Annotated in this window: 52 protein-coding genes and 1 pseudogene (1 of these 53 only partly in view); 10 read left to right on the plus strand and 43 right to left on the minus strand. The window is 48.7% G+C overall.

Annotated elements, in window-relative coordinates; genetic code table 11:
- Nucleotides 1-293: 293 nt before the first annotated feature.
- From ACKPCD_RS13790 to ACKPCD_RS13800, 3 genes and pseudogenes are all read left to right on the plus strand, one after another.
- Nucleotides 294-824: a helix-turn-helix domain-containing protein gene (locus ACKPCD_RS13790; RefSeq protein ID WP_276647287.1), complete on the plus strand. Its 531-nt coding sequence runs from the start codon at nucleotides 294-296 to the stop codon at nucleotides 822-824.
- Nucleotides 743-1,549: an IS3 family transposase gene (locus ACKPCD_RS13795; protein WP_321434577.1), complete on the plus strand. Its 807-nt coding sequence runs from the start codon at nucleotides 743-745 to the stop codon at nucleotides 1,547-1,549. The genes ACKPCD_RS13790 and ACKPCD_RS13795 overlap by 82 nt, the downstream gene beginning before the upstream one ends.
- A 21-nt stretch (nucleotides 1,550-1,570) precedes the next feature.
- Nucleotides 1,571-1,687 (plus strand): annotated as a pseudogene (locus tag ACKPCD_RS13800) (IS3 family transposase); the annotation flags it as partial.
- A 195-nt stretch (nucleotides 1,688-1,882) separates the two neighbouring features.
- Here ACKPCD_RS13800 and ACKPCD_RS13805 read toward each other — a convergent pair.
- From ACKPCD_RS13805 to ACKPCD_RS13855, 11 genes are all read right to left on the minus strand, one after another.
- Entirely contained in the window at nucleotides 1,883-2,014 is a 132-nt protein-coding gene (locus ACKPCD_RS13805; protein ID WP_255356057.1) for a hypothetical protein, read from the minus strand.
- 405 nt (nucleotides 2,015-2,419) lie between these two features.
- Nucleotides 2,420-3,169, minus strand: coding sequence for an oxygen-insensitive NADPH nitroreductase (nfsA, locus tag ACKPCD_RS13810; RefSeq protein ID WP_321433546.1), 750 nt, complete (start codon nucleotides 3,167-3,169; stop codon nucleotides 2,420-2,422).
- Between the two features lie 160 nt (nucleotides 3,170-3,329).
- Nucleotides 3,330-3,611, minus strand: a complete 282-nt coding sequence (locus tag ACKPCD_RS13815; protein ID WP_068561953.1) for a DUF1232 domain-containing protein — start codon at nucleotides 3,609-3,611, stop codon at nucleotides 3,330-3,332.
- Between the two features lie 151 nt (nucleotides 3,612-3,762).
- Entirely contained in the window at nucleotides 3,763-4,743 is a 981-nt protein-coding gene (locus tag ACKPCD_RS13820) for an aldo/keto reductase (protein ID WP_319467801.1), read from the minus strand.
- 45 nt (nucleotides 4,744-4,788) lie between these two features.
- The gene (locus tag ACKPCD_RS13825; protein WP_321433547.1) at nucleotides 4,789-5,358 is read right to left on the minus strand and encodes a histidine phosphatase family protein; all 570 of its coding nucleotides are present in this window, start codon (nucleotides 5,356-5,358) and stop codon (nucleotides 4,789-4,791) included.
- Nucleotides 5,359-5,376: 18 nt separating this feature from the next.
- Nucleotides 5,377-6,180, minus strand: a complete 804-nt coding sequence (locus ACKPCD_RS13830) for an MBL fold metallo-hydrolase (protein ID WP_321433548.1) — start codon at nucleotides 6,178-6,180, stop codon at nucleotides 5,377-5,379.
- Nucleotides 6,181-6,351: 171 nt separating this feature from the next.
- Nucleotides 6,352-7,548, minus strand: coding sequence for an MFS transporter (locus ACKPCD_RS13835; RefSeq protein WP_321433549.1), 1,197 nt, complete (start codon nucleotides 7,546-7,548; stop codon nucleotides 6,352-6,354).
- A 112-nt stretch (nucleotides 7,549-7,660) separates the two neighbouring features.
- Nucleotides 7,661-8,542, minus strand: a complete 882-nt coding sequence (locus ACKPCD_RS13840; protein ID WP_321433550.1) for a LysR family transcriptional regulator — start codon at nucleotides 8,540-8,542, stop codon at nucleotides 7,661-7,663.
- A gap of 377 nt (nucleotides 8,543-8,919) precedes the next feature.
- Nucleotides 8,920-10,095, minus strand: coding sequence for a MalY/PatB family protein (locus ACKPCD_RS13845; protein ID WP_321433551.1), 1,176 nt, complete (start codon nucleotides 10,093-10,095; stop codon nucleotides 8,920-8,922).
- A complete protein-coding gene (locus ACKPCD_RS13850) occupies nucleotides 10,085-10,942 on the minus strand; it encodes a DUF3737 family protein (protein WP_321434578.1) in 858 nt (285 codons plus the stop codon). Before ACKPCD_RS13850 ends, ACKPCD_RS13845 begins: the two co-directional genes overlap by 11 nt.
- Before the next feature lie 91 nt (nucleotides 10,943-11,033).
- Nucleotides 11,034-11,447, minus strand: coding sequence for a MerR family transcriptional regulator (locus ACKPCD_RS13855; RefSeq protein WP_321433552.1), 414 nt, complete (start codon nucleotides 11,445-11,447; stop codon nucleotides 11,034-11,036).
- Nucleotides 11,448-11,681: 234 nt separating this feature from the next.
- On the opposite strand from ACKPCD_RS13855, the gene ACKPCD_RS13860 reads away from it, so the two are divergent.
- A complete protein-coding gene (locus ACKPCD_RS13860) occupies nucleotides 11,682-13,370 on the plus strand; it encodes an IS1634 family transposase (RefSeq protein WP_321433553.1) in 1,689 nt (562 codons plus the stop codon).
- A gap of 222 nt (nucleotides 13,371-13,592) precedes the next feature.
- On the opposite strand, the gene ACKPCD_RS13865 is transcribed toward ACKPCD_RS13860, so the two are convergent.
- Nucleotides 13,593-14,468: a DUF1295 domain-containing protein gene (locus ACKPCD_RS13865; protein ID WP_321433554.1), complete on the minus strand. Its 876-nt coding sequence runs from the start codon at nucleotides 14,466-14,468 to the stop codon at nucleotides 13,593-13,595.
- A gap of 155 nt (nucleotides 14,469-14,623) precedes the next feature.
- Nucleotides 14,624-15,430, minus strand: a complete 807-nt coding sequence (locus ACKPCD_RS13870; RefSeq protein WP_321433555.1) for a hypothetical protein — start codon at nucleotides 15,428-15,430, stop codon at nucleotides 14,624-14,626.
- Between the two features lie 216 nt (nucleotides 15,431-15,646).
- Here ACKPCD_RS13870 and ACKPCD_RS13875 point away from each other — a divergent pair, with 216 nt between their 5' ends.
- Together ACKPCD_RS13875 and ACKPCD_RS13880 are read left to right on the plus strand one after the other, a co-directional pair.
- The gene (locus ACKPCD_RS13875) at nucleotides 15,647-15,964 is read left to right on the plus strand and encodes a carboxymuconolactone decarboxylase family protein (RefSeq protein WP_321433556.1); all 318 of its coding nucleotides are present in this window, start codon (nucleotides 15,647-15,649) and stop codon (nucleotides 15,962-15,964) included.
- An 18-nt stretch (nucleotides 15,965-15,982) separates the two neighbouring features.
- Nucleotides 15,983-16,396 (plus strand): cupin domain-containing protein, encoded by a 414-nt coding sequence (locus ACKPCD_RS13880; RefSeq protein ID WP_321433557.1) that lies wholly within the window; start codon nucleotides 15,983-15,985, stop codon nucleotides 16,394-16,396.
- Nucleotides 16,397-16,697: 301 nt separating this feature from the next.
- Here the strand turns inward: ACKPCD_RS13880 and ACKPCD_RS13885 are convergent, their stop codons facing one another.
- From ACKPCD_RS13885 to ACKPCD_RS13965, 17 genes are all read right to left on the minus strand, one after another.
- Nucleotides 16,698-17,726, minus strand: coding sequence for a hypothetical protein (locus tag ACKPCD_RS13885; protein WP_321433558.1), 1,029 nt, complete (start codon nucleotides 17,724-17,726; stop codon nucleotides 16,698-16,700).
- A gap of 52 nt (nucleotides 17,727-17,778) precedes the next feature.
- Nucleotides 17,779-19,791, minus strand: a complete 2,013-nt coding sequence (tkt, locus tag ACKPCD_RS13890) for a transketolase (protein WP_321433559.1) — start codon at nucleotides 19,789-19,791, stop codon at nucleotides 17,779-17,781.
- A gap of 64 nt (nucleotides 19,792-19,855) precedes the next feature.
- Nucleotides 19,856-20,698, minus strand: a complete 843-nt coding sequence (locus ACKPCD_RS13895; protein ID WP_321433560.1) for an L-ribulose-5-phosphate 3-epimerase — start codon at nucleotides 20,696-20,698, stop codon at nucleotides 19,856-19,858.
- Entirely contained in the window at nucleotides 20,673-21,401 is a 729-nt protein-coding gene (locus ACKPCD_RS13900; RefSeq protein ID WP_321433561.1) for an L-ribulose-5-phosphate 4-epimerase, read from the minus strand. Before ACKPCD_RS13900 ends, ACKPCD_RS13895 begins: the two co-directional genes overlap by 26 nt.
- 11 nt (nucleotides 21,402-21,412) lie before the next feature.
- A complete protein-coding gene (locus ACKPCD_RS13905) occupies nucleotides 21,413-21,700 on the minus strand; it encodes a PTS sugar transporter subunit IIB (protein ID WP_321433562.1) in 288 nt (95 codons plus the stop codon).
- A gap of 36 nt (nucleotides 21,701-21,736) precedes the next feature.
- Nucleotides 21,737-23,224, minus strand: coding sequence for a PTS ascorbate transporter subunit IIC (locus tag ACKPCD_RS13910; RefSeq protein ID WP_321434579.1), 1,488 nt, complete (start codon nucleotides 23,222-23,224; stop codon nucleotides 21,737-21,739).
- Nucleotides 23,205-23,672, minus strand: coding sequence for a PTS sugar transporter subunit IIA (locus ACKPCD_RS13915; RefSeq protein WP_086628865.1), 468 nt, complete (start codon nucleotides 23,670-23,672; stop codon nucleotides 23,205-23,207). The genes ACKPCD_RS13910 and ACKPCD_RS13915 overlap by 20 nt, the downstream gene beginning before the upstream one ends.
- A 27-nt stretch (nucleotides 23,673-23,699) precedes the next feature.
- Nucleotides 23,700-24,764 (minus strand): L-ascorbate 6-phosphate lactonase, encoded by a 1,065-nt coding sequence (gene ulaG, locus ACKPCD_RS13920; protein ID WP_106450004.1) that lies wholly within the window; start codon nucleotides 24,762-24,764, stop codon nucleotides 23,700-23,702.
- Between the two features lie 319 nt (nucleotides 24,765-25,083).
- Complete coding sequence (locus ACKPCD_RS13925) at nucleotides 25,084-25,896, minus strand: DeoR/GlpR family DNA-binding transcription regulator (protein WP_321433563.1); 813 nt, start codon at nucleotides 25,894-25,896, stop codon at nucleotides 25,084-25,086.
- A gap of 42 nt (nucleotides 25,897-25,938) precedes the next feature.
- Complete coding sequence (locus ACKPCD_RS13930) at nucleotides 25,939-26,223, minus strand: hypothetical protein (RefSeq protein ID WP_321433564.1); 285 nt, start codon at nucleotides 26,221-26,223, stop codon at nucleotides 25,939-25,941.
- 162 nt (nucleotides 26,224-26,385) lie between these two features.
- Nucleotides 26,386-29,250 (minus strand): alpha-L-rhamnosidase, encoded by a 2,865-nt coding sequence (locus ACKPCD_RS13935; RefSeq protein ID WP_321433565.1) that lies wholly within the window; start codon nucleotides 29,248-29,250, stop codon nucleotides 26,386-26,388.
- Nucleotides 29,251-29,305: 55 nt separating this feature from the next.
- The gene (locus tag ACKPCD_RS13940; RefSeq protein ID WP_321433566.1) at nucleotides 29,306-30,682 is read right to left on the minus strand and encodes a glycoside-pentoside-hexuronide (GPH):cation symporter; all 1,377 of its coding nucleotides are present in this window, start codon (nucleotides 30,680-30,682) and stop codon (nucleotides 29,306-29,308) included.
- 96 nt (nucleotides 30,683-30,778) lie between these two features.
- The gene (locus ACKPCD_RS13945) at nucleotides 30,779-31,783 is read right to left on the minus strand and encodes an AraC family transcriptional regulator (protein ID WP_321433567.1); all 1,005 of its coding nucleotides are present in this window, start codon (nucleotides 31,781-31,783) and stop codon (nucleotides 30,779-30,781) included.
- An 84-nt stretch (nucleotides 31,784-31,867) separates the two neighbouring features.
- Nucleotides 31,868-33,547 carry a glycoside hydrolase family 3 protein gene (locus tag ACKPCD_RS13950; protein ID WP_321433568.1) on the minus strand — a complete coding sequence of 560 codons (1,680 nt, stop codon included), beginning with the start codon at nucleotides 33,545-33,547 and terminating at the stop codon, nucleotides 31,868-31,870.
- Nucleotides 33,544-34,227 (minus strand): beta-phosphoglucomutase, encoded by a 684-nt coding sequence (pgmB, locus tag ACKPCD_RS13955; RefSeq protein ID WP_321433569.1) that lies wholly within the window; start codon nucleotides 34,225-34,227, stop codon nucleotides 33,544-33,546. Before pgmB ends, ACKPCD_RS13950 begins: the two co-directional genes overlap by 4 nt.
- A 172-nt stretch (nucleotides 34,228-34,399) precedes the next feature.
- A complete protein-coding gene (locus ACKPCD_RS13960) occupies nucleotides 34,400-35,398 on the minus strand; it encodes an AraC family transcriptional regulator (RefSeq protein WP_321433570.1) in 999 nt (332 codons plus the stop codon).
- Nucleotides 35,399-35,480: 82 nt separating this feature from the next.
- Nucleotides 35,481-38,228, minus strand: coding sequence for an alpha-L-rhamnosidase (locus tag ACKPCD_RS13965; RefSeq protein WP_321433571.1), 2,748 nt, complete (start codon nucleotides 38,226-38,228; stop codon nucleotides 35,481-35,483).
- 208 nt (nucleotides 38,229-38,436) lie between these two features.
- Here ACKPCD_RS13965 and ACKPCD_RS13970 point away from each other — a divergent pair, with 208 nt between their 5' ends.
- A complete protein-coding gene (locus tag ACKPCD_RS13970) occupies nucleotides 38,437-38,913 on the plus strand; it encodes an RpiB/LacA/LacB family sugar-phosphate isomerase (RefSeq protein WP_119092218.1) in 477 nt (158 codons plus the stop codon).
- 129 nt (nucleotides 38,914-39,042) lie between these two features.
- On the opposite strand, the gene ACKPCD_RS13975 is transcribed toward ACKPCD_RS13970, so the two are convergent.
- From ACKPCD_RS13975 to ACKPCD_RS13995, 5 genes are all read right to left on the minus strand, one after another.
- Nucleotides 39,043-39,489, minus strand: coding sequence for a heme-binding protein (locus tag ACKPCD_RS13975; RefSeq protein WP_321433572.1), 447 nt, complete (start codon nucleotides 39,487-39,489; stop codon nucleotides 39,043-39,045).
- A gap of 172 nt (nucleotides 39,490-39,661) precedes the next feature.
- The gene (locus ACKPCD_RS13980; protein ID WP_321433573.1) at nucleotides 39,662-40,639 is read right to left on the minus strand and encodes a Gfo/Idh/MocA family protein; all 978 of its coding nucleotides are present in this window, start codon (nucleotides 40,637-40,639) and stop codon (nucleotides 39,662-39,664) included.
- A 53-nt stretch (nucleotides 40,640-40,692) separates the two neighbouring features.
- The gene (locus ACKPCD_RS13985; RefSeq protein ID WP_321434580.1) at nucleotides 40,693-41,805 is read right to left on the minus strand and encodes a PTS sugar transporter subunit IIC; all 1,113 of its coding nucleotides are present in this window, start codon (nucleotides 41,803-41,805) and stop codon (nucleotides 40,693-40,695) included.
- Between the two features lie 6 nt (nucleotides 41,806-41,811).
- Nucleotides 41,812-42,015, minus strand: a complete 204-nt coding sequence (locus ACKPCD_RS13990; protein WP_321433574.1) for a hypothetical protein — start codon at nucleotides 42,013-42,015, stop codon at nucleotides 41,812-41,814.
- 19 nt (nucleotides 42,016-42,034) lie between these two features.
- The gene (locus ACKPCD_RS13995; RefSeq protein WP_321433575.1) at nucleotides 42,035-43,051 is read right to left on the minus strand and encodes a Gfo/Idh/MocA family oxidoreductase; all 1,017 of its coding nucleotides are present in this window, start codon (nucleotides 43,049-43,051) and stop codon (nucleotides 42,035-42,037) included.
- Nucleotides 43,052-43,325: 274 nt separating this feature from the next.
- Here ACKPCD_RS13995 and ACKPCD_RS14000 point away from each other — a divergent pair, with 274 nt between their 5' ends.
- Both ACKPCD_RS14000 and ACKPCD_RS14005 read left to right on the plus strand, forming a co-directional pair.
- Entirely contained in the window at nucleotides 43,326-44,183 is an 858-nt protein-coding gene (locus tag ACKPCD_RS14000; RefSeq protein WP_321433576.1) for a MurR/RpiR family transcriptional regulator, read from the plus strand.
- A 394-nt stretch (nucleotides 44,184-44,577) separates the two neighbouring features.
- Entirely contained in the window at nucleotides 44,578-45,861 is a 1,284-nt protein-coding gene (locus tag ACKPCD_RS14005; protein WP_321433577.1) for a DEAD/DEAH box helicase, read from the plus strand.
- 501 nt (nucleotides 45,862-46,362) lie between these two features.
- Here the strand turns inward: ACKPCD_RS14005 and metF are convergent.
- The 6 genes from metF to rhaB form a co-directional block, all read right to left on the minus strand.
- A complete protein-coding gene (metF, locus tag ACKPCD_RS14010) occupies nucleotides 46,363-47,223 on the minus strand; it encodes a methylenetetrahydrofolate reductase [NAD(P)H] (RefSeq protein ID WP_272161155.1) in 861 nt (286 codons plus the stop codon).
- 17 nt (nucleotides 47,224-47,240) lie between these two features.
- Nucleotides 47,241-49,523 (minus strand): 5-methyltetrahydropteroyltriglutamate--homocysteine S-methyltransferase, encoded by a 2,283-nt coding sequence (metE, locus tag ACKPCD_RS14015; RefSeq protein ID WP_321433578.1) that lies wholly within the window; start codon nucleotides 49,521-49,523, stop codon nucleotides 47,241-47,243.
- Nucleotides 49,524-50,033: 510 nt separating this feature from the next.
- Nucleotides 50,034-51,191 (minus strand): iron-containing alcohol dehydrogenase, encoded by a 1,158-nt coding sequence (locus ACKPCD_RS14020; protein ID WP_068562272.1) that lies wholly within the window; start codon nucleotides 51,189-51,191, stop codon nucleotides 50,034-50,036.
- A 25-nt stretch (nucleotides 51,192-51,216) separates the two neighbouring features.
- Nucleotides 51,217-52,041, minus strand: coding sequence for a rhamnulose-1-phosphate aldolase (gene rhaD, locus ACKPCD_RS14025; RefSeq protein WP_211306196.1), 825 nt, complete (start codon nucleotides 52,039-52,041; stop codon nucleotides 51,217-51,219).
- 10 nt (nucleotides 52,042-52,051) lie between these two features.
- Nucleotides 52,052-53,308: an L-rhamnose isomerase gene (locus ACKPCD_RS14030; RefSeq protein ID WP_272161152.1), complete on the minus strand. Its 1,257-nt coding sequence runs from the start codon at nucleotides 53,306-53,308 to the stop codon at nucleotides 52,052-52,054.
- 4 nt (nucleotides 53,309-53,312) lie between these two features.
- The gene (rhaB, locus tag ACKPCD_RS14035) at nucleotides 53,313-54,761 is read right to left on the minus strand and encodes a rhamnulokinase (RefSeq protein WP_321433579.1); all 1,449 of its coding nucleotides are present in this window, start codon (nucleotides 54,759-54,761) and stop codon (nucleotides 53,313-53,315) included.
- Nucleotides 54,762-54,878: 117 nt separating this feature from the next.
- On the opposite strand from rhaB, the gene ACKPCD_RS14040 reads away from it, so the two are divergent.
- A complete protein-coding gene (locus ACKPCD_RS14040) occupies nucleotides 54,879-55,850 on the plus strand; it encodes a helix-turn-helix domain-containing protein (protein ID WP_321433580.1) in 972 nt (323 codons plus the stop codon).
- A 263-nt stretch (nucleotides 55,851-56,113) separates the two neighbouring features.
- On the opposite strand, the gene galE is transcribed toward ACKPCD_RS14040, so the two are convergent.
- Together galE and galT are read right to left on the minus strand one after the other, a co-directional pair.
- Nucleotides 56,114-57,124, minus strand: coding sequence for a UDP-glucose 4-epimerase GalE (galE, locus tag ACKPCD_RS14045; protein ID WP_068562277.1), 1,011 nt, complete (start codon nucleotides 57,122-57,124; stop codon nucleotides 56,114-56,116).
- A 28-nt stretch (nucleotides 57,125-57,152) separates the two neighbouring features.
- A protein-coding gene (galT, locus tag ACKPCD_RS14050; protein WP_321433581.1) for a UDP-glucose--hexose-1-phosphate uridylyltransferase crosses the window boundary here: on the minus strand, nucleotides 57,153-57,671 show its 3' portion. The gene runs 987 nt beyond the window's last position; the window shows 519 of its 1,506 coding nt (coding positions 988-1,506); its start codon lies beyond the right edge, outside the window; the stop codon is at nucleotides 57,153-57,155.

Consider the following 57,671-nt stretch of genomic DNA (forward strand, 5'->3'; position numbering starts at 1 on the left):
TTTTGGTAATAGTCCTCGGGTTGTCTGATTCTTTAACGGTATCGGATTGGTATAGAGTGGGTGAAGCGTGCAATTTTATTTGGTTATTGCAGATAGCACCGGCCAGATGCCCGTATTGACGAATAAAGTACCTGTATTCGTCAATCTTGCCTTTCGCTATGCCCAAATTGTCGAATGTTTTTGAACATTCGACAAATCAGCTCTCTATTGGGGTCAAATTGTTGAATAATTTTGTAGCATGGTCCCGCCCCCCAAAAGTTAGAGTGAAATCAAACATTTTGGGGGTCATAATTATGAAGAAATTTAGTGCAGAATTTAAATTGAAAGTTGTAAAAGAGTATTTAGAGGGTTCCTTAAGTTATATGCGTTTGGCAAAAAAATACGATAGTTTGTCCGATGAATCAATAAAGAATTGGGTAAAATATTATCAAAAATTAGGAGTTGAAGGTCTGAAGGTAAAACCGCAGAGCTCAGCTTACTCTGTTCAATTCAAGATGGATGTATTACACTTTATGAAACAGTCCGGTTCCTCCTCTTTAGACACAGCCATTGCCTTTGGCATAACTAGTCCTGCCCTTATTTGGAGATGGAATAAAACTTTCCAAGAAAAGGGAATCGAAGGACTAAAACCAAAGCAAAAGCCAAAGAGGTGCACTTGTATGTCCAAAAAGAACACTAACAAACAAATAGATCAATCCGCACCGTCTACAGAAGAACTGAAACGAGAAATTGAATTACTTAGATTGGAGAATGCGTACTTAAAAAAGTTGCAAGCTTTTCAGGAGAATCCGAAGGTCTTTCTCGAAAAGCACAAGCAGCGGTGACATTCGCACTCAAAAAAGAAGGATTCAAATTAAAAGATATTCTTTTAGTAGTAGGGATTCCAGAAGCAACCTATCACTATCACGTGAAGCAATTCGGGAAAGAGAATACGGATCAACCGACGAAAGAACTGATCAAACAACTTTTTTTCAATTTCCATGAGCGCTACGGAGCGAAACGAATCGCTAAAGAACTAGGGAAATTGGGACACATTACCAATCACAAGAAAGTGTCTCGTCTCATGCAAGAACTGGGAATAAAGTGCATCAAATTCATGCGAAAATCACGAAAATACAATTCTTATAAAGGCAAGGTAGGGACCGTTGCCAAGAATCTTTTAAACAGACGCTTCTCTACGCCTCTTTCTCTACAGAAGCTTGCGACAGATGTGACCGAATTCAAGTGTGCAGGAGAAGAAAAATTGTACCTTAGCCCCATCCTTGATCTATACAACGGAGAAATTATTGCCTATGGCATAAACAATCGACCGTCGTTGGAATTGGTGATGAAGCCACTTGAAGAAGCCCTCGGCTACGTAAAGAAACATGCCAAGTTTCGAACCACTATCCATTCTGATCAAGGATGGCACTATCAACATAATCGTTGGGTCAAAGCGCTGAAGGAAGATAAAATCTTTCAGAGTATGTCTCGAAAAGCAACGTGTGCAGATAATGCGGCGATGGAAAATTTCTTCGGCATCCTGAAGCAAGAAATGTATCACGGTTAAAAATTAGTCAGTTATGAAGAACTCCGCTCACGGATAGAGGTCTATATCCATTGGTATAACCATGTTCGATCAAAAGAAAAATTAGCTGGTCTCAGCCCAGTCCAATACCGAATCCAAGCCAGCCAAACGGCTGCATAATAAAAACTCTAACTTTTGGGGGTCGCCACCCATTCGACAATTTGATTCGCCGAACGAAACTTTGGGATGCAGGACCACCCGCTCCTTGAAACGGAAACAACAAAAAAGCTCGGAAGCCGCTGCCTCAACAACTGTGAGTCAGGGATTCCGAGCTTTTTATTTACAGTTCTCCGTTCATAGAGAGCCGCTTAGACCTTATTTGCCGCTTGTTTGCGCTTGTTTTTTCTTCAAACGCTCTTGTTTGCGCATGTCGATCTCTTTGTAATACGCTTCCCATGATATTTCAATAGTCACGTTCTGCGAATTCGTATAGACGATGTTCTTCATATATTTCTTGCTCCTTCTTTAGCGTAACCATATGCGTACGCTACTATCTTTCAACCTCCTCATATATCCTTTTTTTCTGTATTCAGAGAAATCAAAAAGGCACTCAATCGAGTACCTTTTGTGTCTCTACTTATTATCATAAGAAAGAAAAAGGTATTCCTGTACAGGAATCGCGGCTTTTTCACTATCAAATCTAAATCTTGGAAATTCATGTTGCGGGCACCACAGTGTGGCGCTACATAATAAATTTAACTTCGCTTATTTTTGGTTCCGTTTGCCTGCAGCATCCGCTGCAGAATAGAGAAAAGCCATGGTTCCATACATATAAGATGCATATGTTCTTGGACGTTGAAATGTAACTATAACACGAATATCCGTTCGATGCAAGTGAAACTATTTCTGGAATCAGTGCTTGTTCATCCCTTGCTTTTCAACGAAGTCATGCATGTACATGCGTTGCGGATGAGAGAGCATCTCTGCCATCTGACCGGTCCAAGTGTCGCAGCGTTCGCCTTCGGTCCGCGCCCGATAGTACGCTTGGATCTCTTCGTTGTACTGCTTCAGTTGTTCTTTATAAACCGCATTATTCTGTTGATACTCGTTTTCATGATAAATATGTTCGAAAGGCAGACGCGGCTTCTGGTCGTTGACGCTGGCCGGATAACCGACCGCCAGTCCGAAGAGCGGGATCACTTTATCGGGAATCTTCAGGAGTTCGCTGACTTTTTCGAGGTCATTCCGCAAACCGCCTACGTAACAGATCCCGAGCCCCATCGCTTCAGCCGCCAAAGCTGCATTCTGGGCAGCCAGGGATGCATCTACCACGCTGACCATGAATTTTTCGGTACTCTCAAGCGAGGCTGCAACGTCCTTCCCTTCCATATTTCCGATTATATCGTGGCGATGAAGATCGGCGCAAAATACAAAGAAATGGCCATTCTTGGCAACGAAATGTTGGTTACGCGCGATTTTCGACAATGCGTGTTTTTTGTCGCGATCCGTGACTCCGATGATGGAATAGGCCTGCACAAAACTTGAGGTGGATGCAGCTTGGGCACTGCGGACGATCGTTTCTATCTGTTCCGGGCTCAAAGGCCGTTCTTCAAAATCCCTTACCGTGCGATGCGCCAGGATGCGCGCGATCATTTCATTCATCTATTGTTTTCCTCGCCTTCAGAATAGCTTATATTGAATCCATAAGATCATTCTAAAGGAATGCAGCAGCCACGTCCAACCGGGTGCGCAAGGTCCCAACAGCGAAAAAGCCCCGCTCCTTTGCCATTTAGGCGAGGAACGGGGCCGGAAAATCCATGCATTATATTTTTTTGGCTTCTTTGATTGGGCGTTCGTGTTCTTCAATCGCTCCGTCGCTCAATAATTTTTCAGCGACCAAAAACAGGATCGGCAACAGCACATCATCCGCATAACCGGCCATCGGGATAAAATCCGGGATAATGTCGATTGGACTGATGATATAAAGAATGATCCCCAACACCAACCATTTTTTCTTGCCTTCGACTTTGGAATCGAACAGGGAAAGGATAAGTGACTTGACTTTACTGAAAGGTGTCAGACTGATTTTCTTTTTTACTTTCATTTTGCATTTTCCTTTGCTGATTGATTTGGACAACCATTCTTCGCACCTAGCTTGTGAGCGGGCTCTGACTAGTTATCGTGAACAAAGTATACTGCTTATCTTAAGTAAATGAATCAGTCTCAAGAATGATTTTTTGGCCTGTCTGAATGCCTCAGCTGTGCCCGACAATCAAATGTGGAACATAAGGCTCTTCCAGGAACGCGACTTCGGCATCGGTCAGTTTGACCGATATGGCTTCCACCGGTTTTTCCAGATGCTCCAGCTTGGTCGCTCCGATGATGGGAGCTACAACCGGTTCCTTCTGCAGCAGCCAAGCCAAGGCGATTTCGACACGGGAAACGCCTCTGTCGGCGGCTATCTGGGCCAATCGTTCGACGATGACCCGGTCCTTATCAGCAGTGGCGTCGTATTTCGAACGCGCCACATTGTCCGTTTCCATCCGTTTGGACGTCTCCGACCAGTCGCGCGTCAAACGACCTGAAGCCATCGGACTGTAGGGGGTCACGGCGATTTTTTCTTCCCGGCAGAGCGGCAGCATTTCCCGCTCCTCTTCGCGGTAAAGCAGGTTCAGATGGTTCTGCATCGATACGAAGCGCGTCCAACCGTTCTTTTCTGCTACGTGCAGGGCCTTTTGGAACTGCCAGGCATACATCGCGGAAGCTCCTATGTAACGGGCCTTTCCGGATTTCACCACATCGTGCAGAGCTTCCATCGTTTCCTCGATCGGTGTGTTGTAGTCCCAACGGTGGATGATGTAGAGGTCCACATAATCCATATCCAGACGCTTCAGGCTGTTGTCGATTTCGCTCAGGATGGACTTGCGGGACAGCCCGGAACCGTTCGGGCCCTCGTGCATCTTGCCGTGGACCTTCGTTGCGATGACCACTTCATCCCGCTTGGCAAAGTCCTTGATCGCGCGTCCGAGGATTTCTTCGCTTCTTCCCAATGAATAGACATTCGCTGTATCAAAGAAATTGATGCCCAACTCCAAGGCGCGTTTGATGATCGGCCTGCTTTCCTCTTCCTTCAGCGCCCATTTGTGCAGCCAGGTATCCGGATCCCCGAAGCTCATGCAGCCCAAACAGATCCGCGATACGTCCATCCCTGTGTTGCCGAATTTTACATACTCCATCTTTTTTCCTCCGTTCCTCTTAAACTTACAGTCTATTTCATTATGTTATAAAACCGGCCTGACGACTTCCTCCAATCGGAATACCTTCTCTTTGTATCCATAAACGAAGATGCTCCCGTTCGGGAAACCTTTCGCCAACTCCTCCGCCGGGTCTTGCCAAAGCTTCAAAAAATTGTAGCAGGCCCCACTGTGCGAAACCGCCAAAACATTCGTATGGTCATTCTTCTCCATCACGTCGGTCAACGTTTTTCTCATCCGCTCCGCCACATCATTCGTATTTTCCCCTCCGAATGGCACAAAGAAAGACACGATTTCCTGCGGCTCTTTCGGTTTGAGCATCTCCCGCTCCCCTTCGAAGAAGCCATAATTGACTTCCTTCAATCCTTTCAAACGTGCATAGGGCATGCCGGTGATCAATTCCAGCGTATCGCTGGCCCTTTCCGATGTGGAACTGTAGGCATGATCGAAGCGGATGCCTTCCGATCCGAAATAATCCCGCACGGCCTGAGCCTGTTTGATGCCCCGTTCCGTCAAAGGCGAGTCGCTCCAGCCCTGAATCTTTCCTTGGGTATTGAACAAAGTCTCGCCGTGACGGACCAAATATAATCGTTTCATCCGCGAATCTCCAATCATTTAGGATTTTTTCAGGCTGAATGGCTGTCCCGGTGCGTAAGCATGGATCCTTTCCGGATTAACCACCCGGTCGTACAAGGATTGCGGGTCGGCGTTGAACACGTTCAGATCCGGCGCATCCACCGTGCCCCAATGGCAAAGAATCAGATGTGCTTCAGGATAGGTGTTCGCCATTTGGATGGCCCCTTCCAAGCCGATATGCCACTCGTTGTCGGAAAAGTCGAAGAGAATCACATCCGGCTGCGGCATTTCCAAGTGCTCCTTCATCAACCGGGAATCTCCCGGTGCCCAGATGATTCCATCCGGTGTCTCGATCCAAAAGCCGCAGTAATCCTCCAACCGGAATACTCGGTAATTGTATTTGGCTTTTTCATTCTGCCAGGCATGGTCCGCCGGTGTCAGCGTTATTTTGGCCGGTCCGATTTCGAAACTGTCGCCGATAGTATGTCCGTTTGCTGGAAATCCTTCCGCCTGCATCAGTTCGGCCACATAATGCGGCCCGTGGAATGCTTTGGAGACATGCTCCATCGCGTGCAGCGACGGCACGCTGTAATGGTCATTGTCGCAGTGCGTAATCAGCACAGCATCCAGATGCGGGATGTTTTCAGGCGCAATCGGCATGTCGATCAGAAGCGGCATATCGAAGTCCTTCAGCATCGGATCCATCATGATGCAGGTGCCGCGGGTGTTCACGAACATCCCGCCGCTGCCCAGCCAGCGGACCTCCGTGTGGTCTATCGGTTGAAAAGCTTCTTCTCCAAAAAATACGGTAGGTGGTGGAACGGCTTGTTTGTGTGTTGCCATTTTCTTTTCCTCCTTAAAGTTGTCTAGCTTTTTCATGCAGTCTTAGTTTTTTTGTTTTTCTCAAAATGAATGCGTTCACATATCCAAAATAACACAATTCGCTAAGCAGGACCAGCAAGGACCCTGTTTCAGCGCTCCATTGAGATCAATGTTGCGCCGAAACCGAGCTGCTCACACTTCCTCCGCACTGGTTTCAGCATGCTTCGCCAGAAAATGATAGCCGCCACCGAGGATACCGCCCCCCAGCAGCAGTGCCCCTTCCAGGAAAAAAATTCCCCGTTCTGAAGTCAGCCGGAACAGGCGCTCCACCAGAACGATACCGTAAGGGGAAAAGGCTGCGCCGATATTGAATCCGACAAGCAGCAGCGATGTGGCGGCATTCGCGTTCCCCGACGCCGAACTGTTGACTTTGTTGAAGAGATAAGGGATGAAAGTACGGAAGGAGAAGCCGCAGAATGCAGCAGCCAAACCGGTCACCCATACAGTGTCCGAGAGCCCGATCGTGACCAGAGCCATTCCCATCCCGAACAAGGCAAGCGGCAAAGTATATTTCCCGACAGCCCCAAAAACTTTTCCGAATAAAAAACCAGCTGTCATTGCACCGATGCCAATCAGGGAAAGGATGTAGCTTCCGTTCGTAGCATCGCCGTAACCGTTCGCCAGCATGAGCGGCGTGACCCGGACCGTGATCGTCATATAGAACATCACCGCTACAACGAGCAGGGTCAGATAGCCGAAAACCGCCTTGTCCATCGCATTGCTGCGTGTGCTCAAAGGATCCGTTTGCTGTGGCTGACTGGAAACGGCAGCCGGTTCAGCCGGGATATCCGGAACCAAGGCCGCGAACAGAAGCATCGCCGGCAGAGCCGCCAAGTAGACCCAAAAGGAAGTTTGCCAGTCAATTTTCAGCAGCTGCCCTACAAGGAAGGAAATGGTCATCCCGCCGATGCCTTCAAAGGCGCTCTGCAGCCCGATCATCGCCGCTCTCTCGGCCCCCTCATAAAAATGCCGGATAAAACTGACCAGGAGCGAATTGAAAAGTCCGATCCCGAATCCGAAGAGTGCCCTGGAAAGGAAAATGATCCAGAAATGATGTACAAATACCGGAACTAAGCCTGAAACCAGAACCGTAACCAGCCCCACAAGAACAGTCCTCTTATAGCCGACTTTCCTTGCGATGGCGTGGCTGAGCAGAACCGAAACGATCAAGAATAGGGAAGGCATCGTTGTCAAAGATTCCACCAACGGCAACGGGACTTCCGGAAAATCCCGGGCGATGGCGGGCACATTCACCGCGATGGCTCCACCGGAAACGACAACAAATGAGCTGGACAACAGCGCAAGCTTCTTGAGTGTCCTCATATCCATACTGATGATTTTCCTTTCTGAATGTCCATGCCTATAATGCATACATCATTTTTCTTAATACCAGTTTAAAACGCAACCGTAGAAAAAGATAATAGTTTTTTTGCATGATTGATCATGCCCTGAAGGCATTCTTAAGAAGCTCGATGAATTTAGCCACTGCCGGCGGGAAAATCTGATTCTTTTTCCATGCGATGACCACGCCTGTCTCCAATGCAGGCGCCAAGGTCCGGAAGCAGAGCTCGGTTTCCTCACTGACCGGGACAAGTTTTTCCAAGCACAACGCAACCCCGACGCCCGCTTCCACCAGAATGGCTGCATTGTAGATCAGATTGTAGCGCCCAATGATATGCACGGCCCCATAGGCGTCGCCGAACCAATTGTCAAGTTCGTTCTGGACCAATGCTCTCCCCGGAATCAGGATCGGATAAGCCAACAGATCCTCAGGTGCAACGGAGCGCTCCTGCGCCAGTGGACTGTCCTTCCGCATGATGACACCCCAGCGTTCTTTCTGGGGAATCCGGATGAAATCATATTTATCGACATCGACCGGCTCCGTCAGCAGGCAGATGTCCAACAGCCCTTTGTTGACCCGATCCTTGATGTCATCGGCATCTGCACTGTACAATTTGTAGGTCACTTGCGGATATTCCGTGCTGAAGGTCTTGATGAAATCAGCCAAAACGCGCATGGACTGCGTTTCTCCCCCACCGATGGCAATTTCGCCGTTCATGAGCGTTTTCTGCTCCTTCAGCTCCAGTTCGGTCCTGCTAGTCAGATCGAGGATTTCCTCCGCCCGTCTTTTCAGCAGCAACCCTTCGCTGGTCAACGTGATTTTCTTTTTGCCGCGCCGGAACAAAGAAACGCCTAATTCCTCTTCCAACTGCATCAATTGGCGCGACAAGGTCGGCTGGGTGATGTGCAACTTTTCAGCGGCACTAGTGATGTTCTCTTCATAAACCACTGTCAAAAAATAATTCAGAACCCGCAACTCCATAGTCAATACTCTCCTATCCCTTGATTCGGCTTTAATCCTGCCGAGTCGTCTTCCGATTACAGAGCCGTTTTTTCAGCACAGCGGGGCTGCAATCGCTTCGGTTCAAGTATCTCACATCAAGCTCCGGCCGTAAAACCGAAACAGGACAAGGACGCAACCTGCATGGCACCGCAGCTTGCAGTTCTTGCGCCCTTTCCTCCGGTGAGCAATCCACTAGCCGGAGGACACCGGCAACATTTGACCTCAACACCGATAAAGAAATTCTCGCAGAAGAACACACCCAGAATGTGGGCCGAACTCCGGCGAAGCCTGCGTTCACCGGAGAAAAGCAGTTTGCTGACGATTGCGGGTTCAGGTGTCTATAGGAACAGTTGTCCTCAACGGCATCTGTCCTTTTGGCACAACGCTACTCCTTCAACAAACCGTTGTATACCGTCTTCCAGAAGCGCCTTCGGGCAGGCATAATTCCAGCGGACAAAGCGCGAACCGTTACCGCCGAAGATATCCCCTGCGGAAAGATAGAGTCCGGTTTTCTCCCTGATGAACGCGCACAGCGCCTTCGTGTCCTCCGTTATCGCCGCGCAATCGATCCAAGCCAGATAGGTTGCTTCAGCCTCGATCACTTGGACTTCGGGAACAAGTTCCTTCAAAGAACCGATCAGGAATTCCCGGTTCAGTTCCAGATATTCCCGCAGTTCCTCCAGCCATTCTTCCCCTTCGTCGAAAGCCGCTTCAGCCGCTTGGATCGCGAAAGTATTCGGTTCCGCCACTTCATCCGTGTTGATTCCTCTGTCCACTTGTTTTCTGATTTCAGGATTCGGAATGACGATTGCCGCTGTTTGCAGTCCGGCGATGTTGAAAGTTTTCGTCGGCGCGATGCAGCTGATTGTCCGGTCAGCAATCTCCTGGGAAAGGGAGGCAAACGGGATGTACCCATGGCCGATATGCGTCAGATCGCAATGGATTTCATCGCTCACGACCAGCACATCATGCTTGATGCACAATTCGGCGATCCGTTCCAGCGTCGGCCGATCCCAAACTTTGCCGATCGGATTATGCGGGTTGCAGAAAATGAACAGCGAGGTCGTTTCGCGGGATAGTTTTTCTTCCAGATCCGCATAATCGATGGTATAGCTTCCGTCTGCATAGCGCAATTCGCTCGCCAAGACTTTCCGGCCGTTGTTCAGGATGGAATTGTAAAAGATGTTGTAGACAGGCGCAAGGACAACGATGTCATCACCTATTCCCGTCATTTTCCTGACGATTGAGGAGATAGCAGGAACGACGCCTGTGCAATAGAGAATCCATTCTTTTTCCATCGCGAACCGGTGCCGCCTCTGCCACCAACGGATGATGCTCTCCCGGAAACTGTCAGGGACGGTATTATAGCCGAAAGCGCCTTGCCGCAGACGCTTTTCGATGGCGTCAACAACAGCAGGCGCCGTTCCGAAGTCCATGTCCGCCACCCACATCGGCAACTCATCCGCTTTGACATCCCACTTATAAGAGTGGGTGTTCCGTCTGTCGATGATCCGATCAAAGTCAAATGGCATATTCCGGTTCCTCCGCAAGCTGGTATTTGGTGTTTTCGGCGGCGATTTCCGGATCATCCAGAATCAGTTCGCCGATTGCTGGAGCGGTTATCGTGCCGCTGATCGGATTCTTGACACTGTCGATGCGGCCGTTCGCTTGAACGTCGACCGTCGAATATTCGAACGCCAGATCCGTGTTGATGAGCAGGCAATTCTCCATCTTCACGTTTTCCATGTAGCACATACCCTGGTTGGTCTCGATGATGCAGTCGATGAAGGTGATGTTCTTTGAATTCCAACCCAAATATTCACCGATGATCGTCGAATCCCTGACGACCACATTCTCGCAATTCCAGAAAGCATCTTTTGAAAGCAACTTGGCATGCGAAATCTCGATATTTTTGGCACCGTCAAAGGCATAATTCCCCGATAGCGTAAAATGCTCAATACGGATATTTTCGCTGTTCATCGCAAAATAATCGCCCACAGCGTTTACTTGTTCCAAGGTAATATCATTGCAGTTCCATAACGTTTCTTGGGCATTTGGCATTTCCACTCGTTCCAACTTGATATCGGCAGCTCGTCTGAATATCTTGGGCGCTTGGATCATGCTGTCGGTTATCGTGATGCCATTTGTGTACCAAATGCCGGAACGCGCAGTTTCCACTAAAGTGATGTTGTTTGCCTGGATGTTCCGTGCATACCACAATGGATATTTCCAGCGGAAGATCGTGTTTTCGAGTACGATATTGTTGCTTTCCTTCAAGGGAGACTCCCCATCCGCAAAAACTGAATGGCTGATCTGCAGGTCTTTTCCTTTGAATAGAGCCCGCTCCCCGGTGAATAGCTGTTGATTAAGATGTTCCATCATTCATTTCCCCTCTCTGATACAATCAGAGCGTACACCTTAACCTTGACATTAAGTCAAGGGATAAAAATAAACCCACCAATTGGCGGGTTTATTTCGTACTTTTTTCCTTTTCTGCTTCAACCTGGGAAATCATACTATCTTTATTGCCTGCAAGGCGCTCCTCGTAGAAATCGATCTTATTTTCGATCACCTCAAGATTGTGCATCAATGCTTGGATATCTTTTTCCAACAAGCGTCGTCGCTTTTCCAAGAGTTCCATCCGCTCCAGCATCGTCGCATCCCCTTCGGCACGCCAAATGGTGTACTGCTTCAGTTCCGCCATCGGCATGCCTGTGCCTTTCAGATGCAGAAGAAAAGTCACCCATCTTAAATCCTGATCTGTATAGACGCGCAGGTTGTTCTCATCGCGATCCGGTTTCAACAGCCCTTCATTTTCATAGTACCGCAGCGTCGACACAGGTAGACCGATCATTTTCGAAAACTCTCCGATTGAATAGGACATGCAATCCCACCTCCATTTATTACGAATACTATAGCACGATTATTTAAGAGCCGCCCAAAAAGCTGCATGCAAGGAATAAGTAGCACCTCCCCCACACACAGCTTCGCAAATTTTATTCCCGACTTTGACAGTTAAAATAGTAAAATTTGAATGAAAAGCTTGCGGCTGTAGGAAAAAACGCAAGTTTTTTAAATTTTATGTTGTTGTGAACGGTTATGTATAGTATAATGAGGTATGTTTGTAAAAGTGACCAAAAACCGCGAAGGCACACAATATGTTTCGATTGTGGAAGGCTATCGCGAAAAAGACAAAGTAAAGCAACGTACCATCAAATCTTTGGGAAAGCTGAAAGATCTGGAAGCCGGGAATCCTAATTATTTAGCGGAATTAAAGGAGGACGTAAAGGCAGGTAAGTTTCAACCGGAACCGGAAACCCTTTCTCTCACCCTTGATTTGAATAAAAAAATATCAAATCCACTCCAGAACTATGGGTGGCTCCTTTTGGATGAAATTTATCGCAGCCTAGGAATCTCAAAAGTTTTCCGAGCACACGAAAAAGAAACAAGCTCCCAAATAGACCTCGATAAATCGATGCGCCTCTTGATGGCAAAGAGGGTCTTGGATCCCCAAAGTAAGTGGAAGAGCGTTCAGTCCCAAGGGGACCTATTCGGTGACTTCGATTTGGCCGCACATTCGGTCTATCGAGCGTTGGATACTTTCAGCCTGCTGAGCGAAGAGATCCAACTACAGATGCACCAAGCCATCACCAAGGATGTCGGACGTACGGGGGCATTAGTTTTTTATGATGTCACGAACTACTATTTTGAAACCGATTTGGACGATGAGCCTGTCGAGGTTGAAGGTGAGATTCTGCCTGCTTTTCGGAAACGGGGTCCCAGTAAGGAGAAGCGGCCAAACCCGATTGTCCAGATGGGATTGTTTATGGACACCAACGGTATTCCCATCGCTTATCGTTTATTTCCTGGCAACTGTGTGGATGTTAAGACCTACCTACCGGCAGTCGAACAAATCAAGAAACAGTTTGGCATCCAGCGAATTGTTGTTGTAGCTGATAAAGGCATGAACAGCAAGAACAACATAACCGAAACACTCCAGAACAAGGACGGATACCTTTTCAGTCAAAAGGTCCGCGGCACCCGAGGTGCACCAAAGGATATCCAAGCGTTCGTTCTGGATTCAGAAGATTGGATCACCAATGAGCAGGAAACCTTCGCAAAGAAATCGATGATCCGCAAAAGAACAGTGAATAAAAAGGAAATAACCGAGAAAATCCTCGTAACCTGGAATCAGAAATATGACTTCCGTGAAAAAATCCGGCGTAAGAAATCGGTGGAATATGCGGAGAAATTGACTGCAGGAGAGAGATTCCGATTGACCATGAAAAAAGGTGGAAAGCGATACTTGGATGTGGAGAGCGTCGATGAAGAGACTGGTGAAATCAAAAAACTCACACCCCATATTTCCATCGATGAGGAACAGATTGCTTTTGATGAACAGTTTGACGGAATCAATGTCTTGATCACCAGCGAGACGGAAATGAGCGATGAAGAGATGTTGGCTAGCTACCGCTCGTTGAGCCGCATTGAGGATTGTTTCAAAACTTTGAAAACAAACTTTGACGCGCGTCCAATCTATGTCTGGACTCAACCCCACATTGAGGCACACTTTCTGATCTGTTTCATCTCCTTAACCATCATGCGGTTATTAGAATACAAACTGGATGGACAGCTTAGCCCTGAAAGAATACAGAGTGCTCTTATCAGCGCGCAATGCCGTCCGTTGGACAAAGGCTACTGGGAAGTCTTCGGTAGCGATGACTTCTTGAAAATCAATGAACTTCTCGGGAAAAAATGGGATTTTCAATTTGTACCGCTAGAGGTCCTACGGAAGTACGGTAAGTAGCGTGTGTGCACAACAAATTCAAAACGAGAAAAAGCAGCTAAAAACCTTGATATAACGGGTTTTATCGCTGCTTTTTCTTCTATAAACTGTCAAAGTCGGGACTATAGCACGATTATTTAAGAGCCGCCCAAAAAGCTGCATGCAAGGAATAAGTAGCACCTCCCCCACACACAGCTTCGCAAATTTTATTCAATAACGTGTTTTAATCATACCTATGCTGCCTTATTTTTTAGTGAAAGGAAAAAGCATTGGGACTCTTTTGGTGTATTCTTCCCATCCAGCGTATTTCTCCATATTTTTCTCCAGTAACGGCGTTGATATTTTGATTAATACGGTACTCATCAAAATAGGCGAGATGACTAATAGCAAATAATAATAAGGGTTGATGGAATCCGTGAAGAACAGCGTAATACCACTTGCATACAATCCGATCCAAATCAGGATTTCACCGAGATAGTTTGGATGACGTGTGATTGACCATAAGCCTGTTTGCAGAAGTGTGCGTGTTTTTTTGTTGATGTGTTGTCTTAGTTGCTCATCCCCGACTACTTCAAAGAACAATCCTACCAACGCAATGAAAAGTGCGGCATAAACAAAATAGCGGTGAGCTGAATCAAAACTGAATTCATTGTATTTGATTACCACATAGCTGGCAGATCCAACGATAAAATTGATGATACCCTGAACCACAAACACTCTAAAAAAGGCGGTGATGACTACTTTATCGCCCCACTCTTTCCGCCACTGTGCGTACCTGAAATCTTCAGGCTTCCCGTAATTTCTTTTCAATAAGCGCAAAGATAATCTAAGTCCCCACACCGTAATAAATCCAACAATGGCATACGATAAAACGGTGGGATTTTCAGTCACAAGCAGTGTAAGCCAGCTCCCTACAACAAATCCCATCCCCCAACCAATATCGACAATGGAATTGTTTTTAATGATTGTTGCGATAATAAAGATGATCGTAAAATAGGCAAAGGTAAAAAGTAACGGGACAAGCAGTCCGTCCAAACCAGTATTCGTGAATCCTTGTGTCGCTATCGCTAATGTTGCTATAAATAATAGCGTATAAATGACAATTCTTTTCTTATCCATAGGCCACCTCTTTCAAATTTTTATGCATCCTGCCATCTAAAAAAACAAAACAATTCAGCTAGATCCATCACCAAGCTGTAATATTCTCATTATACACTAATATATAGCAGGCAATCGAATCATAGTTTCTGATAGGAAGTCCGAATTTCTGTTTTTTATTTTGTGCGTATTATTTTCAGAATTTTATTTCCGCTAAAATAAAGGAGTGTACCTAATACAGCCGACAAGTAGATAACTAAATTATTAAGCGTTACGCTCCCAAAGAAAAACAGCAACAAAACCGTCGCACTGTACAAAATTTGGCTTGCCAACAGTTTGGATCTGTCTACGCTGTTCCCTTTATCATCTTTGGTCTCAGCTTTTGATAAAAACCAAAATAATAGAGGCGATAGACCAACTACGGTAACTGCAAATAAGGTTACAGCATTTGAATAAGCTAAGCTCCCGAGGGATAACTTGTTCATAAAAAACCAATCTACTGCAACAACCCCTACACTGATCAGACTAGCTATCCCTGCTGCTCTCTTTTTCCCTCCCATTTTCAGGCTACACGCCATAGCTAAAGCAAATATTATCAAATAGATGCTGTTTCCGTTATCGAATGATAGGTAGGCAGTAAGTCCCCAGACTGAAAATATATCAAACGTTGTCAGCGCTTTTCCGGTAATTCCATTTAGGATTCTCATCAGCAACAGAATCCAAACAACTACCAAAAGCTGAACATTTTCATAATAAAATAAATTTAAAAGTGAAAAGGCAACAGCCAGAAATGCTGCATAATCATGGTTTGGATCCAGTTCTCTGACGAGTGCCCACGTTAAAAATACGCTAAAGCCTATATAAACTCCCGATAAAACATTTCCGGTCAACCACCATCCTATAGCAGCCACTACTGCTGATGCTAGTACTATCATTTGATTTGTCTTATAACTAAAATCCATACTTCTTCCCAATGTAAACATATATCCACTCCTCAATATCTACATTATATCCTACTTGTGTATAACCAATCAGCTAATATGCTACGCGTTCCGCCAAATTCCATCCGCTCCATCTCATTTTTCTCAAGATACAACAGTCCAATATCTTGAAAACGGAAAAGAATCATGCGCTCGCGCTTGACTTAAAGCGCACTCTAAGGAGTATGCTGAAACTAACATTCCTAAGGAGATGATTTTATGGCAAAAGTTACAGCAGGAAGAGATTTATTAGGTGGTTTTGCGCCAAAATTTGCTGAATTGAATGATGACGTCCTGTTCGGGCAAGTCTGGTCGCGGGAAAACGAATTCGCGCCGCGCGATCGCTCCGTCGTCACCGTCACAGCGTTGATCACAGGCGGAAACTTTGAACAGCTTCCTTTCCATTTGAGAAAAGCCCAGGAAAACGGCATTACAAAAGAGGAACTTGTGGAAATCATCACGCAGCTCGCGTTCTATGTCGGCTGGCCAAAAGCTTGGTGCGCTTTCAACATTGCCAAAGAAATATACACAGATTAATTTTCAGGAGGAAGAAATATGGCAAAAAACGAAGAAGTAAAAAAAGGCGTCATTTTCCCAATTGGGGATAAAAACACAGCCTATGCGCAGTACTTTGCCGGCCAAAGCTATCTGAATTCACTAGTGTCCGATCCCGAAGTGAACGTCGGGGTCGGTACAGTGACTTTCGAACCGGGTTGCCGCAACAACTGGCATATCCACCACGACGGCTTCCAAATCCTCTTGGTTACTGGCGGAGAAGGCTGGTATCAGGAAGACGGTAAGCCTGCCCAGGCTTTGAAGCCCGGGGATGTCATCGTGACGCATGACGGCGTGAAACACTGGCACGGTGCCGCCAAAGACAGTTGGTTTGAGCACATCGCCATCACCGCCGGAAAACCGGAGTGGCTCGAAGCTGTTTCCGAGGATTTGTATGAGGGATTGCATCACTGATTTAAAAAAAAAGCATGTCCGGCCTCGAAAAAATGGGGCCGGACATGCTTTTTCTTTGTATGCTGCTGGATAAATATTTTCAGTGGCCGTTCGTCGGAGGAAATCCTTGTTGCGGATCGCCAGCTCTGGGGAGGCAGCTACCGCCGGATGACAGCGTTCATAACCGGCCGCAGCTCCTGCGACGACGGACTCCTCGGAGATCAAAACCACTGATGTAGGCCGAACTCCGGCGAAGCCTCCGTTCACCGGAGGAGAACGATCCGGTATCCTGCCCTCCCGCCAGACGGGAATTCCCATCACCTTAATCTTCCACTATATAGACTGCCGCTTCATTCTCGGTATGGTTGGCGGCTACGATGATGTCCCGATCCGCTTCGTTCACAACCATGATATTGGATGGGCCACAGCCCTTGTCGACAATTTCCGTCTTGAATTCGCCGTCCACATATTGAATGTAGAACAGGTCGCAGTTTTCGCGGCGGATGCCGCCGACAAAGCTTGGCACGCCTCTTAGCGTCGTTCCCACCAACGTATGGGCGAAATCTATTTTATGCGGGTATTCATAGACGGATTCATAACCGGATTCCGTCTTTTTATAGATCTTGATGCTGTCGCCATGGAAAGGCTCGATCGTGATCATTTCTTTTTGCCCGTCCGAGTCGATATCGAAAAGAGCCACTTCGCCGATCGGAGTGCCCAAAATCTGCTCGATTTCCCATTCTTTATCAGCAAAAGGCGTCACTTTGATGATCCCTTGATCACTAGTAAAGTAGCCGACGGGTTTGCCGCCTTCATAATCCTTGTAGTAACCATGGTTGCGGAAATAGCCTTTCCCTAAAACCTTCAGCTCGACGCCTTCGGTAGGGTCTTCCGGCAGGACACCATAATAGATGCTGCCTGATCTCGACCAATCATCCTTGAAATCCTTGTCATCCGCTATCGTGGCGCCGACAAAGTAGTTCACGCCATCCACATCATAGATGTCGAAACGGTGCAGATAAGGCAGGTACAGCACGTCCTTGATTTCCCAGCCGGTTTCCGGATCATACTTGCCCCAGACGACTTTCGCTTTGCTTGGGCTGACCTTCAGGTAAAAATCGACGATGGCCAGAAATTCATTGCTCTTGTTCGGGATAGGGATGATGGACATGCAGCCGCCGCCCTTTTCCCAAACGGTTTCCCTTTTTTCGAAATCCTTGCCTGAATACATGTAGCAAGGATAGCCTTCCTCCTCGCTCGCGATCAGCGCGCACGTTTCGCCGCCGATCGTGATGTAGCTGGCGCAATAGCTTCGGTACATATCATCCAATTTCTTCTTGGTTATTTTCATCGTTCCTGCTCCCTTCATCAATTAGCCTCGCACAAGTGCGGCTATAATCAGCTTACTTCCCAAATTTCGCTTGATAAGCCGCAACCACTTTTTCGATTGTAAAGCCAAACTCAGCCATCACCGTATTCCCGTTGCCGCTTGCACCGTACGTGTCGATGCCGTAAGCCAATCCGTCCAGGCCAACATAACGTTCCCAGCCGAAGGTCGCGCCCATTTCGATGGACATGCGGTTACGGACTGCGCCAGGCAAGGCTGTTTCTTTGTAGGCAGCATCCTGCTCTTCGAACAGATCGAAACTCGGCATCGAGACGACAGAAACATCCACTCCGGCTTCACGCAAGTGTTTTTGCGCTTCCACAGCCAAGTTCACTTCCGAACCGGTTGCGATCAGGATGCCGGCAGGCGTTTCGCCTTGTTGCGGCGAAAGCACGTAAGCACCCCTCTTCACGCCCTCGCGGGCCATTTCTTTGGTGCCTTCCAAAACAGGCAAGTTTTGGCGCGTCAGCACCAACATCGTTGGTTTGTCGACTGAAGACACGGCGATTTCCCAAGCCGCGCTGACTTCATTGCCGTCAGCCGGACGCAGCACCGTCAAATTCGGCATGCCGCGGTAGCTGGACAAGTGTTCCACTGGCTCATGCGTCGGACCGTCTTCGCCGACCGCGATCGAGTCATGCGTCATCACGTAAGTGCCTGGCAAGTGCGAAATGGCAGCCAAACGCATCGCTGGGCGCAAGTAGTCCGTGAAGACAAAGAAAGTACCTACATATGTTCTGGTTCCGCCATGCAACACGATGCCGTTCATGATGGCGGCCATCGCGAATTCGCGCACACCGTACCAGATGTTGCGTCCGGCATAGTTGCCCGGCTCAAAATCGCTTGCCGATTTGATCATTGTGTTGTTTGAAGACGATAAGTCCGCCGAACCGCCCCAGAAATACGGTACCGTTTCACCCAATGCTTGGATGGCTTCCGCACTGGTCACACGGCTAGCTTTGGCTGCGCTGCCCACTTCATAAACCGGCAACTTGTCTTGCCAGCCTTCCGGCAATTCACCTGCCATCGCCATTTCGAATTGTTGAGCCAATTCCGGATAGGCCGCTTTGTAGTCGTTGAACATTGCTGTCCATGCCGCTTCAGCCTCCTGGCCTTCTGCAACCGTAGTTTCCTCGAAACGGGCTGCCACTTCTCCAGGCACACAGAAAGCTTCATCCGCACAGCCGTAAGCTTTTTTCGCGAAGGCGACGCCTTCCGCTCCAAGGGGAGCGCCATGCACTTTATGCGTTCCTGCGTCAGGAGCACCAAAGCCGATGATGGTTTTGATTTCGATCAAAGTCGGTTTTTCGGTTTCAGCTTTCGCTTCTTCGATGGCTTTCGAGATGGCTTCCAGATCGTTGCCGTCCTTCACCAAAATGTGTTGCCAACCGTAGGCTTCAAAACGGGCAGCCACGTCTTCCGTGAAGGATTTCGAAGTCGGTCCATCCAAAGAGATATCGTTGGAATCATACAAACCGATCAGTTTACCCAATTTCAGGTGGCCGGCCAAGCTGGCTGCTTCGTGGGAGATGCCTTCCATCAGATCGCCGTCGCCGTTCAGGAAGTACGTATGGTGATCCACAACCGGGAAATTCTCTTTGTTGTAGGTAGCAGCCAAGTGCGCTTCCGCCATCGCGAAACCGACCGCATTGGCGATCCCTTGTCCCAAAGGACCGGTTGTTGCTTCCACGCCGTCCGTGTCATGCACTTCCGGATGTCCAGGTGTCTTGCTGCCGAATTGGCGGAAGTTTTTCACGTCATCCATGCTTACAGCGAAGCCAGATAAGTGCAGCAAGCTGTACAGCAATGAAGATCCGTGTCCAGCCGATAATACGAAACGATCACGGTCTACCCATTTGCTGTTTTTAGGATTGACTTTCAGATGTTTTGTCCATAAAGCATAGGCCATCGGAGCGGCTCCCATCGGTAACCCGGGATGCCCTGAATTGGCCTTCTGTACTGCCTCAATGCTTAGTGTACGTACGGTATTTACCGCCAACTCGTCGATTTGATCAAATGTATTTTGCATATTTCCATATATCCTCTCTTCCTAAAAAATGGTTGAAGGTCATTCGACCTTCAACCAAACTCAATTAATGGCCAATCTTTTGAAATTTTCCTCTTAAGAAGGTGTGCGCATACTGGATATCCTCCAGCCAATTTTCCTGACCAGTGTACCAGAATTCGGCAACAAAGCGGCGGACGCCTTCTTTCCACATCGTTTTGATCGTTTCTTCGAAAGATACATGCCCCGTACCGAATGGGATTTCACGGAAATGACCCGGGATTGTTTCCTTCAGATGTGCTGCAACCATATGTCCTCTTCCCGTTTGGATATCTTCACAGACGGAGTTTGTGCAGGACAAGGAAGCATTCTTCAGGTTCCCTGTATCCGGGTAGACTTGCAGATACGGCGATTGTATAATGTCCACATATTCCATCGCCTTCTCCACGGTGTTCATGAACGGCGTTTCCATCGTCTCGAACCCCAACAGAATGCCTTTTTTGCTCGCCATATCGACGGCTTTCTGCAGATTTTCGATGAAGTATTCCTTTGTCTGCTGATCACCATCTTCATAATAGACATCGTAGCCTGCCAATTGGATGATGCGTATTCCCAAGTCATCCGCCAGGTCGATGGCTTTTTCCATGATCTCCAAGCTTTTTTCACGGATGAGCGGGTCATGCGAACCTAGCGGATATTTCCGATGGCCGCTCAGGCACATGGAGCGGATCGGCAGCCCGACCTCATACATGGCATCCACAAGTTCTTTGCGCTCTTGTTTGCTCCATTCAATTCGTGCCAGTTTTTCGTCGGTTTCATCGACACTCATTTCCAAGAAATCATAGCCGGCATTTTTCGCAACCGACAGCTTTTCTTTCCAGCTCAGATTGCCCGGCATCGATTTTTCATAGATTCCTAACGTGTAAGTCATGTTGCTCCTCCTTGACCTGTCCGTAATAGGCTCCCGGACCGTGTTTTCGAAGAAAATGTTTGTCCAACAGTTCCTGCTGCATGCTTTCGATCCCCGGATTCATGACGCGGTTGCGCCAGGACATCATGGCAACTTCTTCCATGACGACCATATTGTGGACCGCCTCGAAGGCGTCCTTTCCCCAAGCGAAGGGGCCATGGCTGTGGACCAGCACACCCGGAACTTGGTCTTCATCGATGGCTGCAAATGTTTCGACGATTACTTTCCCGGTTTCCAGTTCATAGGATCCCGCGATTTCTTCACTCGTCATCCGGCGGGTGCAAGGGATTGTTCCGTAGAAGTAATCCCCTTGCGTCGTCCCGTAAGCCGGAATCTCTACCCCCCCTTGCGCCAAAGTGGTTGCCCATGGTGAATGCGTATGGACCACTCCTCCGATATCCTTGAAGTTTCTGTAGAGTTCAAGGTGCGTATCCAAATCCGAAGATGGTTTCAGGGTGCCCTCCACTACATTCCCGTCCATATCGACAATAACGATATCTTCAACAGTCATATCCGCATATTCAACCCCGGATGGCTTGATTGCGATGATCTGCTTTTCACGGTCTATTTCGGAAACATTGCCCCAGGTGAATTTCACCAGCCCGTATTCTGGCAGCGATAGGTTAGCTTCCAACACTCTTTTTTTCAATTCAGTGTATGTCATGGGAGCACCGCCTATTCGCCCAAGACGATTTCGCGGACTTTTTCTTCGATCTCTTTTTCGGACAAGAGATTTTTCAAGCCGATGATTTTCGTTTTGCTTTGGTCGATATTTTTGAATACGTCCAGGAGCGAGTTCGAGCAAACAACCACATCATAGTTCGGAGCCAGCGTTTTTGCTTCAGAAACCGCGCAATGATGGATTTCCAAAGGGATGTTCAATTTTTTGAAGACATTCGTAATTTTCATCTTGATGATTTGGCTTGAACCCATTCCGCTTCCGCATGCTGCTAGTACTTTCATAATCAATTCCTCCTATTATATAAACCGTTTTTTCGCTTAAGCTGCTTCAACGCTTAATTCAGCTTTGTTTTCAGCTTCGATTTCTTCTTTGTATTGCTCATAATCTTCCGCGATCATGAAGTAGTGTTTTTTGTTTTTGCGGTATTGCAATTGCGGTATCAACAGCATCCCGATGACAAGTGCAGCGACACCTGCATAACCGCCGTATTTCATGATGACTCCGTAACCCAACCATAAAGTATCCCAGTCGAAGTTGCCGTGCCAGCCGCCGAATTGGGAAAGCTGGAAAATGTAGGCAGCCAAGCCGCCGCCGAGAACTTGAATGACACCCGAAATGAACGGGATGATCATTGCGGCTTTCATACCGCCTTTGTGGTTTGCATATACAGCGAAGGTTGCATTGTCAAAGAATACTGGAACGAATCCGGTGATGACCAATACCGGGCTCTTGAATACCACCAAGCCGATGATTGCCAAGAATTGTCCCAAAGCTCCGAACAGGAAGCCGAATGTGACGGCATTTCCCGGTCCGAATCCATAAGTTGCCGCGCAATCGATCGCCGGCATGGAACCAGGCAACAGTTTGTTGGAGATCCCTTGGAAAGATTCCGTCAATTCAGATACGAACATGCGGACACCAAGTTGCAGAATTTGCAGATAGACTGCGAAGTACAGTGATTTTTCAAGGATGTAGAACACGTAATTCCGTTCGCCTGTATAAGTTGCATCGATGGTCATCATCAGATCTTTCCCGAGGATACCCATTATGATGCCGAAGAACAGGAACATCAGGATGCTTGTCGAAACGACACTCTCCTTGAAGATGGAAAGGAAGCCTGGCAGAGTGACGTCTTCCAATTTTTTGCTGTTCTTGCTGAATTTCCCTGCAAATTTGTCGGTCAGCCAGACACCGAACATCTGTTGGTGCCCTACCGCAAATCCGCCGCCTTCAGTCAAGTCTTGCGTAGCTTCGACTGTCAGATTCGAGAAGACTGACCAATACGTTCCCAACAAAAGGCCCAACATAACGATGACGCCTGCATCCTGCAATTCAGGAAAGGCGAACAGGACAAGCCATAAAGCAGTGGAAGACTGTTGCACCATGATGTGGCCGGTGATGAACACGGTCCGGACTTTGGTATATTTACGGAAAATGACTAAAACAATATTCACCATGAAAGCGATAAGCAAAACGATAACCATAAGGCTGAAGGAACGTCCTGCACCTTCAATCGCTTGTTGCGCTGCCGTTTGTCCAAAGTAAGGATCGATTACGACTGCCGATAAGTTGAACCTTTCTTTCAAACCTGCCAGGATCGGGCGGAAATTTCCGACCAAACCGCCAGCAGCAACATTTAAGACTAAATATCCGACGGTTGCTTTGATGAAACCGGCAAGAGCGTCATATACGGGTCTGCCCAACAACAAGTAGCCGACGAATACGATAATACCGAGGAAAAAAGCAGGTTGCGTTAAGATATTAACTTGAAAGAATGTCCATGCACTAATTAGTAGTTCCAAGATATTCACCCTCGATTTCCATAATTTTTTCTAAATCAGCTACAGAGTTGGCTTGAATAAAGGCATCCACGACACTTTCATCGGAAAGCAATGTCACTAGTGACGATAGGTTCGCCAGGTGCTTCTCGTTGTCCGTCGATGCCAGGACGAAGAAGATGCGCGCTTCATACTCGGCTGCCGGCCCGAAGTTCACTGGCACTTTCGTACGCATGAAGCAGATAGCGGTTTCATTTACGCCCTTGCCTTCTTGCGCATGCGGGATGCAGATATCCGGCGCGATGACGATATAAGGTCCGAATTCGTTGACGTTTTCGATGATGTACTCGGGATAAGCGCTCTCGATGGCGCCCTCTTCGATAAGCGGTTGACAAGCAGCACGGATGCTGTCTTGCCAACTATCGAATCCCTCGTGGAAAGAATACCTTTGATTTTTGATGACTTCATCTAACATACGATCTCTCCTCTTAGGTGCTTGTTCTTATAGGAATGAAGTGAAAGGCAAATCATTTTCGACGCTGAACACATCGTCAAATCCGCGGTTGAAATTGAACTCCATTTTGTCTTTGTCATTCGGATAGACGAATTTTCCGCCGACTTGCCAGATGTATGGCTTGAATCCGTATTGAAGACGGTCTTTTTTGAATTTCCACAGTTCGATCAGTTCTTTAGGATCCGCCTGGAAGTTCGACCAGATGTCGTAGTGGACCGGGATGACTACTTTCGCGTTCAAAGATTCTGCCATTCTCAGCATATCCACTGAAGTGACCTTGTCTGTGATTCCGCGTGGGTTTTCTCCGAATGCTCCTAAGCAAACATCCACTTGGTGATCGTTTCCGTGTTTTGCGAAATAGTTGCAGTAATGAGAATCGCCTGCGTGATACAAGTTACCGCCTGAAGTTTTGAACAAATAGTTGACTGCGATCAAATCCATGTCCTGCGGCATTTTTCCTCTTAAAATTTCTCCTTCTGAAGCCGTAACCAAAGCTGTGCGGTCGAATGCTTCCAAAGCGACAATCTCGATGTCTTTGATTTTGACGCTGTCTCCCGGTTTCACGACTACGCATTTTTCTTCAGGAACGCCCCAGCCGATCCAAGTATCCACAACCGCTTGCGGTCCTACGAATTTAACCGCGTCGCTGGAGTTTTTCAGAACAGCCGCTGCTGTGTTGATGTCCAGGTGATCGGAATGGATATGCGTAACGACTAATGCATCCACGTTTTTCACTGCGAAAGGATCGATAACGAAAGGCTGTGCTCTGAGGTTAGGCTGCATATTTTGAACGCCGCTCATGCGTTGCATTTGGTGGCCATCTTTCATCTTGCCGCTGCCGTGTGATTGTTTGCCTGTGCCGCACCATAAGTCGCAAAGGATGTTTGTTGATTCATGTGATTTCAACCAAATTCCTGTACAGCCTAGCCACCACATTGCGAATGTATTTTCAGCAACCACTGTGTCTTCGATCTCTTCATTCAACCAAGTGCCCCATTCAGGAAATGTGCTCAATACCCAAGATTCTTTTGTAATCTCATTAACATTAGCCATTCGTCATTCTCCTTCTGCGTAATCGTTATGATCACTTTTTCTTATTATTTGTACATCAATCTCGAAACGTTCATATAACGAACATTTCTTTCGATGGACTAACTATACAATAAAACGTTTTCAGCTTCAATAGGTCCAAAACAAACAATCTTTAGCTTATTTTTATGATCGTTTCGTTGGTTATGAACGATTCACATGCTGGATTTCTATTTTATGATTGCTTCCATACCCGCGGCGGCTTGTTCCCAACAAAAAAGCGGCAAAACACTGCCGGGAGCCTCCCGTCGCATTTTGTCGCTTTGATCTGTATCTATAATATTCACTCTTCGATTCTGATTTCATTCTCGCCGTTGACATTGACTTCGGTAACGTACAGCACCTTGACACCCTTGGCTTCGATCTTCTGGATTTCTTCCGGATCCGCAGAGCGGTCAGTGACCAGATGCGTGATGAGGCTGATGCTGGCGGTGGAAAAATTTTGTTCCCGTCCCACTTTGCTGCCTTCCGCCACTACGATGCGCGGCCCATTCGTGCGCTCGAGGATCAGCCTGTTGACCGCCGTTTCCGGCAAAGCATAGGTCGTGATGCCTTTTTCATTGATGCCGCCCACGCCCAGAAAACAGATATTGGCTGTCACCTTGGAGAAGGTGTACAAAGCGAAATCCCCGACGAGCGATTTTTTCTTTTCGTATATTTCCCCGCCCGACAATACGATTTCCGCTTTCGAGGACGGATTCCGGAAAATTGCCCGGCCGTTGTTGGTTATGATGGTGACATTCCGATCCGACAAGTAGTTGAGCAAGAGGAATGCCGTCGACCCCGAATTGATGAAGATCATGTCATGATCATTTACCAGAGTGGCAGCCAACTTCGCGATTTCCTGTTTTTTCGAACGATGCGGCCTGACTGCCGGATATTCTTCTTTTTGAAAAGATCCCTCCAACAAACGGGCGCCTCCATAAAAGCGCTCAATCAGATGCTGGTCATCGAAACTCTGCAGATCCCGCCTGACGGTAATTTCAGAGACACCCAGCTCCTTCGCCAAATCTTCCACCAACACAACTTTCTTTTCTTGAAGGGCCTTCAAAATGTGCTGCCTTCTCTTGTAGACGATCCCTTGACTTGATTTCATGCATTCACCCCGCTCCTTTTCTTATATTGTACTCGAAACAATCTAAAAATCAAAATAAAAATCACCAAACGGACACAAAACGCTCATTTTTTTGTTTAGAAGCTGCATCATCCGGTATTCGTGGTCGATGCTGAAGTTGTTGATCATCATGTTGACCCTGAACATTCCCATGATAACCTGATCAACGAAAATCGGAATATCCATCAGATGGAGCTGAGTATTGTAAAGGACAATCAGGAACAAGAAAATGCCGCTGAACACAAACCCGGCAAGAATCCCGGCAAAATTCGCATAGTTGCCGCTCCTAGTGGCCCAATCGAATTGCATATCGCATTCTCCAATCCGTTCAGAACAAACATTGCGGCGCGGCAGCAAAGCATTTCTCTACAGTTCCATTATATCAGCAGACGGCGCTACAGCAAAAAGAGAAGAGGCCACCCGATTTATTAATCAGATGGCCTCTTCTTTTCAATTTAAAAACCTGTATTATCAGGAAAAAGACGCATTCATCTGTTCCAACGCTTGTTCGCTGACAAAATTCGAAACAATCGGCAACTCCTTGAATGCCTCCAACGGCATATCCAGATACTGCAGCGCGATATCATTGTTGCGCATCATCGGCAATTGTTCGAAAATCACCTTTCGGGCTGGTGTGTATTCCAGCAACTCGCGGAAGGATAACTCGGTTGTGACTTTAGGACAATAGCTCCGAGTAGGTATGTACGTGACACGATATTCACCTGCCTTGACAGTGACTGTCACACCATCTTCGGCAGCTCCCGCAGACTGGAGCCACTCCGTTTTCTGCGCTTCTTCAAGCGACAGATCCGGCAAGGTGATGGTGGCGATCGTCCCGAAAGGCACGCGGAAAGCGAAATCCAATTGTCCATCCGCCAAAAGTTCCCATGCGCTTTCGATGCGGCCGGATACAGATTGATAATACCCTTCCGCTTTGCCCAACTGCGCGCTTGGTTGCGGTGACAGGAAGAAATGTTTGTAACCAGGATTGGCGCTGTCCGCCTGGATGCCCAGGACGCAACGGTACAGCCATTCCACAATCGATCCATAGGCATAGTGGTTCAAGGAATTCATGTCTGTCCCTGAGATTTTCCCGTTCGGCAGAATCGAATTCCAGCGTTCCCAGATGGTGGTTGCACCCATCTTCACCGCGAACAACCAGCTTGGATAATCCTCATTCAGCAACAAACCATAAGCCAGTTCGTTCATCCCGTTCTTGCTCAAAGCTTCCGCAAAATACGGCGTTCCAACAAAACCGGTCTGCAGGTGGACGCCGCTGGAAATGACTTTATCATAGAAGTCTTTCGTCATCCGTTCTTTGAATGATTCAGGGCAAAGATCGAAATAGTGGAACAGGATATAAGCTGTCTGGGTCGTTACCGCCAAGCGTCCCGTAGTGGTCAAGTATTCGTTTTGGATGGCTTGTTTCACTTCCCCGGCCAATTTGGTGTACGCCAACGCATCATGCGTATTGTCCAAAACCTCAGCGGCCCGCGCCAGCAAGGAAGCGGAATGATAGTAGTACACGGATGCAACCAGCGATGTATCGGTGCCGCCCATCGGCGAGTGCGGATTGTCCCCGTCCAGCGCCAACCAGTCGCCGAACTGGAAGCCGGTCGTCCAAAGGCGTTTGCCTCCGGATTTCATATCTTCGCGAAGGATATAGTCCACCCAATCCTTCATGGTCGGATATTGTTCCTTCAGCAGTGAACGGTCCCCGTACTGCTCGTAGAGAACCCAAGGGATGACCGTCGCCGCATCCGACCAGGCGGCCGCTCCGGAGCCGGTCACAAAACCGGCATCATCTTTCGGTTTGATCTGCGGAACCACGAACGGGACAGCGCCGTTCAGTGCCTTTTGCTCCAGACGCAGATCGTGCATGAATTTTTTATAGAAAGCCGGTGTGTGCATATGGTAGCTGGCCGTCCGAGCAAAAATCTGGGCATCCCCTGTCCAGCCCATGCGTTCATCCCGTTGCGGGCAATCCGTCGGCACATCCAGGAAATTGCCTTTTTGCCCCCAAAGTGCATTCTTCAGCAACTGGTTCACATCCGGATTGGCTGTGATCATGCCGCTCGTCTCTTCCAGTTCGCTCTGCAGCACATAGCCTTTGAAGCCGAAATCCTGCTCCAGAAGATCGACGCCGGTTATTTTGGCGTAGCGGAAGCCGTAAAAAGTGAAGTACGGGCGCACTTCTGCAGCCTTTCCGTTGCTTATGTAAGTGAATTTTGCTTCCGCCGTGCGCAGATTATCGCGGTAGAAGTTGTCTTCCTGCAGCACTTCGCCGACTTCGTAGGTGATGACGGTCCCTTCCGACACATCCGCGGTGAAGGTGATCCATCCGGTCATGTTCTGTTTGAAGTCCAGAACCTGTTCCCCTGCAGGAGTAATGATCAGTTCCGGCACAAAAGCATCCACGATTTTGACAGGGACACTCAATCGCGCCTGAAGTTTTTCCGTGCTGGCATCGCTCAGTTGCATCGCTTCCCAAGGGGCGCCTGATTCTGCTTCACTGTATTCATTCCAACCATCGATTTCCAGATTCGCGTCATAGACTTCCCCGTCGTAGATACTGCTGGCGACGAGTGGTCCCTCCGCGACTTCCCACGTATCATCGCTGGCGATGATTTCTTCCGTTCCGTCCTCGTATGTGACGATGCATTCCGCGATCAGGCGCAATTGGTCCCCGTACAAGTTTTCGTATCCGCCGTCGAAACCGAAGCGGCCTTTGTACCATCCGTCCCCCAACATGAAGCCGATGGCGTTGCCGTCCGCTTGGAGGGCATCGGTTACATCATAAGTCTGGTACTGCTGCCAAAAATCATAGGCATGGAAGCCGGGAGCCAAATAATCGTCGCCGATTCTTTCTCCGTTCAGGTACAGTTCATAAACGCCCAGTCCTGTCGCATAAACGCGCGCCTTGCGGATCGGTTTTGCAGGCAACCGGAACAGTTTCCGCACAAGCGGCATCCGCTCCATCTGGCGAGCGGGTTCGATCCATTTCCCGGTCCACGGTTCCTCTTCCTTCGCTGTCTCGAAGTAGTGGATCTCGGAAGAAGAGTCCTCTCCGCCAGCATTCTTCGCGGTCACTTTCCAGAAGTAGCGCGTGCGTGGCTGCAGTTTGATTTCGGGTTGATAGCACAGCGGATCCAAATCGGTTTGCATCGCGCTGTCATGGACGACTTCTTCAAAGGCCTCATCCAGCGCGATGATGACACGGGTCCCTTGCAGTTCTTCCCCAAACGGTGCGTCAATTGTCCATGACAATGTCACTGTGTCCATCAAAAAGCCGATGGGATTCAGGATGTGATTGGTTTTCAGATTGTATATATTCATTGTATGTGCTCCTGTCTTAAAAAATAGGCTGCCTAGGATACGGCAGCCTGTAACATTATCCGTTCGCTCGTTTTGCTTTCAGATCTTCCGCAATTCCGGGAAGTTTTTTGTCCAAGTCATAGAACAGAATCAACAAAATGCAGATTGTCGTGAAAGCAATCGGCAGATAAGCGAAGATCGCTTTGATCGCGAACAGAGCTTCGGTTGATTGGGTTGCTCCTTGCGACACATATCCGCCAAGACCCAGAACAACACCCAGAATCAGACCGCCCACTCCGGAACCAACTTTTTCGGCAAACGTTCCGGCCGAGAAAATCAAGCCTTCACTGCGGATGCCCGTTTTCCATTCGCCGTAATCGGCAACGTCACCCAGCATGGCGAAACCTGCAACAGCTCCCGGCGCGATGCCAAGTCCGCGGATAACCAAACCGATCATGATCATCGTAAAGTTTTCCGGGAACAATGCGATGATCGCAAGACCAAGCAGCATCACTAAGCTTCCCACTAAAACAATCATTTTTTTACTGAACTTGCTCAACAGGACCGGCATGAATACCGCTCCGACAGCAATCGGCATGAAGGACAGGATTCCGATCACCGCCACTTTTGCGGGATCGCCCAAAATCCATTGGGCATAGAAAATGTTGATGCCGCCCAAGCCGGAGGTGATGAACCCGATCATCATGTAAAGAATCATGATGATCCAATATTTATTCTGAAACAGAGCTTTGATGTTGGTCTTCAACGGCACCTTTTCGACAGCTACAGTAGCTTCGCTGACGCGTTCTTTTGAATTTTTGAACAGGATCAGCAACAACACTGTAGAAATGACACCGAAAACAGCGGCCATCCATGTCCAAGCTTGTTTATCGCCACCGAAGAAGTTGACGACCGGCAGAACTACTGCAGTCACTCCCATCGCACCCACGAATCCAGCCAGGGTCCGTGATGTCGACAGGTTGCCGCGATCTACAGGATTTAAAGTTGTCGTTCCGATCATTGCGTTATAAGGGACCATCGTTGCCGTGTAGACACCGGCCAAAGCGATCACATAAGTCACGAAAGCATAGATGGCCTTACCTGTCGATACGAGAAAATCAGGTGAAGTGAATAATAGAATCATTGCCAATGCATAAGGGATTGCCATCCATAAAATCCAAGGTCTTGCCTTTCCGTGTTTCGAACGCGTCTTGTCGACGATAGCACCCATCGCCAAATCGGAAGCGCCATCAAAAAGCCGCGCCCACAAGAGGATGTTCCCGACGATGACCGCGCTCAGGCCGACCACATCGGTATAGTAATAAGTGATGAAGGAACTGGCTGTCGTCAGCATCAGATTGGCCGCCAAATTCCCGAAGCCGAATGTCAGCTTCTCGCTCAGCGGCATTTTATTTTCGTCTGCTTGGGCCAAAATTCTTGTTTCAGTTGCCATAATTATTCTCTCCTTTGTTCTGTTTTGATTACACTCTTATTAAACCGTTTTCGGTAAAGGCTTACAATGTCGTGCGAACAGAACAAAGTGGTCAAACTACAGGTCCCGATGCAAAGCTTCCTCGCGGATCTGACCCGGCGTCTTGCCGTGCGTTTTTTTGAAGGAGCGGAAAAAATAGCTCGTGTCCAGATAACCGATTTCCTCGGATATTTCTTCCATCGAGTAGTTCGAATACAGCAGGAGATGGTGCGCGTGCAGCATGCGTTGGCGCTGCAGCAACTGTTTGAAAGTATCGCCTGTCTCTTTTTTGATCAGATTCCCTAAATAATTCTTGTTGAAGCCTAATTGTTGCGCCAGCATTTCCAAGGAAAGCGTGCGGTAATCCTTTTCGATGATGGCCAACGCTTCCGTGACGACCTGATTCTGGTGGAGTTGCTGCCCTTTGGTTTCCTCTTCGAACGTACGCGCCAGCTCCATGAACAGCAAAGGCAGATAGAGGTGGATCACTTCAATACTCGGTTCAGCTCCGCCGTAGTACTCCTCCAGGATGTAACGCATGAAGGTCTGGACTTTCTTGTTTTCTCCCGTCCGGAACACCAAAAACTGATCCTCTTCGTGGGTGCGTTGGCTTGCCAACACAAGAAACTCAGTCAATACTCCGCGTTTTTTCACGAGCTGCTGGAGGATTTTGGTATTGATCGTCTCCACTTTCAACAGGACGTTGATGAGGATATCGTTTTCGCCCAATGCCCGGAAAGAATGCGAGCTGCCCCGATCCAACATGATGATGTCGCCTTCGTTGAGGACGATTTCCTCCCCGCTGACTTCCTGGGTGCAGGAGCCGGAATACATATAGTTCAACTCCAGAAACTGATGATGATGCAAGGGCATATCCGAATAACGGTTGTGCTTGCGGATATGGACGTCCCCTTTTTTGAAGAACATTTCCTCGCTCAGCAGAAAATCGCCATTCAAACGGAACTTATTCCCACTCAAAATCAGTTCGTCGAGGATATCCGGATCCGTCACATTGAACCCGGATTTCCGCTGCTCTTTTTCGATCTTGGTTTCTTCCCTTAAAAAACGGTCCAGTTCAAACATATTGCCGCCCCTCTCTGTCTCCTTCTCTTCCACCATTATACAGAAAAACCCAACCGGACTCATCAGGTTGGGCGCACAAAAAAGCTATCTGCGGGCATCCGCCAATCCGCAATACGGATCGATCGGACTAACGCCTTTGAAACCGCTCTTGCCCAGAAGTTTGGCGACGAGCGCTTCGATGACTGCTTGGTTATTGTCGTAGGCATTGATGTAGGTTTTCACCATGGGCACATCCATCAGATGGTAAGGATTGGCCAGGCTCACGAATATGGTCGGCACTTCATCTACGAACCACGGGATGTTGTTTCCCAGACCGAAGAGGGTGTACCAGTTGATCCTTGTCGTTGTGGCATTGCTGCGGTTTTCGACATTGGCCAGATAGAGGACAGCATCATATTTTGAACGGAACTGGGAAACGGTCTCGAATCCAGTTGTGAAATCTTCAGGCTGATACAGCGTCACATGGAAGCCTTCCTTCTCCAGCAATGGGATCACCGTTGACGCAATCTGACAGTTCGATTCTTCGTAAGGTCCGATCAGTTGCAGCAATAACCGTGGTGTTGCTGCCGGGCGCAACGGCAGGTTACCCGCTGTATCCTTGACGAGGGTGATGCCGTTATCGGCGGCTTCCGTCGCCCATTGGACGTGTTGTTCCGCCTGCAGGACAGCCAGTTCCTCTTTTTCCGGAACCAACCTTGCTTCCGCCTGTTTTTCCGGCAACTTCAATGCTGCCTTCATCGCCAGAATACGGGTGACGGCTTCGTCGATCCGTTCCAACGTCAGGATGCCGTTCGCGATGCCTTCCTTCATGAAACGGATGTCCTCCTCCAAGTCTTTGTTGAACAAGAAGATATCGCACCCGGCAGCGATTGCCGTCGGGACGGCCAAACGCCGCTCCATCGCCGCGCAGAATCCGACCATTGGCGTCGCATCGCTTGTGATGAGGCCATTGAATCCGAGCTCTTTGCGCAACAGCTCCTGCATGATGACAGGAGATAAGGTGGCCGGCAGAAAAGCATCCTCTTCAGACTTTTGGATGGCCGGCAAAGCGATGTGGCCGATCATCACCGAAAGCGCCCCGGCTTCGATGAGGCCCGAGTAGACTTCCCCATAGGTAGTCCGCCATTCGTCAAGCGGCAAAGTGTTGACCGTTGTCACCAAATGCTGATCGCGGAAATCGATGCCGTCCCCGGGGAAGTGTTTGATTGAAGCCGCCACCCCGTTTTGCTGCACTGCTTCTACGAATCCTTGCGCAAAGTTCAGGACGGTTTCTGGATCGCTGCCGTACGTGCGTACGTTCGTGATCGGATTGTGGAAATTGTAATCGATGTCCACGACCGGCGCGAAGGCCCAGTTCACGCCCACCGCCGAACCTTCCTTGGCGCAGACTTCACCGAGATGGTGCCCAAAGTCGGCATCCTGTCCGGCCGCCAACAACATCGGATTGCCGATGCGCGTACCGTCAACGGTGCTTCCCGTTCCACCTGCTTCCAAGTTGGCCGCGATCAGCAAAGGAATCTTGGCCTGTTGTTGCAGATAGCGGTGCGCTTGCTGCACTCCTTCGCCTTTTCCGGGACGGAACAGCAGTCCGCCGACTTTTTTATTCACGGCCAGGTCAAACAATGCATTCTCATCTGTGGACATGCCGATTGGGCAAAACAGCTGCCCCACTTTTTCATCCACCGTCAAGCTTGCCAAAGTCCGGTTCACCCACGCTATTTGTTCATCCTTCAGATAAAAAGGATTCCCCTTCAAATCGATCATCCTTCAACACGCTCCTTCATCTTCACTTTGTGTACTATTTTTGCTAGCTTTAATTCTGCTGTAGTCGCCACTTCAACGTCGGGGAGCCACTCGCCAAAAGCTGGGATGCCGATGGCGACGGCAGGCATATCCGCCCGTTTGATCCCTTCGATGCCCGCCAACGAGTCTTCGAAGCCGATGCATGCGTGTGTTTCCAGACCCAAAGCCTGCGCTGCCCTTTCGAAAATCTCAGGATGCGGTTTGTTGTGTATCAGCGATTCCGGATCGACGACAGCATCGAATGAAGCTGACAGACCCAATCTTGCCAGGATGAGCGGCGCATTTTTGCTGGCGGAGGCGATAGCCATGCGGTAGCCTGCTCTTTTCGCATCGTCCAGAAGCTCCGGGATCCCCGGCAGGATGTCCGCTGCGGTGGTTTGCGCGATCAACTCCAGGTAATGCGCATTTTTTTCTTGCAGCAGCTGTTCTTTTTCATCCGCATCAAGGAGCAGCGTCGGATCCTCAGCCAATATCAGTTCCAAGGATTCCGTTCTGCTGATGCCTTTGAGGCGCTCGTTCCATTCGCGGTCGATTTCTATACCCAACCGATCCGCTATCCTTTTCCATGCCAGATAATGCCGTTCCGCCGTATCGGTGATGACACCGTCCAAATCAAATACAAGTCCTTTTATTTCGCTCATCTCTCTGCCCCATTCCAAGAATCCTAGTTTACACCTTCATCCTACCCAATCGGAGCAATCCGGACAATGGCCGAACCAAAGCGGTTACTGTCCAAATCACAGGTCTGTTCCTGAACACCATCTGTATCAATCTCCCGACTATTTTAGGCAACAAAAAAAACCATGAATTTTTTCACAGCTTTTTGCTCCGGTGCATTTTTTTCCGGATATGATTGGGTGTCTCTCCGTACTCTTGCTTGAATATCTTGAAGAAATAACTCGGGCTGGTGATGCCAAGCTCTGCAACGATTTTTTCGATCGCTTTGTCGGTCCCGATCAGAAGATCGTAGGCCTTTTGCAGCCGCCGTTTCGTGACCCACTCTTTGAAGGTCAGACCCGTTTCTTGCTTCAGCAGATTGCTGAGATAATTTTTGTTGAAATTCAACTTTTTCCCCAGGCCTTCCAGTGTGATGCTGGCATATTCACTGTCGATGATCTCCAGGGCATCAATCACCTTCTTGTTGAAAGGGAGTTCTCCGGCTTCGCTTGACATGATATCCTCCAGTTCGGCCAGGATGACCAGTAACCAAAGCTCCACTTTCTCGAATTTAGGCGTCTCGCCTCCAAAATAATCGGCAAGCAAATAGGACAGGCAATTGCTGATCCGCTGATTATCGGCCGTGCTGAAATGCAGATACGGTCGGTGACGGCTATTTTTTTTGCCCACGGTCAGCAAAAAATCAGTGATCAAACTATGCCGCTGCGCCATCCTTTGGAGCACTTTCGTGTTGATGGCGTCCGATTTGATCAAGATGTTGATGAGGATGTCCTCCTCACCGAGCTTGTCGATCGAATGACCGGTTCCCGGATCGATCATCAGCAGATCGCCTTGCTTCATCTGGATTTCTTCCTGCCCGATCCACTGGATGCATTGCCCTTGCAGAAGGTAATTCAGTTCCAGAAATTCGTGCGAGTGGGTGGGCATGGCAAAGTAGCGCGCATGCCGATTCATGAAGATTTGATGGTCCACAAAAAAATCCTCATCGGACAAATGGAAATCAAGCAGATAGCCGGCTGTTGCCGCTTGATTTTGGAATTTAGCGGTTATCTGTTCAGCCGTCATTGGTTTCATTTCAGCTTCAAGCGGCGTTTCTTTCAGCAAGGTTGCCAGAACATCTTGTGCTGCGGACATTTTTTTCACTCCTCTATTCTTCATGCCCATTTTATCAACTCCCTCCAAAAAAGCAAAGGCTTGTCGGCCTTTGCTTTTTGTGTCAGATATGATTGGATTTTTTCATTATACCTTCGGCCTCAGCTACCATCTCTGCAGTTATGCCAGTGTAGAACAATTTTGAAAGTTGCTTCAATGAGAGGTTCTGCTGTTCTTCATCCGCAAATGCCATGAAGCCTCTGATGCGTTCATGGATGCCCAAAATTTCTTCGAACAGCTCCTTGTTCTCGTTCTTGATGGTCGAAAGGCGTGTATCCGAATCATAAAGCACGCTCAGATCCTTTATCGGTTGGTAAGTGTACTCGTAAATGCCTGACGCCACTTTGATCGGTTCCCAATCGGAGTACGGCAACACGATTTCAGCCTGCGCGCCAAAAGGCACTTCGAAATAGCAGCTCAGTTCGCCATTTTTAAGGATCTTCCATTCGCTGACGAATTTGCCGGCAGCTGACTGATAGCTTCCGCGGGCATATCCCAATTTTACATTTGGATTGGGCGCTAATCTTGCGGTACGGAAACCGGCTTCCAACGGTTGGATGCCCACTACGTATTTATAGACAAACTCGATGACGGATCCGTAACTGTAGTGGTTCAGGGAATTCATGCCTGCAGGATTCATGGTGCCATCCGGCATTACGCTGTTCCAGCGCTCCCAGATTGTCGTCGCGCCAAGTTTCACCGCATACAACCAGCCCGGGAAGCCTTCATTGAGCAAGAACTCATAAGCCAGATCGACCATGCCATTCTCCGACAACACTTGGCAAAAAATCGGCGTCCCCACAAAACCGGATTTTATTTTGTACAGATCTTTTTTCAAACGGGTTTTCAGCTGCTCAATGACCACTTCGCGCTCACGGAATAGTTTGAACTGTAAAGCAATGATGTAACCTGATTGGGTGTCGATGGACAAGCGTCCGGATGGCGTCACATACTCGAACAAGATCCGCTCCCGGACTTGTTCGCTGAGCCCGCGATAATAGGCCGCGTCAGACTCATTCCCAATCAAAGCTGCGACGTCCGCGACGATGCACAGACTTTCATAATAATAAGCTGAAGCAATAAACGTATCGTCAGTGCTTCCTTTGAATGATGAAGGCGTCGCGCCATCCAAAGCCAGCCAATCCCCAAACTGGAATCCACCGGCATTGAGTTCCGTTTTCGAGCCGTGCGCTTTTTCTATTTTAGCACCTGCCCAATCCACCCAATCTTTCATCAGCGGGTAATACTGCCCGACCTCTTCCTTATTCCCATAGGCCGTCCATAAAGCCTTAGGAATGAAGGTCGCCGCATCTCCCCAGACAGCTGCGCCACCTTGCGTAGCCATCGCCGGCATATAATTAGGGATGCTTCCCGACAGTTTTTCCTGTTCCGTGCGCATATCGATCAGATATTTGCGGTAAAAAGCGCGCGTGTCCATATGATAACTTGCTGTCGGAGCAAATACTTGCGCATCCCCGGTCCAGCCCAACCGCTCAGCCCTTTGCGGACAATCGGTCGGCATATCGAGGAAGTTTGATTTGAGCCCCCAAAGCGAGTTTGAATACAGTTGATTCACTTTAGCATTACCCGTTTCGATGATGCCTGTTCGCGTCATATCGGAATAGATGGCCAATCCGCGCACGGCAATTTGCTTGTTTGTTGGCCAGCCGGTCACACGCGCATAGCGGAAACCAAAGTAAGTGAAATGCGGGTGCACCGTTTCGGCTTCTCCATTGGAAATGTAACGGAAGCCTGCAGTGGCGGTGCCGTAATTCTCATTATAAAAATTGCCTTGCTGCAGTATTTCCCCGAACTCAAAGTGCACCTCGGTCCCTGCCGGAAAATCGGCATCAAACGCAAGCCAGCCGGCAAAGTTCTGCCCGAAATCAAGCACGATCTCGCCATTCGGGGTCTTGATGACCTCCTTCAAAGGCACTTCCTCATGGATGCTCAACCCCGGGCTTACGCGGTCCATCAATTTTTCTTTTGGAATGCCGACGATCGCCACCGCATCACTGCGCCCCGATTTATCAAGTGTCCGGTCAATCGTTTCGCCATCGTAGATGCCGCTGTTCGTGATATCGCTCAGCGTCGCTTTCCAACTGAGATCCGTCACGATCCGTTCTTCCGCACCGTTTTCGTAGCGCACAATCAATTCGGCAATCGCCGCAAATTTGTCTCCGAAATAAGCATGCTCGCCGCTCAGGCCGAATCTCCCTTTGTACCAGCCGTTGCCCAACATGATCGCCAACTGATTGCTTTGTTTTAATTGTTCGGTGACATCATACGTTTGGATTTGGATGAAAGCCTCGTAGTTATTGACGAACGGCGCCAGAACATCATTTCCGATTTTCTTTCCGTTCAGGCTTGCTTCATAAAGCCCAACCCCACTGATGTACAAGCGGGCTTCCTTCACTTGCTGGCTCAGTTCGAAATCCTTGAACAAAATCGGATGGATCTCTTCCTGCACCTTCGGCCCGATCCACTCAGCGACCCATGCTTCATCCATTTTTCCGGTTTCAAAAAAACTTACCGATTCAGCCACTTCACTATCTTCAGCCGTTACCTGTATCCGCACATGGTAACGCGTTCTCGGCTTCAACTGCAGCGTCACCGTTTCGCCTGAACTGTCCAGAGCACCTTTTTTCTCCAGCATGATTTCTTTGAATTCGTGATCGGCAGCTACCTGTATGCCTGCCTCTTTTTGCATTTTGCCTAACCCGTTGTCTACCGACCAACTGACGATCAAGGGCTGAAAATGATACCCGATAGGTTCAACGATGCCATTAAATTTTATATCCCTGATTTCCATGCGTTTCTCCACCTTGTTTATTAGTATACGCTTACTATAAGCAAAACCAATCTGTAAAACCACATCAAAAACATACTTAAAAATGCTCTAAATGCAGATTATGTATTTATCCAAAATTTGCTGGTGCCTTGATCTATAAACTCAGTCTGTACACCTCTCGCCGTTTGGCTTATACTTTTGGTGAATGACAGATAATGGAGGGATATGAATGAAAATTGCCGTTTCCAGCGACCATGCCGGCTTCGCATTGAAAGAAGAAGTCAAAGCTTTACTCGAAAAGGAAGGCCATGAAGTGCTCGACTTCGGACCTTACAATGAAGAACCTTGTGACCTGTCCGATTATGTTTACCCTGCCTCACTGGCTGTGGCTGAAGGAAAAGCCGACCGCGGCATCTTTGTCGATGGCGTCGGTTACGGAAGTGCGATGATCGCCAACAAAATCTACGGCGTCTATGCAGCGGTTTGCCAGGATCCTTTCTGCGCGAAACTGGCGCGTTCCCATTCCGACACGAATGTTCTCTGCCTTGGCGGAAAGATCATCGGTTCGGCATTAGCGCTTGAAATCGTGACTGCTTGGATGACAACTGATTACCTCAGCGATATCGAAAAATACACCAACCGCGTCGATAAAGTGAAGAAGATTGCTGAGAAGCATTTGAAGAGATTGGATGAAATCCAGGACTAGTCATTTATGAACTGACGGTACGCTTTTCAAAGTACAAATTCCCAATAAAACAAGACCGCACCGAAATGGATAAGCGAATCCATTTCGGTGCGGTCTTATTGTCCGTTCTCAAATCCGTCAGCGACGTTCTTACTGCTGCACGGCCAGCACTTCTTCGATCGACTCGACGATCAATCTGTGGTCCTCCAGATGTTCCAATCCGGAAACGCAGATGACACCGGTGACTTGTCCGTCTTCGATGATCGGGAATCCGCCGCCGCAGATGGCGTATTGTTCGCTGTTCATCCATTCTTTGTATTCAGGCACCTCATCCATAAACAGGTAGGTATAGAGCGAACTGTGGCCGCTGTCCAATACGGTCTTTTCCTTCCGGTTCAGCCAAGGACTCTCTTTTCTGCCGTCCATCAAATAATGCAGGATCAGCAAGCCATTATGCACAATCCTGATGCCGACAGGCTTCGGTGCTTGTTCCTTGACCTTTTTGACGATGCGCTGCGCGATTTCCAAGCCTGCATCATGAGTAAATGCTTCAAATTGCAGTTTCTGTTCCTGTTCCAATATCTCGACTTTGTCCATTGTGCATGCACCTTCCTATAAATGGGGCCGACCCATTGCGAGTCGGCCCCTGATTTTTTTCTTATCCTGGATTTGTTCGGTTGCTCTGGACCGACTGTTGGATCGAATTGTCGAATGTCATCCATCTATTCGACAATTTCGCCAAACAGTCCTAAGCCTTATGCTTTGTTTATCAGCCTAAAACGATCCCGGCGCCTGCCAGCGCCTCTTCAGCGATTTCCATGACGACTTGGCTTTGCGCCAGCATTTCCTTGGCTTTCGCAAGATCCATTTCCTCGATCATCCGCGCAAATTCGCGGAATTCCTCGTACATCCGGTGCGGGTGAACCTTCTTGTCCATCGCTTGGCTCGCCTGCCCGTTCATGTTCACCTCAAAGGAGTTGCAGAGATTCGGCGGGCCATTGAGTACAACGGAGCCTTTATCTCCCTGAATCATGGATCTTATCGGGGCTGCCGAATCCTTCGCCCCGATGCAGACAACTTTGCAGCCTGGATAATCCAACAGCAGAATTCCGGATGTATCGATCCCTCTTTCGACGTTTGCCAGGTATTTGACCGAATCAGGTTTACCCAAGATTCCGACGACAAAATGGATATTGTAGATGTTGATGTCCATCAAGGCGCCGCCGCCCGCTTTCGGACTGAAGGCCGGCAGTACTTCTCCATTTTTGAAGGCATCGTATCTGGACGAATACTGGGAATAGTTGCATTCGATGATCTTCAGATCCCCCAAATTCGGAATCTGTTCCTTGATTGCCAGATAGTTGGACAGGTATCTTGTCGTGATCGCTTCTACCAGAATCAGCTTTTTGCTTTCTGCCAGTTCCTTCAGTTCGATCAATTCAGCTGATTTGATCGTGAACGGTTTTTCGCAGATCACATGTTTACCGTTTTCCAAAGCTTGCTTCGTAAATGTGTAGTGCAGATGGTTAGGCAGTCCCACATAGATGGTGTCGCACTCCGGATCGTTCAGGACTTCTTGATAGTCCGTGTATACTTTCCCGATGCCGTATGTGTTTGCCAGGCCCTCCATTTTTGTCCGTTCCGCTTCGATGCCGAACATGCTGACCAATTCCGTATCCGGCAAGTCCTTCGCCATCGTCAGGAAATCCATGACGATCTGTCCAGATCCTAGTATTGCAAGTTTCATATGTTAGACTCCTTTTTCGATTCTTGTATTCCGATTATATTTCTATTGTACTGCTATGCTTCGACAGCTTCCATTTGATGCTGTTGCTCTTCTTCGTTTTCCAGTTCCTGTTTGACAGCCAAATTGTCAGCTATTTTGAAGAACGGGAAGTAGATGGCAGCTGAAAGGGCGATCTGCACGATGTTCAGCACGGCGCCTCTCCATCCCGAAACCAGGAAGCCTGAAATGACCGGTGGAGTGGTCCATGGGATGTTCACCCCGTTTGTATAAGGTACGAGCCCTGTACTCATGGAGAAATAAGCGACGATGCTTAAGATGAGCGGTGTCAAAAGGAATGGCACGATCATGATCGGGTTCAGGACGATCGGCATACCGAAAATGATTGATTCATTGATTGTAAAGATTTCCAGTCCGATCGACAACTTGCCCAAGGCTCTGAATTGTTTTGACTTAGCAGCGAATAACAGCAGCAAGCAGAGACCGAATGTGGCACCAGAGCCGCCGACTTTGACGAAATTGCTGTAGAATTGATAGTTTACGATATTCGGGATAGTCTGTCCTGCAGCAACCGCTGCGGCATTTTCGGCAGTCAGCGTCAACCAAATCGGTTGCATCACGCTGCCGATGATATTTGAACCATGCAGACCGAATGACCACAGAACACCTTCAATGATGAGCACGACGATGGTCGCAGGCAAGGTGCTGCCCAAAGCAGTCAATGGCGTCTGCAGATTGTTGAAGATGAATGTCTGTACGTCGCCATAGCTGGTTTGTTCGAAGCCGATGCGCACGAAGTTGAAGAATATGATGACCAACGCAACCGGGATCAAGGATGAGAAGGACTTTGATACGTTTTGCGGAACCGAATCGGGCATTTTGATTTTCCAGCCCATTTTTTCGGTAAAGCGCATGATTTCGATTGCAATGATCGAGATCAAAATTCCGACGAACAACCCGGCAGCGCCCAAGTTCCCCAACGGAATCCCGATTCCCAAGCCTTCCTCTGCGAAAGCGTGCATCGGTGTGACGACGAAAAAGGATGCCAATGCCGCAAAGGTGCCGGCCATACTGTCCAAACCGTAAGATTTAGCTAATTCGTTACCGATTCCGATCACAACATAGAGGGTCATCATGCTCATGGAAATGTTGTTGGGGATCGTGAACAGCCGTTGTCAATCATCCCCGAACGTGCTCAGCATGAAATTGGTATAAGCGGTAATCGGCAAGTAGGCCAACAGGATAAAGAAGGAACCGATGATCAAAAGCGGCATCGCTGCCATAAAGCTGTTCTTCACTGCGCTCAAGTAGCGGTTTTGTTCCAGTTTCACTGCTATCGGAGTCAATTTTTCCTCAAGGACATTTAATAAGTTCTCCATTTTTTATAACCTCCTGATTTTATTCCTTAATTGTGTTGATGCCTTCTTCAAGAATTTCGATTTGGCGGATGGTCTCTTCATCTTTGACGATTTTTTCTTTTCCGTTCACGATCGACTCGTAGACGCCGGCATAGATTCTTCCGTAATCTCCAACTTCGGAAACGACTTTTTCTTCGTGGTAACGGCCCGCATCATCCATATAAGTCAGGACACCGTAATGTTCCGGCAAATCGATCCCGAAGTCGGCGTTTGTAGGCATATGGAACACTTTCAAATGCTCCTCTTGACGATCCTTGGTCTGTTTGACGAACGAGCCCTTTTTACCCGTAACGACAAAGCTTGGACGTTCCTTCAGGCGGAAATAGCTGGATTTGACGGAAATTTTCTTCGTATCATAGAAGAAGTCCAAATCGAAGTAATCATTGAATCGGCCTTTGCCCAGAAGTTGTCTGATGTCATAAGTGATGCTTTCCGGATTGCCGAAGTAGGAAAGGACTTGGTCGATTGTATGGCAGCCATGGCCGTACAGGTAGCTGTTGACCTTCGAAAAACTTGTGATGGATTCCGGAACTTCCGGTCTGAAATAGTCGTAGTGCATTTCAACTTCCAGGATATCCCCCAGCACGCCGCTCTCGATCACTTTTTGGACCGTCAGGAAGTCCGAGTCGAATCTGCGGTTTTGGTAGCATTGGATGAAGAGATTTTTTTCTTTCGCCAAGGCGAACAATTCTTTTGCTTCTGCGGAAGTGTTCGTGAACGGCTTTTCAACCAACGCGTTTTTGCCTTTTTCCAAAGCCATTTTGCCATATTGATAATGGAAATCCGATGGCGTGGACACCACTACCAATTGGACTTCATCATCGCTCCAGATGTCTTCAATGTTGTCTGTGTAAAGGACACCGGGCACTTTTTCCCAAGCATCGTTTTGTACCGGAGAAAAGATTGTCTTGACGCGGATATTTTCATTTTTCAGGGAGAAGGGCATGTGGTAACGGTGGGCACTTTTCCCGCCGCCGATATAAGCGATTGTTAACATAAGATAATTCCTCCATTTCTCTTGCATGGCCTTATTATAGTGAATACCAATCTTCACGAAAACGCTTTTACTCCAGATGGGACCTGCTGTTCAATGCACGAACTATTTGCTTGTAAAACACTGAACATAATGTTCAGCGCGCATGTGAATATCCTTTGCCATTCACTGTTCGCAGTTGCCTTTTCCGGGTTTATTGCTTATATTGAAGGAAATGCCGGATCGGACAAGTGAATCGAATCGTTGCTGGATACATTACATATATGGAGGGAACAGGATGAGTTTGCTGAAAAAATTGAAATCGAAAGAAAATTTTACGGATACCGAGCAAAGAATCGCTGATTACGTTTTGGCCAACTTGGATGAAGTGCCCGATATGGTGATCCAACAGCTTGCAGAAAACACCTTCACTTCCCACTCAGCGATTATCCGGCTCAGCCAGAAACTTGGTTTTTCGGGCTATCGGAGCTTCAAGGTGGCGCTCATCCATGAAATCCAAAGCAGCAAACACACGCCGACAAATGTCGATCCCAACTTCCCGTTCCTGCCGATGGACGGTTCGATGGACATCGCTAAAAAAATGGCCGACCTGACGATTGAAACGATCAGAAAAACCTTGGTGAAACTGGAAAAAGACAAACTGAACAAAGCGACTGATCTGCTGCAAAAGGCGGATAAGATTTTCCTTTTCGGAACGGGCGATTCCCAGATCCGCGCCCGCAGCTACCAGAACAAACTCATCAAGATCAACAAACATTTGGTCATCGCCGATGAGTACGGCGAAGCAGCCTGGAATGCCATGAGCATGGGCAAAGGCGATTGTGCCCTGTTCATCAGTTACGGTGGCAATTCGGCGACCCACAGAAAAATCATCAAGTACCTGAATTCCATGAAGATCCCTTGCATCCTGCTGACTGCAAATACGGAACAACCAACCAGCAAGCTGTGCGACCTTGTGATCGAGGTACCTTATGATGAGTTCGACTTCTTCAAAGTCGGCACCTTCTCTTCTCAGATATCCTTTGAGTACATACTAAATACATTGTTTTCGATCCTCTACGCACGCGAATACACAAAAAACCTCAACAACCTCAAGCGCAAATCAGAAGCGGCGAAGAAATGGGAACTGCTCTAGAAATCCTGTCAAACTAGCAGCACTTACGCGGCCAAATGCTCGTTGGCGGGTTTTCTGGATCGATTCAACCCCAGAATTACCTTCCAAGCAACGTTTGGCGGGGAATTCTGAGGAAAACTTAGTAGTTAAGCCCGCCAAATTGATTTTGGCGGGTTATTTTGGATACCTTAGCTCATTTGCAACCTAATTATTCCCTTCAAAAACAGAATCCTATGACTTTTACTTTCATCTGTGATATAGTAGGCGAGTCACGCTGTTGCTCAGAGCACCTATATAACGTTTCGCGGAGAGGCATTTGGCAAAACGAGAGTCCAACTCTCTTTCCCAAACTGGCCTGACCCGAAACATACCCACTAAAATCAAATGCATGCAGAGCATGCTGAAGGAGAACCATTTGTTATTTAAAGAACTAGAATTAAACCAGCACCTGCTGCGCGCACTGAAAGAGGCTGGCTACACGAAAGCTACGCCCATCCAAGAAGATGCCATTCCGCATCTGCTGAACCAAAAAGACCTGTTGGGTTGTGCCCAAACGGGTACCGGCAAAACCGCTGCTTTTGCCCTGCCGATTCTGCAGAACCTTACGGTAGAAGGAACAGCTGGAAAAGGCGCCATCAAAGCCCTTATCCTTGCGCCTACCCGTGAGCTTGCCCTGCAGATCGGGGAAAGCTTCCAAATTTACGCTAAATACCTGCCATTGAAGATCCAAGTCATTTTCGGTGGTGTTTCCCAGAATCCTCAGACAACCGCGCTGAAACGCGGAACAGATATCCTGGTGGCGACGCCGGGCAGACTGTTGGACCTGATCGGACAAGGATACATCAAACTGAACCAGGTAGACTTTTTTGTCCTGGACGAAGCGGATATGATGTTGGATATGGGGATGCTGCATGATGTACGCCGCATCATCCGCGAATTGCCTAAGAAACGCCAAAGCATGTTCTTCTCGGCCACTATGCCGACTGAGATCGAAAAACTTGCCGGCACTATTTTATCGAATCCGGTGAAGGTGGAAGTCACGCCGGTTTCCTCGACTGTAGAAATCATCCACCAAAGCGTTTATCCCGTAGCCAAGACCGATAAAACCGATCTGCTTATCCACCTTCTGAAGGAAGATACAGTGGAGCGCTCGCTTGTCTTCTCAAGAACGAAGCACGGCGCCAATAAGATCGTCAAAAAGCTTTTGCAGGCAGGCCTTACAGCCGAAGCGATCCACGGCAACAAATCCCAGACCGCGCGTCAACGGGCTTTGGAAAACTTCAAGACTAAAAAAACCAGCGTTCTTGTAGCGACAGATATCGCAGCCCGTGGCATTGATGTGCCTGAGCTTTCGCATGTCATCTTGTTTGATCTGCCTGAAGTTCCGGAAACCTATGTTCACCGTATCGGACGGACGGGACGCGCAGGACGCGGCGGAAAAGCCATCTCATTCTGTGATGAAACCGAAGCCTCTTTGTTGCGAGACATCGAAAAGCTTATCAAGAGAAAAGTTCCGGTCGTAACAGATCAGCCTTTCCTGTTGAAAGAAGGCACGAAGGCAGCTGCACCGCAGCAAAAAAAACCGGTTGCCGCGCGCAATAACGGAACTCGCGTCAAAAACCAGCAAGGTCCAAGAGGCGGCCAAAAAGCCGCACAAAGACCGCGTTTCCAGACAAAACAAAACACACAAAGCAAATGATAGTAAAACAAGAGAGCTCCCGCCGAAATTCCGGTGGGAGCTCTCTTGTTTTCTAAAAAAATCTGCTGAATGCGACGGGATTAGGAGACTCCTCCTCCGATCAGGGGTGGCTTCGACGGAGCTGACGCGTGCGCAAAATCCGCTCCTCCGTAGAGCCCTCGTTCGACGGAGGACAGCATCCGTCAGCGCACCCAGCTCCGGCAAACATTCGCTCGCAGAAGGACAGCTGATTACCGGAACCGCAACTCCGTTGAGAACGGCGCTCACCGGAGGAAAGCACCAACTCCGACCAAGGTCGGCTTCGTCGGAGCTGATGCGTGCGCAAAATCCGCTCCTCCGTCGAGCCCTCGTTCGACGGAGATCAGCCTCCGTCCGCGCACCCAGCTCCGGCCAGCATTCGCTCGCAGGAGGACAGCTGATTACCGGGAACCGCAACTCCGTTGAGAAGGCCGCTCACCGGAGGAAAGCACCAACTCCGACCAGGGGTGGCTCCCCCCAACATCAAATCAAATTTTTTATGCCGTCGCAGATCCTTTTTGCGACGATCGGATTGTTCATCGTGTAGATGTGGATGCCATCCACATCATGCGCCAGCAGATCGACAATCTGATTGATCGCGTAGGCCATGCCGGCATCGAAAAGTGCCTCTTTGTTGTCTTCGTATTTGTGCATCACTCTGGAAAACTTTTCCGGCAAGGAGGCTCCGCAGAGCGTCACCATCCTTTCGATCTGGGCTTTATTGATGACCGGCATGATGCCCGCCTCGACCGGAACGTGCATACCTGCAATCTGGATGTGTTCCTGGAAGGAATAGAAGGCATTGTTGTCGAAAAAGAGTTGGGAAATCAGATGCTGCACCCCACTGTCCACCTTCTCTTTCAGATAGGCGATATCCTCGATTTTGTTCTTCGATTCCGTGTGGCATTCCGGATAACAGGCGCCACTGATGGAAAAATCACCGTACTGCCGGATGAATTTGACCAGATCGCTGGCGTAGCGGAAGTCCTGCTTTTCTTCCACGGCCGGATTTTTATCCCCGCGCAAGGCAAGAATGCTATCGATTTCGGCCTCTTTCAGTTCTTCCAGCAATTCGCAGATTTCGAATTTCGAAGAATTCAAGCAAGTAAGATGCACCAGCGGATCGATCCCGTACTGTTGCTTGATGCGTTTGGCCAATTCAACAGTCTGATTGTCCGTGTGGCTTCCACCGGCACCAAAAGTGACGCTGATGAAATCAGGATTCAGTTCACTCAGGATCGCAAGCGTTTCATCGATGTTCTGGATCGCTTTATCGCGCTTCGGTGGAAAAATTTCGAAGGAAAGCACCGGTTTTTTCTTTTGGAATTTGGATTCGATTTTCATCAGCCTTCACCTCTTTTTTAGACCAAAACTGCGTCTTTGATGATTTTCGCCGCCGCCACAAGATTGGCCAGGCTTTCTCTTGTTTCCTTGATGCCTCTTGTTTTCAGTCCGCAGTCCGGATTGATCCATAGATTTTCCTCGTCTATCTTCGTCAGCGCGTTCTTCAATACCGCTACCATCTCTTCGACACTCGGCACGCGCGGCGAGTGGATGTCGTAAACACCCGGTCCGACTTCCGTTTCGAACTGGTTCGCCTTCAAGGCATCGATGATCGTCAGTTTGGAACGGGAGGCTTCAAAAGAAATGACGTCCGCATCCATGTTATCGATATCCTTTACGATTTCCTCGAATTCGCTGTAGCACATATGCGTATGCACCTGCGTCTCCGGTCTCACGCCACTGTGGCAAAGGCGGAATGCCGGAATCGCCCAATCAAGGTACTCGCTCGCCCATTCTTCTCTGCGGATCGGCAACTTCTCCTTCAGAGCCGCTTCATCGATCTGGATGATTTTGATGCCCGCTTCCTCCAAATCGAGAACCTCTTCGCGGATCGCCAGACCGATCTGGAAAGCCATCTCCCTCAGCGAAATGTCCTCACGCGGGAACGACCAATTCAAGATTGTCACCGGACCAGTGAGCATCCCTTTGACCGGTTTGTCGGAAAGACTCTGCGCATATTCCGAATAGAACACGGTGATCGGGTTTTCGCGTCGGATGTCCCCGAAAATGATCGGCGGCTTGACGCATCTTGTTCCGTAGGACTGTACCCAAGCTTTTTCGGTAAACACGTATCCAGCCAGGTTTTCGCCGAAGAATTCAACCATGTCGTTGCGCTCGGATTCGCCGTGGACCAGCACATCCAGCCCCAGTTCCTCCTGCAGATCGATGCATTCTTTGATGAAGCCTTTGATGTTTTCATCGTATTCGGCTTTTGAGATCGCGCCTTTGCGGTACTTGCTGCGGTTCTGCTTGACTTCCCTCGTCTGCGGGAAGGAACCGATCGTCGTTGTCGGCAACAGACCCAGTTGCAGTTTCTCTTTTTGGATCGCTCTCCGTTTTTGTCTCGGAACGTTTCTGACAAAATCTCTTTCCGTCAAGCTCGCTACGGATGCTTGCACGTGCTTGTCTTCGTAGACCCGGTCCGCTGAAAAGACTTTTTGATTCGCAAGATAAGCTGCCTGCTCTTCATATCCGGATCCGGATGTGCCGATCAACTCCGTCAGCTCTTTGATTTCCTGCAGCCTTTCCTTCGCGAAAGCGAAATACTGGGAAACTTCTTCCGGCAAGCTCGTTTCGTTTTCCAGCGTGTAGGGAACATGCAGCAACGAACAGGAAGTGCTGATGACGATGTCGTTGCTGTATTTCTTCAACCCATTGACCAACGTGATGACCTTTTTGTAGTCGCTCTTCCAGATGTTTTTCCCATTCAGGACACCGGCAAACAATGTTTTATCAGCCGGAAAGCCATATCTTTCCAAAAGTTCCACAGTCTGTTTGCCTTCGATGAAATCAAGGCCGATGCCGTCGAAATCGAGCCCGACCACTTCTTCATAGCTGTCCCTGATATCGCCGAAGTATGTTTGCAGCAATACTTTTACGTTACCCTTATGCGCCAAGACTTTTTCGTAAATAGCCGTGAACAGCGCTACATCTTCTTGCGTCAGATCGGTGACCAGGCTCGGTTCATCGAACTGCACCCACTCCACACCCTGTTCGTTGAACCGATCGAGGATTGCGATATAGGCATCTGCCACTTGGTCGGCAAAATCATTTATTGTTTTCGAGCCTTTGTATTTGGCCAGCTTCAGGAAAGTGAATCCGCCGATGAGGACCGGTTTCGTCAGCACACCGATTGCTTTGGCTTCTTCGTACTCGACAAAAGGCTTATCGCCCACCAATTTAATTTCGGTATTGTCGGACAGTTCTGGAACCAAATAATGATAGTTGGTGTTGAACCATTTCTTCATCGCCAAGGCTTTGGCGTCGCCCGCTACGCCCTGGTATCCGCGCGCAGCCGCAAAATAAGTGTCGCGCTCGCTCAAACCGAGCTGTCTGTAGTTTTCAGGCAACGCGTTCAACAGGACCGTCAGATCCAGCACGTTATCGTAATATGAAAAATCATTCGAAGGGATGTGGCTAATGCCGGCAGCCTGCTGCAGATTCCAGTGCATCTCCCGCAAACCCTTTGCGACTTGCTCCAACTCTTCTGTTGAAATTTCTTGCTTGAAATATTTTTCGGATGCGAACTTTAATTCGCGCAATTTACCGACCCTTGGAAAACCGATTACTGAACTGTTCATTTTGATTCCTCCATTTCATTTTTTGGTTCCTGCTGCAAAACTATCAATCATGCTTTTAAGTGTTGTACTGTTTGCTGATCATCATTCATCAGAAGGTGGTTTCAGTATGCCACGGAATCCGGATATAGGATAACACTTAATAAATATACGAAGTTATAGCTTTTCGCTATAACATCGTGCGGCCTGATCCTAGTTGACTGGAGTTGGACCGGGTTTTGTCGGCTGTTTTGAGCATTCCACATCGCGAACTGTCGAGAGACCAAACTTCTGTCGGCTGTTCCGAGCATTTCACGGTACAAACAGCCGAGAGATCAGTCTTCTGTCGGCTTTTCGCTATTCAAGGTATCCTCAACAGCCGACATCCATTTCTATAACCGTCTTTTGGCACAGCAAAGAAGAGCCACCTCAAAAATCGAGGCGGCTCTTCTTTATTGTCGACAATCTTGTTTTGGACAAATTCGGATTATCTGCATTTCTTTGAAAACTTAGTAATTTTAGCTCAGGTGTGGATTATTGGAACAACTTTTTGTACATCGCAATCGTTTCTTCTAATGTCGGCGTGAATGGGTTTCCTGGTGCGCAGGCATCGATCATGGCATTTTTGGACAGGTAATCGTAATCGAATTCCTCTTCCTTGATGCCCAACTCATTCAATGAGGTTGGAATACCAACGACTTTGGACAAACGTTTGATTTCTTCGACCGTGTAATCCGCGCAGGCTTGATCGGATACGTCAGCCGTTACTGCCAAGCCTAATGCTTTCGCTACTTTGCGGAAACGTTCAGGTGCAAATTTGGCATTTTCAGCTTCCACAATCGGCAATAACATCGCGCAGCAAACGCCGTGCGGCAAGTGGTAGACGGCACCCAATTGGTGAGCCATCGAATGCACATAGCCCAGGCCGGCATTGTTGAAGGCCATTCCGCCCAAGAAAATGGCATTGACCATTTTATCGCGCGCATCCAAGTCCGTTCCGTTTTCGACAGCTTTCGGCAAGTATTCGCGGATCAATTCGATTGCTCCGGCTGCCAATACTTCCGTCACAGCGTATGCGCCCGGTGTTACCATCGATTCGATCGCATGTGTCAACGCGTCCATCCCAGTTGCGGCTGTCAATGATTTCGGCATCGTCAACATCAATTCAGGATCGTTCACGGAAATCTTCGCCAAGCTGTTTTTGTCGACCATAACCATCTTCACTTTGCGGTCTTCATCGGTGATGACGTAGTTGATCGTGATTTCAGCGGATGTTCCGGCAGTCGTGTTGATCGCCACAACCGGCAAGCCGGCTTTAGCGGATTTGTGCAAACCTTCGTAGTCCTGCGGTTTGCCGCCGTTCGTCAGGATGATGCTGATGGCGCTCGCTGCATCCTGCGGAGAGCCGCCACCGAAGGAAATGATGAAGTCGCAGTTTTCTGCTTGTGCCATCGCCACGCCTTCATTGACGTTTTTGCATGTCGGGTTCGGATCGACATCCGCATAGATCACATAGTCGATTGCCGCATTGTCCAACTCTGCCAAAACAACGTCGATCATTTCGCTTTTGGCCAAAAAGTTATCCGTTACGAACAAAGCTTTCTTGTAGCCAAGTTCCTTCACATTGCTGCCCAATTCCTTGATGCAGCCTATTCCGATCAGGTTTATTGCCGGTACATAAAAAGTTGCCATTTTCAATTATCCCCTTTTGATATAATTAGATGTTCAAGTAGCCCGCTCTTGGGGTTACCGAGAAACGTTTGCCAAGATTGCTCAGTTGTTCGTCAGTGATTTCCTGTCTGATGCCGCCTTGCGATTGCACGAGTGTATAGACAGTCGCTGATTTTTCAGCCGTTTCGACCAAACCGAAGCACTCTTCCAAATCTTTTCCGGCTGCGTACAAACCGTGGTGCGGCCATACGATCAGACGGTATTCCTTCATCTTCTCAGCAGTCGCTTCGCCGATTTCGTTCGTTCCAGGCATCAACCAAGGCAGGATGCCCACGCCTTCAGGGAACACGACCAATGACTCGGTACACATTTTCCAAAGGATACGCGTGAAGCTTCTTTCATCCAACTCGCAAGAGAAGGACATCGCCAACAGGTTGGTGGCGTGGCAGTGGTAAACGACACGGTTTTCAGGATCGACCGACAAGCGCGAAATGTGCGACATCAAGTGAGCAGGCAATTCGCTTGTAGGAGCCGCTCCATTTTCATAGCCCCATAACAGATCCACGCTGTTGCCTTCCGCAGTTACTTTCAGGATACCCAAGACATCAGCCGGATCATGGATGACGTTTTTGAAGAATTTCCCTGTTCCTGTGACCAGGAAATATTTCCCAGCCAATGCTTTGCCGTCGAAAGCGATCGGAATGTTGCGTTTCACTTCGTTCAGATCCAGATATTCCGTAATTTCCTCTTCTTTCAGCAAGTAGGACAAGTTGCCGCTGTTTCTTTCGTGCCAGCCGAATTTGTACATGACGTCCGTCAACAGCATGACTTCTTTGATGAATGGTGCTTCTAAAATGTTTTTCATTTTTATGATTTCCCCCTTATTTGCGTTCCGTAAGAATTTTTTGTTCGTAGTCTTTTACTTCAGTCAGCCATTCCGTACCAGCTGGTACATTTTGTTGTTGGCAATAGAATTCCCAGACAGCCCCGAATGGATAAGATTTCATTTCTTCCGTAACAGCCAAACGGGTTGTGAAGTCGCCTGTGCTTTCGGCATCCTTCAATGTTTCGATCGGGCTCAACATACCCAACAACAATGATTTCAACGTGCTGCGCGCGCCAATGACCATGGCTGCGACACGGTTGATTGTTGCATCGAAGAAGTCCATGCCGATGAAAGTTTTGTCCAACAAGTCGTTGCGCACCAATGTTTCGCCGATGCGGGTAGTCGCTTCATCCAAGATGACCACGTGATCGGAATCCCAACGGATCGGACGGCTCACGTGCAGCATCAAACCTTTACCGAACGGCAGAAAGGCCGTGAATTTATCGGATACATCCTCGGTTGGGTGGAAATGTCCCGCATCGATTGTCCACAGGATATCCCTTGTCAAAGCGTAGGACAGGTAGAAATCATTGGAACCGGTCGTGAAGCTTTCTGCACCGATGCCGAAGAGTTTGCCTTCGACTGCGTCCAGCATATGCGCATCATCGAATTTTTCTTCCAAACATTGATCCAACGCATCGCGCAGGCGTACACGCGGCGACATTTTGTCGATTGGGTTGTCTTTGTAGCCATCCGGGATCCAGATGTTGTTCACGCAAGTTTGGTTCAGCTCTTCGCCGAAGTAAGCGGCCACTTTGCGGCTGCGTTTCACGTGTTCGATCCAGAACGCTTGTGTTTCAGGGTCATTGCTGGACAATGTGCCGTCTGTCGATTTTGGATGGGAGAAGCAAGTAGGGTTGAAATCCAGTCCAAGGCCTTTTTCTTTTGCCCATTCTACCCATTTTTCGTAGTGCTTCGGTTCTATCTGATCCAAGTCGATTTTTTCGTCCGTATCCACGTAGATGGCATGCAGATTCACTTTATGATTACCAGGGATCAGGCTTAAGGCTTTATCCAAATCGGCACGCAATTGCGCTGGCGTCGTTGCTTTGCCAGGGTAGTTGCCGCTGACGGAAATCCCGCCGGTCAAGGCTTGATCGGGGAACATGAATCCCAATACGTCGTCCCCTTGCCAGCACTGCAAGGAAACCTTGATTTGGCTTAATTTTTCAAGTACTGCATCCGTATCCACACCGATGGCGGCATATTTCTGTTTTGCTAAAGCGTATGCTTCTTCAATAGGTTTTGTCATTTGTCTATACTCCAATCTTTTCTTCGTATTTTTTTAGGTGCTCCCGGTCTGCGATCGGGTTTGGTGGGTATTCTTCCACATGAATCTGACTTCTCAGCCATTTTCTGGCTTCCGCCAGGTCAGCAAATTCTCCAGCCGCAATCATCTGCACGAGCAGGTTTCCGATTGCGGTGCCTTCGGTAGGTCCGGCAACGACCAGCTTCCCGGTGACATCGGCAGTCAACTGATTCAGCAATTTAACATTCGCTCCGCCGCCGACGATGTGCAGCACGTCAATCGTTTCCTGCGTTAGTGCTTCGACTTTCTTCAGTTCATGCGCGTAGGCCAAGGCCAGATTGCTGTACACGCACATCACCAATTCGCCGGTCGTTTCCGGAACGATTTCGCCCCTTTCGCGGCAATAGGCTTGGATTTCCTCAATCATATTTGCCGGATTGAGGAAGCGCGGATCGTTCAGATCGACATACTGCAGGAATGGTTCGACTGCATAGGCCATCTGCGCCATTTCGCCGTAGGAGTGGCGGTAATCCAGGTTGCGCGCGATTTCCTGCACGAACCACATGCCCGTGATGTTCTTCAGGAAACGATAGGTGCCGTAAGCGCCCCACTCATTCGTGAAGTTCGCTTCGTAGGCGGGACGGTCATTGATCGGTGCGTCGTTTTCGACACCGATCAATGACCAGGTTCCGCTGCTGAGGTAGGCCCATTTCCCGGCCAGCGCCGGCACGCCGACGATGGCGGATGCTGTATCGTGTGTCGCCGCAGCGATCACTTCGATTTTGGGCAGGTCATAAGTTTCCGTCAGATCAGCCTTCACATCGCCGATTTTCGTTCCTGGCACAACCAGTTCCGGGAACTTCTCTCTCGGGATGCCGACAAGTTCAAGCAAGTCGGCATCGAACTCCCCGGTTTCGAGATTCAACATCTGCGAAGAAGACACATTCGTCACTTCGCCGACCATTTCCCCGGTCAAGCGGTATGCCAGATAATCCGGTATCATCAAAATTTTGTCCGTCCTGGCCAACAAGTCCTTGTCCTCTTCATACAGTTGGTACAAAGTATTGAAGTTCAGGAATTGGATGCCCGTTTTGGCGTAGATTGTCTCTTTGTCGATCTCTTGCGCCACTTTTTCCATCGTATCTTTCGTGCGTTCGTCCCGGTAACTGATCGGCAGCTGCAGCAATTGGCCGTCCATTCCAATCAGGCAGTAGTCGACCGCCCACGTATCGATCCCGAGATGGCATTCCGTCACGCCGAGTGCCTTCAGTTTGGATAGCCCAGTCAGGATTTCTTCGAAAATGGTTTCGATATCCCATCTGTCGGATCCGTCGATGCGGCTGAAGCCATTTTTGAAACGGTGCACTTCCTGCAACGCCAATTGTTTATTATCTATTTCCGCCAGCATGATCCGCCCGCTGGAGGCTCCGATATCTATCATCGTATAGTACTTCATTTACTTGTTTCACACCTCCGCCTTGTAATTGTTTACATTACTATTAAACAACTTCTGGATTTATGCTACAATGTCACTGAATGAGTTGTGAGTACCAAATATACAGGAGGTGTTGGGATGGATCTGATTGCGCTGTTATCGCAGGAATCTGTCATCGAAAAGGAACAGAAAAAGCGGCATAAATTTGTGCCCGATCTGCCGGAACTGGAGGGGGAGGCGACCCGGGCGCCAAAAATCAAGGAACATCTGTTTTTCGAAAACAAGGACATCTACATCAGCAAACACAACCGCTACGCCGCCTACCCGGAGCACTCGCACCAATTCCTCGAACTCAACTACATCGTGAAGGGCGAATGCCGCCAGATCATCAACGGCGTCCCTTACTTGTTGAAGGAAGGCGACATCCTGCTGATGGACACCGGCAGCGCGCATTCCATCGAAGCGCTCGGAAAGGACGATCTGCTATTGAACATCCTCTTCAACAATAAGAGCATCTCGATCAACTGGCTGATGAACATGAACCACCACGACAGCATCCTCTACAAAATTTTGCTGACGAATAACCCACTGGACACGAATGCAGCCAACTTCATCCTGTTCCGCAATGAACAAAACGAACACATCAAGCAAATCATCAACAATATGGCCGATGAATATTTCTTCCCGAAAGTCTTTTCCGGAAAGATCATCAGCAGTTATCTGCCGATCCTGATTTACGAATTGGCGCGTTCCCTGCCGCACGAGTACAGCGAAACGTTCAGCAAAAAAGACCCCTTTTACGAGGTCCTCCAGCTGATCGATGCCGAATTCACGACCCTGACCTTGGACGCGGCATCCAAACGGCTGAACTTCAACAAAAACTACTTGAGCAACATGATCAAGAAGCGCAGCGGCCAGACGTTCACGGAACTGCTGAACGAAAAGCGGCTGCTGAAAGCCAACCTGCTCATCGAATCCACCGAAATCCCGATCCAGACGATCCTGACCGAAGTCGGCTTTTCGAACAAGACTTATTTCTATACGTGTTACAAAAACAGATTCCACTGTCTGCCATCGGAAGTGCGAAAAAACGGAGCTGCCTCGAAATGAGACTGCTCCGTTTCTTTTGTTGTTTAATGGTATTGTTATCTGTTTGTCTCTGGGGTTCGAAGTTCGTGGCGAGATTCCCCGTCAAAATGGATTTGGCGGTGAATCTCGAGTTGTCCGCGGACGTTTTCCCCCGCCAAAGTGGTTTCGGCGGGTTTTATGACTGTTGTTTGGACTGAAATAACCCGCCAAAGTACTTTTAGCGGGCTATTTTTGAGCATATATTCAATTCTCATACAGAATCAACGAGTCTGTATAAGCTTTTTTCATTCGTAGCCGTTCGGATTGTTCTTTTGCCAATTCCAGGAATCGCGGCACATGTCCGCCAATGTCTTCTGGGCGGTCCAGCCGAGTTCTTCTTTGGCTTTCGTCGCATCCGCGTAGCAAGTCGCGACATCGCCGGGGCGTCTGTCGACAATTACGTAAGGGATCTCGACACCATTGGCATCCTGGAAGTTATGCACCAAGTCCAGCACGCTGTAGCCGGTGCCTGTTCCTAGGTTGTAGATGCCAACGCCTTCCGTTTCCTTGATTTTGTCCAAAGCCTTGATGTGGCCTAAAGCCAAGTCGACGACATGGATATAGTCGCGGACGCCTGTGCCATCCGGTGTATCGTAATCATCACCGAATACGCTCAAGCGCGGCAATTTTCCGACCGCCACTTGCGTGATGTACGGCATCAGGTTGTTCGGGATGCCGGTCGGGTCTTCGCCGATCAGGCCGGATTCATGCGCGCCGATCGGGTTGAAATAACGCAGCAAGGCGATGCTCCACTCGGAATCGGCGAATGCCACGTCCTGCAGGATCTGTTCGATCATCACTTTTGTGTAGCCGTAAGGGTTCGTTGCGCTTGTCGGCAGGTCTTCCGTCAGCGGTGACACGTTGTTCATGCCGTAGACCGTCGCCGAAGAACTGAAGACGATCTTCTTCACGCCGTGGCTGCGCATCACATCGCACAATACCAAAGAGCTCGTGATGTTGTTGTGGTAATATTCGATCGGTTTCGCCACGGATTCTCCGACTGCTTTGTAGCCCGCGAAATGGATGACCGAGTCGATTTCCTCTTTTGCGAAAACGGCGTCCAAGGCTTCGCGGTCCAACACATCCACTTCATAGAAAGTCGGTGCTTTGCCGGTGATCGTTGCGATCCGGTTCAACACTTCCGGTTTGCTGTTCGAATAGTTGTCGACGATAACGACTTCCTGACCTGCTTTCAATAATTCCACTACGGTATGGCTGCCGATGTAGCCGGCGCCTCCAGTCACTAATACTGACATTTTATCCCCTCCACTTTCCTTTCAAAAATCAACGCAACTGTTCGACGAAACGGCCAAACGCTTGCTGGCCTTCGGGGGTACGTTTGAACACACCGGCATCCTCCAGCACCCGCAAAAAGGCTTCGCTTACCGCATCCTGCACCACTTCTGCCGCATCGGCACCGGTCCTCGCCTTTTTGTCCACCAAGCCTGTAACCCACTCCTGATGGTAAGCAGCAATCTCAGCTGTTTCTCCGTTAAGATACTGTTCGATTTCACTCAATTCATCCTTCAAGCGCGGCGGCAGAATCGCTAGCCCCATCACTTCGATCAGGCCGATATTCTCTTTCTTGATGTTCTGCACGTCCGGATGCGGATGGAAAATGCCATCCGGGAACTCCGGCGAAGTCCGGTTGTTGCGCAGCACCAGATCCAGTTCGAACAATCCGTCCTTCTTGCGCGCAATCGGCGTGATCGTGTTGTGCGGAATGCCCTCGGTGACATGCAGGATGCCGGCCGCTTCATCCGAATAGCCCCGCCATGCATCCAGAATAAAGGATGCCGCCTC

It is taken from the genome of Trichococcus flocculiformis (genome assembly GCF_963662535.1).
GTDB classification, from domain to species: Bacteria; Bacillota; Bacilli; order Lactobacillales; family Aerococcaceae; genus Trichococcus; species Trichococcus flocculiformis.

Excerpts from the sequence above, each read along its gene's own strand:
- ACKPCD_RS13970 (WP_119092218.1), top strand. The coding sequence starts at position 38,437 with ATGAAAATTGCCGTTTCCAGCGACCATGCCGGCTTCGCATTGAAAGAA.
- ACKPCD_RS13975 (WP_321433572.1), bottom strand. The coding sequence starts at position 39,489 with ATGGACAAAGTCGAGATATTGGAACAGGAACAGAAACTGCAATTTGAA.
- ACKPCD_RS13835 (WP_321433549.1), bottom strand. The coding sequence starts at position 7,548 with ATGGATATGAGGACACTCAAGAAGCTTGCGCTGTTGTCCAGCTCATTT.
- ACKPCD_RS13865 (WP_321433554.1), bottom strand. The coding sequence starts at position 14,468 with ATGGATAAGAAAAGAATTGTCATTTATACGCTATTATTTATAGCAACA.
- metF (WP_272161155.1), bottom strand. The coding sequence starts at position 47,223 with ATGAAAATCGAATCCAAATTCCAAAAGAAAAAACCGGTGCTTTCCTTC.
- ACKPCD_RS13815 (WP_068561953.1), bottom strand. The coding sequence starts at position 3,611 with ATGAAAGTAAAAAAGAAAATCAGTCTGACACCTTTCAGTAAAGTCAAG.
- ACKPCD_RS13960 (WP_321433570.1), bottom strand. The coding sequence starts at position 35,398 with ATGTCCGCAGCACAAGATGTTCTGGCAACCTTGCTGAAAGAAACGCCG.
- ACKPCD_RS13980 (WP_321433573.1), bottom strand. The coding sequence starts at position 40,639 with ATGAAACTTGCAATACTAGGATCTGGACAGATCGTCATGGATTTCCTG.
- rhaB (WP_321433579.1), bottom strand. The coding sequence starts at position 54,761 with ATGAAGTACTATACGATGATAGATATCGGAGCCTCCAGCGGGCGGATC.
- ACKPCD_RS14020 (WP_068562272.1), bottom strand. The coding sequence starts at position 51,191 with ATGGCAACTTTTTATGTACCGGCAATAAACCTGATCGGAATAGGCTGC.
- galE (WP_068562277.1), bottom strand. The coding sequence starts at position 57,124 with ATGTCAGTATTAGTGACTGGAGGCGCCGGCTACATCGGCAGCCATACC.
- ACKPCD_RS13905 (WP_321433562.1), bottom strand. The coding sequence starts at position 21,700 with ATGAAAGTACTAGCAGCATGCGGAAGCGGAATGGGTTCAAGCCAAATC.
- ACKPCD_RS13855 (WP_321433552.1), bottom strand. The coding sequence starts at position 11,447 with ATGTCCTATTCAATCGGAGAGTTTTCGAAAATGATCGGTCTACCTGTG.
- ACKPCD_RS13870 (WP_321433555.1), bottom strand. The coding sequence starts at position 15,430 with ATGTTTACATTGGGAAGAAGTATGGATTTTAGTTATAAGACAAATCAA.
- ACKPCD_RS13805 (WP_255356057.1), bottom strand. The coding sequence starts at position 2,014 with ATGAAGAACATCGTCTATACGAATTCGCAGAACGTGACTATTGAAATA.
- ACKPCD_RS14040 (WP_321433580.1), top strand. The coding sequence starts at position 54,879 with ATGGATCTGATTGCGCTGTTATCGCAGGAATCTGTCATCGAAAAGGAA.
- ulaG (WP_106450004.1), bottom strand. The coding sequence starts at position 24,764 with ATGGCTAATGTTAATGAGATTACAAAAGAATCTTGGGTATTGAGCACA.
- nfsA (WP_321433546.1), bottom strand. The coding sequence starts at position 3,169 with ATGAATGAAATGATCGCGCGCATCCTGGCGCATCGCACGGTAAGGGAT.
- ACKPCD_RS13845 (WP_321433551.1), bottom strand. The coding sequence starts at position 10,095 with ATGCCATTTGACTTTGATCGGATCATCGACAGACGGAACACCCACTCT.
- ACKPCD_RS13990 (WP_321433574.1), bottom strand. The coding sequence starts at position 42,015 with ATGGAGAACTTATTAAATGTCCTTGAGGAAAAATTGACTCCGATAGCA.
- ACKPCD_RS13895 (WP_321433560.1), bottom strand. The coding sequence starts at position 20,698 with ATGACTTACACGTTAGGAATCTATGAAAAATCGATGCCGGGCAATCTG.
- ACKPCD_RS13885 (WP_321433558.1), bottom strand. The coding sequence starts at position 17,726 with ATGAAAATAACCAAGAAGAAATTGGATGATATGTACCGAAGCTATTGC.
- ACKPCD_RS13995 (WP_321433575.1), bottom strand. The coding sequence starts at position 43,051 with ATGTTAACAATCGCTTATATCGGCGGCGGGAAAAGTGCCCACCGTTAC.
- ACKPCD_RS13965 (WP_321433571.1), bottom strand. The coding sequence starts at position 38,228 with ATGGAAATCAGGGATATAAAATTTAATGGCATCGTTGAACCTATCGGG.
- tkt (WP_321433559.1), bottom strand. The coding sequence starts at position 19,791 with ATGCAAAATACATTTGATCAAATCGACGAGTTGGCGGTAAATACCGTA.
- pgmB (WP_321433569.1), bottom strand. The coding sequence starts at position 34,227 with ATGAGCGAAATAAAAGGACTTGTATTTGATTTGGACGGTGTCATCACC.
- ACKPCD_RS13900 (WP_321433561.1), bottom strand. The coding sequence starts at position 21,401 with ATGACATACACTGAATTGAAAAAAAGAGTGTTGGAAGCTAACCTATCG.
- ACKPCD_RS13830 (WP_321433548.1), bottom strand. The coding sequence starts at position 6,180 with ATGGCAACACACAAACAAGCCGTTCCACCACCTACCGTATTTTTTGGA.
- ACKPCD_RS13820 (WP_319467801.1), bottom strand. The coding sequence starts at position 4,743 with ATGGAGTATGTAAAATTCGGCAACACAGGGATGGACGTATCGCGGATC.
- ACKPCD_RS13860 (WP_321433553.1), top strand. The coding sequence starts at position 11,682 with ATGTTTGTAAAAGTGACCAAAAACCGCGAAGGCACACAATATGTTTCG.
- ACKPCD_RS13950 (WP_321433568.1), bottom strand. The coding sequence starts at position 33,547 with ATGATCGATTTGAAGGGGAATCCTTTTTATCTGAAGGATGAACAAATA.
- ACKPCD_RS14030 (WP_272161152.1), bottom strand. The coding sequence starts at position 53,308 with ATGACAAAACCTATTGAAGAAGCATACGCTTTAGCAAAACAGAAATAT.
- ACKPCD_RS13930 (WP_321433564.1), bottom strand. The coding sequence starts at position 26,223 with ATGCAATTCGATTGGGCCACTAGGAGCGGCAACTATGCGAATTTTGCC.
- ACKPCD_RS13840 (WP_321433550.1), bottom strand. The coding sequence starts at position 8,542 with ATGGAGTTGCGGGTTCTGAATTATTTTTTGACAGTGGTTTATGAAGAG.
- ACKPCD_RS13925 (WP_321433563.1), bottom strand. The coding sequence starts at position 25,896 with ATGAAATCAAGTCAAGGGATCGTCTACAAGAGAAGGCAGCACATTTTG.
- ACKPCD_RS13940 (WP_321433566.1), bottom strand. The coding sequence starts at position 30,682 with ATGGCAACTGAAACAAGAATTTTGGCCCAAGCAGACGAAAATAAAATG.
- ACKPCD_RS14000 (WP_321433576.1), top strand. The coding sequence starts at position 43,326 with ATGAGTTTGCTGAAAAAATTGAAATCGAAAGAAAATTTTACGGATACC.
- ACKPCD_RS13915 (WP_086628865.1), bottom strand. The coding sequence starts at position 23,672 with ATGTTAGATGAAGTCATCAAAAATCAAAGGTATTCTTTCCACGAGGGA.
- ACKPCD_RS13935 (WP_321433565.1), bottom strand. The coding sequence starts at position 29,250 with ATGAATATATACAATCTGAAAACCAATCACATCCTGAATCCCATCGGC.
- ACKPCD_RS13875 (WP_321433556.1), top strand. The coding sequence starts at position 15,647 with ATGGCAAAAGTTACAGCAGGAAGAGATTTATTAGGTGGTTTTGCGCCA.
- ACKPCD_RS13790 (WP_276647287.1), top strand. The coding sequence starts at position 294 with ATGAAGAAATTTAGTGCAGAATTTAAATTGAAAGTTGTAAAAGAGTAT.
- metE (WP_321433578.1), bottom strand. The coding sequence starts at position 49,523 with ATGAACAGTTCAGTAATCGGTTTTCCAAGGGTCGGTAAATTGCGCGAA.
- ACKPCD_RS13880 (WP_321433557.1), top strand. The coding sequence starts at position 15,983 with ATGGCAAAAAACGAAGAAGTAAAAAAAGGCGTCATTTTCCCAATTGGG.
- ACKPCD_RS13850 (WP_321434578.1), bottom strand. The coding sequence starts at position 10,942 with ATGGAACATCTTAATCAACAGCTATTCACCGGGGAGCGGGCTCTATTC.
- ACKPCD_RS13945 (WP_321433567.1), bottom strand. The coding sequence starts at position 31,783 with ATGTTTGAACTGGACCGTTTTTTAAGGGAAGAAACCAAGATCGAAAAA.
- ACKPCD_RS13825 (WP_321433547.1), bottom strand. The coding sequence starts at position 5,358 with ATGAAACGATTATATTTGGTCCGTCACGGCGAGACTTTGTTCAATACC.